At 25.1% G+C, this 57,671-nt stretch carries 54 protein-coding genes (1 of these 54 only partly in view); 31 read left to right on the plus strand and 23 right to left on the minus strand.

All coding sequences use genetic code 4. The features are described from left to right. The 5 genes from AC27EK_RS00260 to AC27EK_RS00280 all read left to right on the plus strand — a co-directional run. Positions 1-1,239: the 3' portion of an APC family permease gene (locus tag AC27EK_RS00260; protein ID WP_487231368.1), read on the plus strand. 429 nt of this gene lie to the left of the window's left edge; only the last 1,239 of its 1,668 coding nucleotides appear in the window; the start codon falls outside the window, past its left edge; its stop codon occupies positions 1,237-1,239. Positions 1,240-1,297: 58 nt separating this feature from the next. After that, a complete protein-coding gene (locus AC27EK_RS00265) occupies positions 1,298-1,894 on the plus strand; it encodes a DnaJ domain-containing protein (RefSeq protein ID WP_487231369.1) in 597 nt (198 codons plus the stop codon). Between the two features lie 85 nt (positions 1,895-1,979). After that, positions 1,980-3,086, plus strand: coding sequence for a molecular chaperone DnaJ (dnaJ, locus tag AC27EK_RS00270; protein ID WP_487231370.1), 1,107 nt, complete (start codon positions 1,980-1,982; stop codon positions 3,084-3,086). Between the two features lies 1 nt (position 3,087). Further along, the gene (gene grpE, locus AC27EK_RS00275) at positions 3,088-4,086 is read left to right on the plus strand and encodes a nucleotide exchange factor GrpE (RefSeq protein ID WP_487231371.1); all 999 of its coding nucleotides are present in this window, start codon (positions 3,088-3,090) and stop codon (positions 4,084-4,086) included. A gap of 105 nt (positions 4,087-4,191) precedes the next feature. Beyond that, positions 4,192-5,706, plus strand: a complete 1,515-nt coding sequence (locus tag AC27EK_RS00280; protein ID WP_487231372.1) for a BMP family ABC transporter substrate-binding protein — start codon at positions 4,192-4,194, stop codon at positions 5,704-5,706. 29 nt (positions 5,707-5,735) lie between these two features. Here the strand turns inward: AC27EK_RS00280 and AC27EK_RS00285 are convergent, their stop codons facing one another. Next, positions 5,736-6,206, minus strand: coding sequence for a CinA family protein (locus tag AC27EK_RS00285; protein WP_487231373.1), 471 nt, complete (start codon positions 6,204-6,206; stop codon positions 5,736-5,738). Positions 6,207-6,302: 96 nt separating this feature from the next. Here AC27EK_RS00285 and AC27EK_RS00290 point away from each other — a divergent pair, with 96 nt between their 5' ends. From AC27EK_RS00290 to AC27EK_RS00340, 11 genes are all read left to right on the plus strand, one after another. After that, entirely contained in the window at positions 6,303-7,613 is a 1,311-nt protein-coding gene (locus tag AC27EK_RS00290; RefSeq protein WP_487231374.1) for an HDIG domain-containing metalloprotein, read from the plus strand. A gap of 135 nt (positions 7,614-7,748) precedes the next feature. Further along, positions 7,749-8,345 carry a translation initiation factor IF-3 gene (gene infC, locus AC27EK_RS00295; RefSeq protein WP_487231375.1) on the plus strand — a complete coding sequence of 199 codons (597 nt, stop codon included), beginning with the start codon at positions 7,749-7,751 and terminating at the stop codon, positions 8,343-8,345. 15 nt (positions 8,346-8,360) lie between these two features. Continuing rightward, complete coding sequence (gene rpmI / locus AC27EK_RS00300) at positions 8,361-8,552, plus strand: 50S ribosomal protein L35 (protein WP_487231376.1); 192 nt, start codon at positions 8,361-8,363, stop codon at positions 8,550-8,552. A 31-nt stretch (positions 8,553-8,583) separates the two neighbouring features. After that, positions 8,584-8,928 (plus strand): 50S ribosomal protein L20, encoded by a 345-nt coding sequence (rplT, locus tag AC27EK_RS00305; protein ID WP_487231377.1) that lies wholly within the window; start codon positions 8,584-8,586, stop codon positions 8,926-8,928. Positions 8,929-9,098: 170 nt separating this feature from the next. Next, the gene (locus AC27EK_RS00310) at positions 9,099-9,563 is read left to right on the plus strand and encodes a hypothetical protein (RefSeq protein ID WP_487231378.1); all 465 of its coding nucleotides are present in this window, start codon (positions 9,099-9,101) and stop codon (positions 9,561-9,563) included. Between the two features lie 79 nt (positions 9,564-9,642). Continuing rightward, positions 9,643-10,254, plus strand: a complete 612-nt coding sequence (locus tag AC27EK_RS00315) for an adenylate/guanylate cyclase domain-containing protein (protein ID WP_487231379.1) — start codon at positions 9,643-9,645, stop codon at positions 10,252-10,254. Further along, positions 10,223-10,699 (plus strand): Pycsar system effector family protein, encoded by a 477-nt coding sequence (locus AC27EK_RS00320; protein WP_487231380.1) that lies wholly within the window; start codon positions 10,223-10,225, stop codon positions 10,697-10,699. Before AC27EK_RS00315 ends, AC27EK_RS00320 begins: the two co-directional genes overlap by 32 nt. 73 nt (positions 10,700-10,772) lie before the next feature. Further along, positions 10,773-11,384, plus strand: coding sequence for an adenylate/guanylate cyclase domain-containing protein (locus AC27EK_RS00325; RefSeq protein ID WP_487231381.1), 612 nt, complete (start codon positions 10,773-10,775; stop codon positions 11,382-11,384). Further along, positions 11,353-11,829 (plus strand): Pycsar system effector family protein, encoded by a 477-nt coding sequence (locus AC27EK_RS00330; RefSeq protein WP_487231380.1) that lies wholly within the window; start codon positions 11,353-11,355, stop codon positions 11,827-11,829. Before AC27EK_RS00325 ends, AC27EK_RS00330 begins: the two co-directional genes overlap by 32 nt. Before the next feature lie 73 nt (positions 11,830-11,902). Further along, entirely contained in the window at positions 11,903-12,559 is a 657-nt protein-coding gene (locus AC27EK_RS00335; protein WP_487231382.1) for an adenylate/guanylate cyclase domain-containing protein, read from the plus strand. A gap of 157 nt (positions 12,560-12,716) precedes the next feature. Next, positions 12,717-13,379: an adenylate/guanylate cyclase domain-containing protein gene (locus AC27EK_RS00340; protein ID WP_487231383.1), complete on the plus strand. Its 663-nt coding sequence runs from the start codon at positions 12,717-12,719 to the stop codon at positions 13,377-13,379. A 24-nt stretch (positions 13,380-13,403) separates the two neighbouring features. Here AC27EK_RS00340 and AC27EK_RS00345 read toward each other — a convergent pair whose 3' ends face one another. Genes AC27EK_RS00345 through AC27EK_RS00355 form a run of 3 tightly spaced genes read right to left on the minus strand, consistent with a single transcriptional unit; the run spans position 13,404 to position 17,313 of the window. After that, on the minus strand, positions 13,404-15,599 hold the full coding sequence (locus AC27EK_RS00345; protein WP_487231384.1) for an ATP-dependent helicase: 2,196 nt from the start codon (positions 15,597-15,599) through the stop codon (positions 13,404-13,406). A gap of 8 nt (positions 15,600-15,607) precedes the next feature. Continuing rightward, positions 15,608-16,339 carry an RDD family protein gene (locus AC27EK_RS00350; protein ID WP_487231385.1) on the minus strand — a complete coding sequence of 244 codons (732 nt, stop codon included), beginning with the start codon at positions 16,337-16,339 and terminating at the stop codon, positions 15,608-15,610. Then, the gene (locus tag AC27EK_RS00355; protein WP_487231386.1) at positions 16,339-17,313 is read right to left on the minus strand and encodes a glycosyltransferase; all 975 of its coding nucleotides are present in this window, start codon (positions 17,311-17,313) and stop codon (positions 16,339-16,341) included. The genes AC27EK_RS00350 and AC27EK_RS00355 overlap by 1 nt, the downstream gene beginning before the upstream one ends. 165 nt (positions 17,314-17,478) lie before the next feature. On the opposite strand from AC27EK_RS00355, the gene AC27EK_RS00360 reads away from it, so the two are divergent. Further along, positions 17,479-18,903, plus strand: coding sequence for a DUF2130 domain-containing protein (locus AC27EK_RS00360; protein ID WP_487231387.1), 1,425 nt, complete (start codon positions 17,479-17,481; stop codon positions 18,901-18,903). Here the strand turns inward: AC27EK_RS00360 and AC27EK_RS00365 are convergent, their stop codons facing one another. After that, entirely contained in the window at positions 18,904-19,311 is a 408-nt protein-coding gene (locus AC27EK_RS00365) for a SemiSWEET family transporter (protein WP_487231388.1), read from the minus strand. Further along, entirely contained in the window at positions 19,301-19,813 is a 513-nt protein-coding gene (locus AC27EK_RS00370) for a hypothetical protein (protein WP_487231389.1), read from the minus strand. Before AC27EK_RS00370 ends, AC27EK_RS00365 begins: the two co-directional genes overlap by 11 nt. Before the next feature lie 193 nt (positions 19,814-20,006). Here AC27EK_RS00370 and AC27EK_RS00375 point away from each other — a divergent pair, with 193 nt between their 5' ends. From AC27EK_RS00375 to AC27EK_RS00395, 5 genes are read left to right on the plus strand one after another with little or no spacing between them, the layout of a single operon-like run. After that, a complete protein-coding gene (locus AC27EK_RS00375; RefSeq protein WP_487231390.1) occupies positions 20,007-21,593 on the plus strand; it encodes an ABC transporter ATP-binding protein in 1,587 nt (528 codons plus the stop codon). A 2-nt stretch (positions 21,594-21,595) separates the two neighbouring features. Beyond that, positions 21,596-22,474 (plus strand): ABC transporter permease, encoded by an 879-nt coding sequence (locus AC27EK_RS00380; protein ID WP_487231391.1) that lies wholly within the window; start codon positions 21,596-21,598, stop codon positions 22,472-22,474. Continuing rightward, the gene (locus AC27EK_RS00385) at positions 22,464-23,330 is read left to right on the plus strand and encodes an ABC transporter permease (protein WP_487231392.1); all 867 of its coding nucleotides are present in this window, start codon (positions 22,464-22,466) and stop codon (positions 23,328-23,330) included. Before AC27EK_RS00380 ends, AC27EK_RS00385 begins: the two co-directional genes overlap by 11 nt. Further along, a complete protein-coding gene (locus AC27EK_RS00390; protein ID WP_487231393.1) occupies positions 23,303-24,739 on the plus strand; it encodes a type 2 periplasmic-binding domain-containing protein in 1,437 nt (478 codons plus the stop codon). Before AC27EK_RS00385 ends, AC27EK_RS00390 begins: the two co-directional genes overlap by 28 nt. Further along, positions 24,729-25,103, plus strand: a complete 375-nt coding sequence (locus tag AC27EK_RS00395; RefSeq protein ID WP_487231394.1) for an adenylyltransferase/cytidyltransferase family protein — start codon at positions 24,729-24,731, stop codon at positions 25,101-25,103. Before AC27EK_RS00390 ends, AC27EK_RS00395 begins: the two co-directional genes overlap by 11 nt. Positions 25,104-25,119: 16 nt before the next feature. Here the strand turns inward: AC27EK_RS00395 and AC27EK_RS00400 are convergent, their stop codons facing one another. After that, the gene (locus AC27EK_RS00400) at positions 25,120-25,905 is read right to left on the minus strand and encodes a hypothetical protein (protein ID WP_487231395.1); all 786 of its coding nucleotides are present in this window, start codon (positions 25,903-25,905) and stop codon (positions 25,120-25,122) included. Between the two features lie 43 nt (positions 25,906-25,948). After that, entirely contained in the window at positions 25,949-26,824 is an 876-nt protein-coding gene (locus AC27EK_RS00405; protein ID WP_487231396.1) for a hypothetical protein, read from the minus strand. Between the two features lie 309 nt (positions 26,825-27,133). On the opposite strand from AC27EK_RS00405, the gene AC27EK_RS00410 reads away from it, so the two are divergent. Then, positions 27,134-28,141 carry an HNH endonuclease gene (locus AC27EK_RS00410; RefSeq protein WP_487231397.1) on the plus strand — a complete coding sequence of 336 codons (1,008 nt, stop codon included), beginning with the start codon at positions 27,134-27,136 and terminating at the stop codon, positions 28,139-28,141. A gap of 10 nt (positions 28,142-28,151) precedes the next feature. Here the strand turns inward: AC27EK_RS00410 and plsY are convergent, their stop codons facing one another. Further along, positions 28,152-28,913 carry a glycerol-3-phosphate 1-O-acyltransferase PlsY gene (gene plsY, locus AC27EK_RS00415; protein ID WP_487231398.1) on the minus strand — a complete coding sequence of 254 codons (762 nt, stop codon included), beginning with the start codon at positions 28,911-28,913 and terminating at the stop codon, positions 28,152-28,154. Between the two features lie 155 nt (positions 28,914-29,068). On the opposite strand from plsY, the gene parE reads away from it, so the two are divergent. The 5 genes from parE to AC27EK_RS00440 all read left to right on the plus strand — a co-directional run bounded on the left by parE (position 29,069) and on the right by AC27EK_RS00440 (position 36,458). Further along, positions 29,069-30,970 (plus strand): DNA topoisomerase IV subunit B, encoded by a 1,902-nt coding sequence (parE, locus tag AC27EK_RS00420; protein WP_487231399.1) that lies wholly within the window; start codon positions 29,069-29,071, stop codon positions 30,968-30,970. Between the two features lie 9 nt (positions 30,971-30,979). Then, the gene (gene parC, locus AC27EK_RS00425; protein ID WP_487231400.1) at positions 30,980-33,454 is read left to right on the plus strand and encodes a DNA topoisomerase IV subunit A; all 2,475 of its coding nucleotides are present in this window, start codon (positions 30,980-30,982) and stop codon (positions 33,452-33,454) included. Between the two features lie 13 nt (positions 33,455-33,467). Then, complete coding sequence (locus AC27EK_RS00430) at positions 33,468-34,553, plus strand: GTPase (RefSeq protein ID WP_487231401.1); 1,086 nt, start codon at positions 33,468-33,470, stop codon at positions 34,551-34,553. An 80-nt stretch (positions 34,554-34,633) separates the two neighbouring features. Beyond that, entirely contained in the window at positions 34,634-35,578 is a 945-nt protein-coding gene (locus tag AC27EK_RS00435; RefSeq protein ID WP_487231402.1) for a hypothetical protein, read from the plus strand. Positions 35,579-35,585: 7 nt separating this feature from the next. Continuing rightward, positions 35,586-36,458 carry an ABC transporter ATP-binding protein gene (locus AC27EK_RS00440; RefSeq protein WP_487231403.1) on the plus strand — a complete coding sequence of 291 codons (873 nt, stop codon included), beginning with the start codon at positions 35,586-35,588 and terminating at the stop codon, positions 36,456-36,458. A gap of 54 nt (positions 36,459-36,512) precedes the next feature. Here AC27EK_RS00440 and AC27EK_RS00445 read toward each other — a convergent pair whose 3' ends face one another. Next, a complete protein-coding gene (locus AC27EK_RS00445; protein ID WP_487231404.1) occupies positions 36,513-37,805 on the minus strand; it encodes a hypothetical protein in 1,293 nt (430 codons plus the stop codon). Positions 37,806-37,935: 130 nt separating this feature from the next. Here AC27EK_RS00445 and AC27EK_RS00450 point away from each other — a divergent pair, with 130 nt between their 5' ends. Beyond that, positions 37,936-38,529 (plus strand): ATP-binding cassette domain-containing protein, encoded by a 594-nt coding sequence (locus AC27EK_RS00450; RefSeq protein ID WP_487231667.1) that lies wholly within the window; start codon positions 37,936-37,938, stop codon positions 38,527-38,529. A gap of 68 nt (positions 38,530-38,597) precedes the next feature. On the opposite strand, the gene AC27EK_RS00455 is transcribed toward AC27EK_RS00450, so the two are convergent. The 8 genes from AC27EK_RS00455 to AC27EK_RS00490 form a co-directional block, all read right to left on the minus strand. Then, positions 38,598-39,755: a hypothetical protein gene (locus AC27EK_RS00455; protein WP_487231405.1), complete on the minus strand. Its 1,158-nt coding sequence runs from the start codon at positions 39,753-39,755 to the stop codon at positions 38,598-38,600. A gap of 38 nt (positions 39,756-39,793) precedes the next feature. Further along, complete coding sequence (locus AC27EK_RS00460) at positions 39,794-40,879, minus strand: hypothetical protein (RefSeq protein ID WP_487231406.1); 1,086 nt, start codon at positions 40,877-40,879, stop codon at positions 39,794-39,796. Between the two features lie 102 nt (positions 40,880-40,981). Further along, on the minus strand, positions 40,982-42,334 hold the full coding sequence (locus tag AC27EK_RS00465; RefSeq protein ID WP_487231407.1) for a DUF31 family putative serine protease: 1,353 nt from the start codon (positions 42,332-42,334) through the stop codon (positions 40,982-40,984). Between the two features lie 70 nt (positions 42,335-42,404). After that, on the minus strand, positions 42,405-43,838 hold the full coding sequence (locus AC27EK_RS00470) for a DUF31 family putative serine protease (RefSeq protein ID WP_487231408.1): 1,434 nt from the start codon (positions 43,836-43,838) through the stop codon (positions 42,405-42,407). 92 nt (positions 43,839-43,930) lie between these two features. After that, positions 43,931-46,495, minus strand: a complete 2,565-nt coding sequence (locus AC27EK_RS00475; RefSeq protein ID WP_487231409.1) for a valine--tRNA ligase — start codon at positions 46,493-46,495, stop codon at positions 43,931-43,933. Between the two features lie 61 nt (positions 46,496-46,556). Continuing rightward, entirely contained in the window at positions 46,557-47,132 is a 576-nt protein-coding gene (gene yihA / locus AC27EK_RS00480; RefSeq protein ID WP_487231410.1) for a ribosome biogenesis GTP-binding protein YihA/YsxC, read from the minus strand. Then, on the minus strand, positions 47,132-47,359 hold the full coding sequence (locus tag AC27EK_RS00485; protein WP_487231411.1) for a YneF family protein: 228 nt from the start codon (positions 47,357-47,359) through the stop codon (positions 47,132-47,134). The genes yihA and AC27EK_RS00485 overlap by 1 nt, the downstream gene beginning before the upstream one ends. Positions 47,360-47,405: 46 nt before the next feature. Next, complete coding sequence (locus AC27EK_RS00490) at positions 47,406-48,200, minus strand: TIGR00282 family metallophosphoesterase (protein WP_487231412.1); 795 nt, start codon at positions 48,198-48,200, stop codon at positions 47,406-47,408. A gap of 110 nt (positions 48,201-48,310) precedes the next feature. Between AC27EK_RS00490 and AC27EK_RS00495 the strand changes: the two genes are divergently transcribed. Further along, entirely contained in the window at positions 48,311-48,949 is a 639-nt protein-coding gene (locus AC27EK_RS00495; protein WP_487231413.1) for a LemA family protein, read from the plus strand. 33 nt (positions 48,950-48,982) lie between these two features. Continuing rightward, positions 48,983-50,662 carry a hypothetical protein gene (locus AC27EK_RS00500; protein ID WP_487231414.1) on the plus strand — a complete coding sequence of 560 codons (1,680 nt, stop codon included), beginning with the start codon at positions 48,983-48,985 and terminating at the stop codon, positions 50,660-50,662. 34 nt (positions 50,663-50,696) lie between these two features. Here the strand turns inward: AC27EK_RS00500 and AC27EK_RS00505 are convergent, their stop codons facing one another. The 5 genes from AC27EK_RS00505 to AC27EK_RS00525 form a co-directional block, all read right to left on the minus strand. Then, the gene (locus tag AC27EK_RS00505) at positions 50,697-52,640 is read right to left on the minus strand and encodes a hypothetical protein (protein ID WP_487231415.1); all 1,944 of its coding nucleotides are present in this window, start codon (positions 52,638-52,640) and stop codon (positions 50,697-50,699) included. Positions 52,641-52,728: 88 nt separating this feature from the next. Next, entirely contained in the window at positions 52,729-55,059 is a 2,331-nt protein-coding gene (locus AC27EK_RS00510) for a class I tRNA ligase family protein (RefSeq protein WP_487231416.1), read from the minus strand. 102 nt (positions 55,060-55,161) lie between these two features. Next, positions 55,162-56,097 carry a 16S rRNA (cytosine(1402)-N(4))-methyltransferase RsmH gene (gene rsmH, locus AC27EK_RS00515; protein ID WP_487231417.1) on the minus strand — a complete coding sequence of 312 codons (936 nt, stop codon included), beginning with the start codon at positions 56,095-56,097 and terminating at the stop codon, positions 55,162-55,164. Then, positions 56,087-56,515 carry a division/cell wall cluster transcriptional repressor MraZ gene (mraZ, locus tag AC27EK_RS00520; RefSeq protein WP_487231418.1) on the minus strand — a complete coding sequence of 143 codons (429 nt, stop codon included), beginning with the start codon at positions 56,513-56,515 and terminating at the stop codon, positions 56,087-56,089. The genes rsmH and mraZ overlap by 11 nt, the downstream gene beginning before the upstream one ends. A gap of 33 nt (positions 56,516-56,548) precedes the next feature. Continuing rightward, entirely contained in the window at positions 56,549-57,664 is a 1,116-nt protein-coding gene (locus AC27EK_RS00525) for a ComEC/Rec2 family competence protein (protein ID WP_487231419.1), read from the minus strand. Positions 57,665-57,671 lie beyond the last annotated feature (7 nt).

Below are 57,671 nucleotides of genomic sequence, written 5' to 3' on the forward strand. Positions count from 1 at the left end.
GGTGTTAAACAACCCTTCTTTGGCGGAGAGTATCAATGGGTGTTCTTTATGTTAATAGCATTAGCTATATCTTGCTGATTTATGATTTTTTCAGGCCTTAGTCCTAGGTTTTTTGGAACATATCAAAATTGAATCATATCAGCTGTTAAATTTTTGCCACTTGTTATTGTTGTGGTTGTTGGGTTTGCGATGATTGCTCAAACTGAACAAGGTTCGGGTAATTTTAATCCACCTCTTCCAAATCATAATGATATGTGAGATCCAAATGCCAAATCATTCTTTAAAATAACTCCTATATTTGGAATGTTTGGTTCATTATCAGCAATCTTCTTTGCTTTCGATGGGTTTTACACTGCGGTTGGTTTAAAATCAGAAATGAAATCGCCCAAAAAAGCTCCTTGAGCATTATTAATTGGTCTGTGTTCTATTACTATTATTTATTTAGCAATTGCTATATCAATGACTATAGTTGGAGATGGTAGTGTTATTGGACTTCAAAATTTCTTTATAAAACACAATATTGGTTGAATGGGAGGAGTTGTTAATTTATTCATTTCGGTTGGTATTCTTGGAATATTAAATGGTTTCTCAATGTGAGCACCTAAATATACTGAAGATCTTATTAAAGAAAAAGAATTACCTTTCTCAAATAAATTTATTGACAAAATAGACAAACAAAAAGTTCCTATGATAGGAATGTTATATTCATTAATTCCAGGAATTATCTGTTTAATATTGTTTTCTGTAATAGGAGCACTTGCATATATTCCTGGTGGCTATTTAAACTCAGGTTATGCTCCTATTGGTTACACAGGAATTGAAAAGTTGTATAATTTCTGTGACGTAATGACGAATTGAACTTCATTGTTTATATTCTCATTTATTGTTTTTGCTTTAATTGGCGGATTAGTAAACAGAAAAACGAATAAAATAAAAACAGAAAAAAGCAAGCTATTTTATCCATTTGCTATTATAGCTTCAGTTGTTGTTTTATCTGGTTTATTAATTCAAACCGTTCAACCTTTTGTTGATGTTTTCTTATTGATAAAATTCAAAATGACAAATGAAGAAATAATTAGTAGATCAATGTCAGTTGTTTTATTCATATTATTTATATTAGTTTCTTTCTTGCCAGAATTCTTAAAGAAAGAAAACATTAAAAAAATTAATGAACAAACTAAACTAACTTACAATAAACTGAAAACAAAACTTGTAAAAGAAAAACCAATAAATACATAATAAAAAATAAAAACCGTAATTCAAATTACGGTTTTTATTTGATAATATATAAAACATAATGAATAAAAAAGATTATTACAAAATACTTGATGTTTCAAGAACAGCAAGTCCTGATGAAATTAAAAAAGCTTATAGAAGATTAGCAAAGAAATATCACCCAGATGTTTCAAAAGAAGCAAATGCAGAAGAAAAATTTAAACGAATTAATGAAGCTTATGAAACATTATCAGATGAAAACAAAAAAAGAGATTATGATCTCGGTTTTAATACGTATTCGAATGTTCAAAACAATTATGATTATTCAAATACAACAACTAATATTAATTTAGATATTGTGTTAAATGTTTTTTTAACTACAGAAGAACTTCTAAACGGCACTGAAAAATCTATTACAGTAACAAAAAGAAACTATATGAATTATTTTGAATTTAATGTAGTTCAAACAACACTTAGAGTAAAAATACCTCCAAATTCAAAAGAACAAGATCACTTGAAATTATCTAATCAAGGAAATAGCCTTTTAAATAATTTTGGAGATTTGATTATCGTGTTAAAGAGCTCTAAAACTGCAAAGATTAATAAATTGCTAATAGTTATTCCGTTTATTTTATTAATTGGAATTACGGTTGTTCTGCTTGTTTTCAAAAAATTTTAAGTAATATAAAAATTATTTTGGCAAATCTTTAAAAGAGTGCCAAAATATGTTAAAATTTAATTATTATTCAAGATTTAGGAATATTATGTCAAAAAGAGATTATTATGAAGTCTTGGGTGTTGATAGAAATTCAACACAAGACGAAATTAAAAAAGCTTATAGATCATTAGCAAAGAAATATCACCCAGATGTTTCAAAAGAAGCAAACGCAGAAGAAAAATTTAAAGAAATTAATCAAGCTTATGAAACATTATCAGATGAATCTAAGAGATCAAATTATGATCGTTTCGGACATGACGCTGATCAATTTGGTCAACAAGGTGGATTTTCAGGAGCCAGTGGTTTTGGAGGGTTTGAAGATTTATTTGCAGATTTCTTTGGTGGTGGTTTTCAACAACAACAAAGACAATCTACTGAAGAAGTAAGTTATGATATTAAAAAACAAATAAGTATTTCTTTTTTAGATTCTCTTAAAGGAGTTTCTCAAAAGATTAAATTTGATCGTAAAAAAACATGTGGAAATTGTTCAGGAACCGGAGCACAAACTAGAAATGATATTAAAACATGTACAACCTGTTCAGGTAACGGTAGAGTTATAGGAATTAAAGAAACCATGTTTGGAAGAATGCAAACTGAACAAGTTTGTAGTCATTGTAGAGGTACTGGAGAACTTATTCTAAACAAATGTGTTGATTGTAATGGTAAAAAAATCAAATTAGAAGAAGTAATATTAACTGTTAATATTCCTGAAGGAATAGATAATGGTGAATATTTAACTATTTCAAATAAAGGTAATGAATTCCAAAATAAAATTGGTAATCTTTATTTAATTATTAATGTAAAGCCTTCAAAATATTTTGCGAGAAATAAAAATGATGTTCTTATGATAGCTTATGTTGATCCTTTAAAGGCGATAATTGGATCAACTGTGGAGATAATAACTCCATACGGACCAGAAAAAATTGATATTAAGCCAGGAACCGAACACGATTCAACTATTAAAATAAGTAATAAGGGTTTTAAATCAGAATCAAAATGATTTAAACAAACCGGTGATTTAGTTATTACTTTAAAATATGCAAAACCATCTAACTTAACAACAGCAGAAATTGAAAAAATTAAAAAAATAATAAAACCTATTAATAATGATGTTGAGAGTTGAAACAAAAAAATGTTAAAAGAGGTTAAATAAAATGAAAAAAGAATTTTTAGAAAAAATAGCAAGACAAGTTATTTCTGATATTGACATTGGTTTTAAATACAAATCTGAAATAAACTTATCTAATATGTACATAAACTTTTTAGAAGAGGCTGGAGCAAAAGTAAAAGATTTTTCAGATTTTGGTTCAAGAAAAGAAGTCTCAGAACAATTTATTTCTTATATATACGATGAAGATCTGATTAATTCTTTTTTAATTTGAATGATTAATACTGAATTATACAATCAATGTAATAATGAAGAAGAATATCAAAAAAAAGCAAAAAAAGTAATAGAAAATTGAAATTATCTTTATAAAAAATCAAATAAAAAAATTGTGAATAATGAAAAAGAATTTTACATTGAAGATATAAATTTTGCAAGCACTGAAGAAAGAAATAAAAAAACAAAAAATAATGATTCAAATAAATTTAAAAAAGATCATGTTAATAAGCAAGAATTTCAAAAATTAACTAAAGAATTAGAAAAGAAAAATAAAGATTTAATTGAACTTCAAAAATCATTTGATTCAAAAGTTAAAATCGCAGAAGAAAATTTTCTTAATAAAATAAAAGAAAAAACAAAACAAGCTCAAATTCTTGTTGATAAAAAGAAAGAAGAACTTGAAGAAAAATTTGCAGAAGAATTAGAATTAAAAAAAGAAAAAATTTATACTTCTGAGATTATTGATTTAATAGAAACTATAGAACAATTTGAAGCAATAATAAATAATCCAGTTGACAATGATATTTTAAAAAATTACTTAATGGGTTTTAAAATGATTAGCGATATGTTTAATAAAAATTTAGAACAAATGAAAATTACTAAAAAAATTATCAAAGTTGGTGATAAATTCGATCCTAGTTTCATGCAAGCTTTTGAAACAAATGAAGTTGAAGGATTTGAAAAAGACCAAGTTACATTCGTAATAAAAAACGCATATTTTTATAAAGACAAAAACATTAAACCCGGTGTTGTCAAAGTAAATAAATAATTTAAAAACACAATTTCATTTTTGAATTGTGTTTTTTTTTACACAAAAAAATAAAAATATATATAATAGTTGTATAGACAAGTTAATAATAATGAGGAAAATTGAATGATGAGGAAAAGTCTTTTAACAAAACTTACAACTGTTGGTGTTGGTTTGGTGGTAACTGCTGCTGTTGCTGGAGGAATTGCAGGTTCCTATTTTGCATTAAAATCTGCTAATCCATACAAAGATTATTACAAGCAACCATCAGGAGATTCTGTTTCTGATTTGGTTTCTTCTTTTTATGCTGCTGTTCATAATGGGGCAAGATTATTAAGTTTGCCAGGATTTACTCATAAATCTCCTTTAGAAGCTGCTGTTTATGATAAAGATCAAAGATTTATTAATACTGGATTTGTTTTGATGGATGATGCTTTAAGTACTGATAAACAAGCTTTTGCTCATCAAATTGCAACTATTGAATATAGAGTTGATCAAGGTTCATATGTAACTGGTATTGCTCTTGGCGTTTTTCTAAATGAACATCAAGAGACCTTCTTGAAAAAAGGTAAATTAACTTGAGCTACTTATGGTGGATTAAACTTTTCTTCTGTTACTTCTTATATGGGAGGACTACAAAAAGGAATTGATTATTTCAATAAAACTGTAGTTCCTGCTTACAATGAAAAAAATCCAACTATTAAATGGAAAGAACTTGAACAAGTGTTTCCTAAAAATTCTCCAGAATTTGTAGGTGGTTTTGGTCCTGATCAAGGTACCGAATTCATGGAAGATCTTTTAAATCAAGATGTTAGTGCAATTATGCCAGTCGCTGGCCCTCAAACTGTAACATTGGTTAATAAAATTCAATCATGAAAAAGAAAAACAGTAGTTATTGGAGTTGATTCTGCTTTTGAAGAAACTGCTGATGGAAAACGTTTAGTTCCTGGAACGAATATTCCTATTTGTCCTATGAGTAGTTTAAAGGATTTAGCAAAATCTTCAGATATGGTTATTCAAGACATTAATACAGGTTCGTCTTTTTCAGATGAAAATAACGATGATTATGGAGGCTTTGGTTATAGATCATTAGGAACATTGAGCAATAACGGCGTAGGAGTTTCAAAAGCTGGTCACAAATATGTTGTTAAAGCTATTAATATAATTAATGGAACAAATAATCAACAACCTGGAGTTAAAACAACAACAGATGTTACTAATGAAGAATACAAAAAAGCCTTAAATATCATATTAAAAACACAAGAATATAAAGATTCTTTATTAAAAACAAATATGTTTTATAAAGCAAAAGGTTATGCAAATGATCCAACAAAAAAAGAAGATTATTCTTCTATTCCAGAAAAATCTTCTGCATATAAAAAACTTGATTATTCACAAGTAAAAGATTCTATTCCTTTTATGTCACAAGAAACTTATACTAACGTAATAACTAATATTCCAAAAACCTTTAATGGATTAATTAAAAAAGACAATAAAAATGATTCAACAAAAATCAAAATTATCTTATCAACAGCAACTTCTGTTTTATTAGATAATTCATTTAGTCAATCAGCTTATATGGGATTGTTGCATTTCTATAAAAGATATGGAATAATAATACCTATGCCTAACAACACATAAAATAAAAAACCTTGTAAACAAGGTTTTTATTATATTAATGTCAATAAAAATTTAAATACTTCATAAGCAAATAATTCTCTATTTTCATTTCTATTATTTGTATTTTTTAATATTATTTCTTTCTCATATGTATTTTCATTAACACATATACAAACATAACTTTTGCCGTTTTCTTTGTTTTCTATGACATTAGGGCCAGCATTTCCTGTTATAGAAATGGATATGTTTGTGTTCATTATTTTTTTGGTGTTTAATGACATTTCTTTTGCTGTTTCTTTTGAAACTGCTCCATATTTTTTAATGGTTTCTTTATTTACATTCAACAAATTAACTTTAGCTTCATTTGAGTATACAACAAAACCACCTTTATAATAAGAACTTATTCCACTTATATCTCCAATGTGTTTAGCTATTAAACCACATGTAACAGATTCAGATGTACTTACTGTTAGGTTTTTATTTTTTAATTTATCAAATAATTTTATTAATATTTCATTCATGTATTTATATTACTAATTCTTTTTTTAAATAATATATAATTTTATATAAGATACATATAAAAAATAATTTTATATCTATATAACAAGGCAAGAGAAATGACAATATACACAATAGTCGCCCTATGTATAATTGTAATAGCAATTATACTTATTCTTATTTTTGGAATGTTCTTTTATTTTCAAAAAAAACTAAGAACACTTAATCTTATTTTAAAAATTTCAGAAAACGTTTCTAAAACAGCAAAATGCCCTAAGTGTTCTAATAATCTTATTGTTAAAAAACAAGAAGAAACTGATAACTTTTTTATTATTTGTGAAAATCAAACAAATTGCGGATTTGTTATTAAAAATCCAAATGATAATAATATAGATGAATTCTTAAGGAAAGTAATAGTTAAAGCCGCAAAAGTTCCAAAAAAATATTTCAGTGATCATTTAAATTACAAGGATGTAGAAAAAAATGAAGCGTTATTAAGTAAAATTGAAGGCGCTGAACAATCTAATAAAAAGTTCTTTGAGGAAATTACTAAAACTCAATTAAGTGTTAATAGAACTAAAAAGAAAGTAGAGTTTTCTACTTTATCTATTAAAGATAGAATAATAGCAAGAAACGTTCTTGAGCGCTTTAGAACAGAAGCTAATTTTTTAGATAAGATAAAAATTAAAAAATTCTATGATCAAGAAGTTAAAAAATTCGATAATGAAGTAATCTTTATAGGAAAAAAAGTAATTAAAGAACACTTGAATCTTAAGAAAATAGATAAAAAACTTTATTATTATGTTGGATTACTGAATTATAGAGAAAGTTATCAACAAAACATTCTTCAACATTCTATAGAATGTGCTTTAATTGCTGAACAAATAGCAGAAAGACTTAAACTGAACACAACCACCGCTAAACTTTGTGCTTTTTTCCATGATATAGGAAAAGCAACAAACATAGAGAGTAAAGTAGATCATGTTAAAGAAGGAATAAAAATAGCTAAAGAAACAAACCTTCCATTAGTTGTTTTTAAATCCATTAAATATCATCATGAACAAACACAAACATTAGACGCTACAAATAATTATGTTCTTATAACAAAAATAGCTGATAGAGTATCAGCTGCCACTCCTGGCGCAAGAAAATCTAATTCTCTTGAAGAAATATCAAATAGAAAAGAAAAACTAGAAAATTTAGTTTTAGATTCACAAGAAATTAGAGATATGGTTGAAAAGGTTAGAGCTTCTAAATCAGGTTGATTGTTGGAAGTCTATATTAAAAAAGAATATGCTAAAAACTCAAAATTGGTAATAGACACTGTTTCTAAATCTATTGAAGAAGATAAATTTTTATGTAAATTTGCGATTGATGTTGTTGTAATTTACAATAACAAGACAAAAAAAATTACAATAAACTATAAATAAAGTGTTATTATAGATATATGTTTTTTAAACATACAAATATTAAATAAATATAAAAAGTAGTAAATTGTTACTCACCTTTATTCTTGAAACATAGAAACTGGTCCAAACATGATTAAAATATAATCATCTACTTTTTTGTATAGTAGATGATTTTTTTCTACTTGATTAGGAGTAATTATTCAACCAAATAATTCAAATAAAGCAAACAACAATAACAAAAATAAGAAAAAAGTTGTTCTTCTTAATGAAAAAATTAGATATCCAAATTTAGATGTTATTGATCCTTCTGGAAAAATACATAAGAATATGCCAAGAAAAGAAGCTTTAGCATTAGCTGAAAGATATGATCTTGATTTATTAGTTATTGCTGCTCAAGGCGATAAAATAATTGCTAAAATTCTTGATTATGGTAAATTCAAATTTGAATCTCAAAAGAAGAAAAAAGAAAATAAGAAAAACCAAACAATTGCTAAAATTAAAGAAATTAAAGTAAAACCATTAATTGGTGATCATGATTTGAATGTAAGAATTCAAAATGCAAAGAAATGATTAAGCCAAGGAAACAATGTTAAATTCGTTATTCAAGCAAGAGGTAGATTATCAACTAAAAAAGAATTAATTGATGATTTATATAAAAAATTTATTGAAGCTGTGAAAGAAGAAGGTGAAATTCAACAGGCCAATAAAACTTCTAATGGTTGAAAATACGAAACTGTAATCGTACCTAAATAAAATAAAGGAGTATTTATGAAAATTAAACATAAAACAAAACGTGCTGCTGCTAAAAGATTCAGCAAAACTAAAACTGGTGAATTAAAAAGAAAACATGCTTACAGATCACACCTTGCACACGGAAGATCAACTAAAGCTAAACGTCATTTAGAAAAAGACGCAATCTTAACTAAATCAGATAGACAAAGATATACACACTGCCTATAAGAGCATATTAAATACATAAGGAGTTTACACAATGAGAGTAAAAGGTGGAACAGTCACTAAAAAACGTCATAAGAAGATTCTTAGACGTGCAGAAGGAACTTGAGGTACAAGACATACTTCATATAGAGTTGCTAAACAAACATCTATTAGAGCAGATCAATATGCTTACAGAGATAGAAGAAACAAAAAACGTGATTTTAGAAGATTATGAATCTCAAGAATTAGCGCTGCTTTAAGAGCTCAAGGCTATACATATTCAAGCTTCATGCACAATATGAAAGAACAAAATCTAGATATCAACAGAAAAATGTTATCAGAACTTGCTATAAGCAATCCAGAAGCTTTCAATGCATTAGTTAAAAAAGTAATGAAATAATATTATTAAAACTTCTTATTAAAGAAGTTTTTTTATTCTAAATTAGAGTTTTTTAAAAAATTCACATATTTAATAATTAGATAGATTACACTTTTTACAAAAACCCATAAATATCAAATATAATTTTCTTAATAATTAAAAAATTATATCACTTGTGGTAGAAAGTCTTAATGGATTATAAAGATTTCAAAAAACGAGTAAATAAACCTGAATGATTTGAAGCTACTATTAAAGAACTTCCGAACAAGATCTTTGAATTTAGTGGAAGATATAAAGAACCTGACGAAAGAGAAGAAAAAATGACTATTAAAGAACTCCACAAAGTTATAGTTGAAATGAATGTTTCATTTAATAAATCTTTTGAAGAAATGAATGATTCTTTTACTAAACGTTTAGATAAAGTAGAAGAATCCTTAAAAGGTTTTAACAAGCGTTTAGACAAAGTAGAAGAATCTTTAAAAGAAACTAATGAATCTTTTACCAAACGTTTAGACAAAGTAGAAGAATCCTTAAAAGAAACTAATGAGTCTTTTACCAAACGTTTAGATAAAATGGAGAAATCAATTGATTCAAGATTCGATAAAATTGATTCAAGAATTGATAATTTAGTTAAAGTAAATAATTTGAAAGAATAAAAATTAAATTCTATGTTCAATGGAGCATAGAATTTTTATTTAACTTAATATAATTAGAATGTTAGTATAAGGAATAAAAATGAATAAAGAGAAAATTGATAGCATAAAAAATAATTTTAATCAAATTTGAGATGCGAAAATAAAAATAACAGAAGAATTTCCTGATAAAAAAAATTTTAAAAGGAATAATTTTATAAAGTGCTGAGTAACATGTATTTTTATTGACATTTGTGGTTACACAATATTTTGTGACAAAAACAATGATGAATTTATTGGAAAAACAATCAGAACTTTTCATGAGGGCATATTAAGTATAATGAGAGAATATGGCATAAAAGATATTCAAATTCAAGGCGATGGAATTTTCGGAGTTGTTCACGCTCCAGAAGAAAATGATGTTAATGATCAAAAAATATTTAATTGCGCAATGGACATAAAAGGTTTCTTAAAATATTTTTGAGAAATAGAAAATTTTAAAATAGGAATAGAATCTTCAGAAGAGCTTATGATTGTTGTTGGTAATAAAAATGAAAGAGAAATAGTTTTTGCCGGCGGTGCTGTTAATAATGCAAAAAAAATGTTAAATAAAAAAAGCAAAATAAATCAAATAAAACTTGGAATAAATTTCAAAGACAATAATAAAGAAATAAAAAAATGAAATGAAAAGAAAATTAAAGAAAGATGAATTTAAAATGATAAATCAAGAAAATGAATTACAAATAATAATTAATCAGCAATCGATTTTATCTCAAAAGGTTGGTATATTATTGGCTGTAAATACCTTAATTATTTCTTCAATAATAAGTGGAACTCTATATTTGGTTATAGGTGCTTCTTTATCATTTTGATATTTATTTTTACTATTTTTATTAATTCCTTCTCTTATTTCTTTATTTTTTAATTTATATATATTATTTCCTAATTTTAAAAATAACGCAAACACTAAATATTTCATTGATTATGCAGATATGTCGAAAGATGAACTGAAAACATTTTTTAATGAAAATAAAGAAAATACAATTAAACAAATTCAAGCAAATTCAAAAATTTTAAAACAAAAATATAATTTATTCAAACACGCATTGGCTGTTACTTTTTTTCTTTTACCGTATCTTTTTTTGTTGAATTTTAAGTAAAAAAAAGAATAATTTCAGATATATAATTTATTTATATATAAATGTAAATTGAAGAAACAAAATCGGAGCTTAAATGAACAGAAATTCAAGAAATGAAATAAAAAATTATATTGATCAAATAAAAAATCAAGAAATAAAAATAACAGAAAAATTTCCTGATAAAGATAAATTTAAAAAACACAATTATAGAAAATGTTGAGTAACATGTATTTTTATTGACATTTGTGGCTATACAGAATTTTGTGATAATAATGATGATAAAACAATTGGAAGAACAATCAGAACCTTTCATGAAGGAATATTAAAAATAATGAGAAATTATCACATAAAAGACATTCAAATTCAAGGCGATGGAATTTTCGGAGTTGTTCACGCTCCAGAAGAAAATGATGTTAATGATCAAAAAATATTTAATTGCGCAATGGACATAAAAGGTTTCTTAAAATATTTTTGAGAAATAGAAAATTTTAAAATAGGAATAGAATCTTCAGAAGAGCTTATGATTGTTGTTGGTAATAAAAATGAAAGAGAAATAGTTTTTGCCGGCGGTGCTGTTAATAATGCAAAAAAAATGTTAAATAAAAAAAGCAAAATAAATCAAATAAAACTTGGAATAAATTTCAAAGACAATAATAAAGAAATAAAAAAATGAAATGAAAAGAAAATTAAAGAAAGATGAATTTAAAATGATAAATCAAGAAAATGAATTACAAATAATAATTAATCAGCAATCGATTTTATCTCAAAAGGTTGGTATATTATTGGCTGTAAATACCTTAATTATTTCTTCAATAATAAGTGGAACTCTATATTTGGTTATAGGTGCTTCTTTATCATTTTGATATTTATTTTTACTATTTTTATTAATTCCTTCTCTTATTTCTTTATTTTTTAATTTATATATATTATTTCCTAATTTTAAAAATAACGCAAACACTAAATATTTCATTGATTATGCAGATATGTCGAAAGATGAACTGAAAACATTTTTTAATGAAAATAAAGAAAATACAATTAAACAAATTCAAGCAAATTCAAAAATTTTAAAACAAAAATATAATTTATTCAAACACGCATTGGCTGTTACTTTTTTTCTTTTACCGTATCTTTTTTTGTTGAATTTTAAGTAAAAAAAAGAATAATTTCAGATATATAATTTATTTATATATAAATGTAAATTGAAGAAACAAAATCGGAGCTTAAATGAACAGAAATTCAAGAAATGAAATAAAAAATTATATTGATCAAATAAAAAATCAAGAAATAAAAATAACAGAAAAATTTCCTGATAAAGATAAATTTAAAAAACACAATTATAGAAAATGTTGAGTAACATGTATTTTTATTGACATTTGTGGCTATACAGAATTTTGTGATAATAATGATGATAAAACAATTGGAAGAACAATCAGAACCTTTCATGAAGGAATATTAAAAATAATGAGAAATTATCACATAAAAGACATTCAAATTCAAGGTGATGGAATTTTCGGAGTTGTTCACGCTCCAGTTCAAAATCATGAAAACAATCAAAATATATTTGATTGTGCAATGGAAATAAATGGTTATTTAGATTTTTTTTGAAAAGTTAAAAATTTTAAAATTGGAATAGAGTCTTCAGAAGAACTTATGATTGTTGTTGGTAATGAAGACGAAAGAGAAATAGTTTTTGCTGGCGGCGCTGTTAATAAAGCAAAAAAATTATTGAAGAAACATGATGTGGAAAATGTAATATTATTAGGGGATGTATTTGTTAATAATAATGAAAATGTTTTATGAAATGAAGAAGAAAATTGCTCATATTATTCAGTACTAAATGGAATTAAATATTCTAATTGATATTACAAAGATTGAGAATAATAGACACAAAAAATTAATATTTTTTATATTAATTAATTTTTTTAAAAAAACAGAGAAAACAGCTCATTTTGCAAAAAATATTTCATTTTATTGTTAATTATAATAAATTTATCCCTTGATTAAAATATAATTAATATATTAATTACTAGGATAAAAAATGACAGACGGAAAAAGAAGAGATATAAAGAACATAATTAATGAAATTTGAAATGAAGAAATAAAAATTACAAAAGAATTTCCATATAAAGATAAATTTACAAAAGACAATTACAGAAAATGCTGAATATCATGTATTTTTGTAGATATTTCTGATTATGCAAATTTTTTGAATAACAGTCAAGATGAAACCATTGGTAGAACTATTAGATCATTTTACGAAGGTGTGTTGAAAATAATGGCTGAGTATAATATAAAAAATATACAAATACAAGGCGATAGAGTTTATGGCATAGTACACGCTGATGCCCAAAATCACATTAACAATCAAAATATATTCTTTTGCGCAATGGACATAAAAGGCTATTTAAAATATTACTGAAAAATTAAAAATTTCAAAATCGGAATAGAAACCGAAGAAGAACTTATGATTGTGGTTGGTGATAAAGATAATCGTGAAATTGTATTTACCGGTGGTGCTATAAATAAAGCTAAAAAATTATTAGAAGATTCTAATAAAGAAAATGTAACATTATTGGGAAACACATTCGTTAGCAACAATAAAGAAGTATTATGAAATGAAACTGAAAACAAATGATATTATTCAGTTTCTGATCAAAACGTTAAATTTAGTGACTATTATTTTAAAGAATGAGAAAAATAATCTAATAACATTAGATTATTTTTTTTAATTACTTTTAATAATTCTTTTAATAGATTTATGGTTATACATGATTCTTTTGCTATTATGTGGAGAAGCAAATAATATTTCTAGTATATCTCCGTCAATAGAAGAAATTATTCCCTCTCCAAAAGCGACGTGAACAATTTGCTCTCCAATTTTATAATCATTGGTTTCTGATTTAATATATTGTTCTGATTCTTTGATTCTTGGTTCTTTAGAATTAAATCACCTTAAATCATAATCTGATTTCTTTTTAAACATTGGTTTAGTTTGTTCATAATTAGATACACCGATATCTTTTAAAAATCTAGACAATAGTTTAGGTTTTTTTGTGTAAAAATTGAATCCAGTGTTTGCTGTGATAAATAAATTTCTCTTCGCTCTTGTTAAAGCAACATAAGCAACTCTTCTTTCTTCATTAAGGTCTTCTTCAGTTGTTACTGATCTTGATGATGGAAATATTTCCTCATTAAAACCAAAAACAAAAACATGTTTAAATTCTAGACCTTTTGAGGCATGAACCGTCATTAAGGAAACTCTTTCTTTATTAATTTCTTCTTCATCTCCATTAGTAAATAAGCTTATTTCTTGCAAGTAATGATTTATAGGATCTTTTAAAGTTTTATTTTTAGTTTGAAAGTTTAACATACCTTTTTTAAGTTCTGCTAGGTTTTGAGATACTATTGAAAATCTTGAAGCATCTCTATCTTTAGAATAAGCCAAGTAATCAGTTTCTTTAATAATTAAATCATAGAGTTCGGTTAATTTTAGATTATTTAATTCTTTTCTTAATTTTTCAATTAAATCAACAAATGAAGAAATTGCAACTTTTTGAGAATCATTCAATTCATCTATATCATTTGATTGTTTTAATGAGTCATAAAAAGATAATTCATTAATTAATGAGAAATCAATAATTTTTCTAACAGTTTGAGGACTTATTCTTCTTTTTGGAACATTAATAATTCTTCTAATACTAATTTCATCTTGATTTGATATTGCATTGAAATAAGCGATGATATCTTTTATTTCTAATCTTTGATAGAATCTAATACCACCAAAAATTTTATAATTGATATCTTCAAACATTAAAACTTGTTCTAATTGTCTTGATAAGTTGTTATTTCTATATAAGATAGCTATGTCGTTTTCTTTTTCTTCTCTAGATAATAAATTTTTTATTTTATTCACTACTCAATTTGCTTCTTGTTCATCATTGAATGCAGAATGAAAAACAGGCTTTGAACCATCCATATTATTAGTTATTAATTCTTTTTCAAATCTGTTTTTGTTTTTAGAGATCAAATTATTAGCAGCATCTAAAATTTGTTGAGAAGATCTATAATTTTCTTCTAAAAATAAAACTTCAATTGGCTCTTCTAATTCTCTAACAAAATTTTTAATTATGTCAGTTTTCGCTCCTCTGAAACTATAAATAGTTTGATCTTCATCACCAACAGCAAATACATTAAAATTATCTCCACCTAATATTTTCAATAAATCATATTGAACTTGATTAGTGTCCTGAAATTCATCAACTAAAACATAATCAAATTTATTGCTTCAGAATTCTCTAGCTTCTTTAAAATTATTAAGAATAACATCAGTAAAAATTAAAATATCATTGAAATCAAGATAATTTAATTCTTCCATTTTTTTAATATATCTTTTATAAATTTCATATACAACTTTAGCAAGTTCTAAGGAATTTATATTTAATTTTTTACGAAGATTTTCTTCCATTAAATCTTCAAATTCCAATTGTTGAGATTTGATTTTATCTATAGAATAAAAAACATTCTTATAACTGATATCAGCATGTTTTATGCCTAATTCTAAATATATATCTTTAAGAATTGAAATTCCATCTTCTTCATCAATTATTTTGAAGCTGGATTCTCTATTCAGGTGATGAATTTCCCTTCTTAAAATTCTTATACAAATATAATGAAAAGTACCTATTCATTTTAAAGGCTCATTTATTAAATCAGTTATTCTTTCATTCATTTCTCTAGCTGCTTTGTTAGTGAAAGTAATAGCTAGAAGATTTTCATTTGGAACTTCTAATTCTTTCAATAAATATTGAATTCTGTGTGTTAAAACAGTTGTTTTACCAGTTCCAGCACCTGCCATAACCATTACAGGTTTCAGAGGGTAATTAACAGCTTTTGCTTGTTGTTTATTAAGATTTTTGGACATTAATTCTCCTAATCCGGTTTATAAAGCCCAGGCATTTGAGTCGGGTTTTTAGTATCAAATTTAATATTTTCTTTTTCTTTTTTTGGTTCTTCTGGTTCATAAGGCAATGTAGAGATTATATACCCATCTCCAACAATGTCATGAAGACCCCTTTTCTTTTTAAAACCAATCATGTAAAAAACTATGGCTCCAGGAATTATTCCTGAAAACAAATAAAGTGATTTTATTACCATTCCATAGTAATAATAAAATTCCATTTCTTTTGTTATTTCTTTTGGAGTTGAAAAATCAAATGCTCATTGCATTAATAAATTTGGTTCTTTTACTGAAGCAGCAGTTACTCCTAATATCAAATTAACAAACAATATAGGAAACAGCATTACAAGTTCTCTTTTAAGAATACATCAAAATCTATTAACTTTTTTGTTAGGAATAACATATCTTACATTAAAAACAAATCTGAATGGAGTAAATCCTTTTCAAAAATAAGGAATAAGCACAAAATAAGAAAAGAATATGAACATAGTCAAAATAGTAATGCCCAACATTCTTCACCCATCTATCTTGATTGCTTCACCAGCAACCTGTGAGCCAGGATTCAGTATTTCTCCAACAGATTTCCCCATTCCTAAGAAGAATAATAAAGAAAATGAAAAAGTCAATAAAATAACCAAAGCAAAATCTATTAAAGTTGCTCCAAACCTTTTTGGAAGGCTTGCAATAGAATACTTATTTTTCATTATTTTAAATTTCCTAATGCTTTGTCAATCAATTTAATTTTTGACAAAATTTTTTCATCTAATTTGCGTACATATTCATTTTTTAAAAAATTAGGAATGTATATATCTTTTTGTCTTTTGATTCTAGAAAGTAAATGTAATAAAGAAATATTTTTCTTTATTTTATGATTTGTATTTCTTATGTCAAAATCAAATGAATATTCAACTTTGTTGAAGAAAGAGAAAAAGATTATTAATGACATTCAATATTCAATTTCAGAACTGAAATCTTTAAATTCAGAGTTTGATGATGTGAAATCATACATATACTCAATTTGAGTCAGATAATCATAAATATTGTAAGAATAGTTATAAACGTTGTTATAAACAATCACAGCATTAACAGAACTTAAAGTTTTTCAATTTTTGAAATGTTTAAAGACTTTTAATAAAAAAATCATTGGATATCAATTGTAATTATCAAATTTAATGTCATTTTTAATTAGAAAAGCTTTTCTAAAAATTAAACCACTAAAATGATTTCCAGAAACTGATAAAATAATATCTTTTTCTAATTTTGTGAATTCTTTTGTTTTAAGATCATAAAGTTCATTTTCTTTTTTAACTTTTACTTGAAAAACATCTATCTCTTTGTCTTCACATAGATTTTTTTCTATTGTTTGAATTATGTTCTTATTTATTTCGTTGTTTGATGAAAGTAAATGAATGTATTTTCCTCTTGCTAATTTAATAGCACTATTAAAAGAAAAACTCATTCCTAATGTGTTTTTATTTATTAAATATGAAACATTTTTTAAATTAATGTTTAAAAACAATTCCAAAGTTTTATTAACTTCAACAGAGGGATTGTCAAGTATAAGAATTATTTCAGTTTTATTTTTATCTAATTTGACTAATGAACTTAAAGTAGAATCTAAATCACTTAAAGCATTGTTTAAATATAAAACTATTGATAGTAATGGAGTATTGTTCATAAAATTCCCTATTTTTTTAAAAACATAATTAATATTAATTATAAACTTTAAAGTGTTAATTAACAAAGTAAAAAAAATATTTTAATATAGATTCATATTATGTTTTTAATGTTTTTCTTTTAGTATAATTACATTAGATTTTTAAAATAAATCAGGAGGTATTTAATGGCAAAAAAAATTAAATTTGATATAGTCGATAATAAGGTTATATTAACTGAAAACGCATCTAAAGATGATTATATTGATTTAGGTGATGATACATTAAAAAACAAGATTATTAATCAATCAAAACCTGAGCTAGAAAAAGAATTTGAAAAAGAATTCAAAAGAGAAAATCCAGATTTCTTAAAATATAAAAAATTGTATGACGATTTTGAAAATAAGAAAAAGATAATTGAATTGGAATCAATAGAGAAATTTAAAAAAGATAAAGAATACTTAGATTTCAAATCTTCAAAAGAAGAATTAGAAAAACTTGAAATCAAATATCAAAATTTAAAAAACAATATTGAAGATAAAGTCACTATATCTTTTAATAAAAAAGTAAGTGAATTTGAAAAAGAAATTCACAATTTAAATTCTCAAATTGAAAAAGAAAGAGAATTACAAAAAGAAAATGAATTAAATAATATAGAAATTCATAAAGTGAAACTAGAAAAAGCAAAACTAGAATCTATAAACGAATTCAAAAAAACAGAAGAATTTATAAGTTTAAAATCAGCTGCTGATAAATACAGTAAAAATTTATCAACTATGAATTCAAAAGTTCGTGGCGAAGACCTTGAAGAATGAATAAGTAATGAATATGACAAGACAATAGGGATGTTAAGAACTGCAGAGTTTCAAAAAGACAATAAAGTTGTAACTTCTTCTGAAGAAACAAAAGGTTCAAAAGCAGATTTTATTTTCACCATTTATAACAAACCAATAGATGATGAAACTAAAGAAGTTATTTCAAGAACTGTTATTGAAGCAAAAACTGATTCAGAAGAAACTAAAAATAGAAAAAAGAATTCTGATCACCTACCTAAGCTTGAAAAAGATAGAGAGAAAAAAAATGGTGACTATGCTATTTTAGTAACAGAGCTTGAATTGCATGAAACTAATAATTGATCCATTAAAAGAGATCCTCATTTTCCAAATATTATATTAGTTAGACCAGAATTTTTAATTTCAGTTCTTAATTTAATAATTGTGCTTTCAGAAAGCACAATGAGTCTTAAAGAAGCTCTTAATAGACAAAATCATTCTTTCAAAGAAACAGATGAGATAATGACTGAATTTGAAAAATTCAAAAATGGTTTATTAGATAATTCTTTGAAACACATAGCAACAAAACTTGAGGATATTAAAAAATCAGCAGAAGCTATTGAATCTCATTCTAAAAAAATATTAAATGCTTATGATTTAATATTGAAAACTCATCTAACTACTGTACAAAATAAATTAAATGACTTTAAAATAACAAAAATTACAAAAAGAATAGATGGAATTGATAAATTAAATGATTCTAATAATACAATTGCTTCTAAAGAGTTTAAAACTGAAAAAGATTTAATAAAGAACGAAAAAACAAAAGAAAAAGAATAACTATTTTTTAGCTATTCTTTTGCAATACTCTTCTTCACTGATTCCTAATTTTTTTGCTTCTTTCATATTTTTTTGTTTCACAAATAGAACATATAATGAAGTAACTAAAGCATATATATCAAAAATAGCAACTGCGAATCCAGACGCTACAAGATTAGGATCTATCTTTTGTCCTTCATAAACAGGAATTAATTCACTAACTCCCAATAAAGTTCCATACAATATTCAAACAGCAGCACATGCTGAAGCGCCTATTCAAGATCATCTTGAAATACCAGAGGTTTGTTTAGTTTTTCAAACTTTATATAAAGGGGGCGTATGAGCAATAATTATTAATACTGATAATGTTCAAGACAAAACATTAAGAGTTATTCCTATTCATCCAGGAACATGAAAACTAGAATTCATTTCTATCTCCTTTATTTAATTTTTTGATAACTTCTTTTTTCATAAAATATTTAGGAAGATCTTCTTCTTTAATATTTAATTTTTTAGCTAAATATAAATTTCTAGCTTTATAGTACATAATTCAAGCGCATAATAAACCTGCTATAAAATCTATTAGCGCAGTTACAAAACCATTCATATATCCAGTAGATATTTGTCAGTTTTGTAATGATTCAGTATAGTTTGGATTATGTGATTCAAAATAACCATTAACAATATAAAGAATACCTCATAAAGTGAAGCCCATTTCCATTACAAATGTTACAAAATATAATAAAAAACTAATCCCAGCAGTGTTCTTAGTTTTATATATTTGTATCGCTTGAGCTGCGAAAGCTCATATTAATAAAAAAGTTCCTATGATATTACTAATTAATATCAGGACTTCCATAACAATCGAACCAGTACTTGGTCCATCGTGTTTTATATTGTTTATCTGATTTAAGAATTCAATATTTATCATATTTTCTCCTTACATTTACATGTTAAACTATTTGATAATAACACTTTATAATGCTTTTAAAATTTTCTTATTGTTAAATAAAGAAATAAAAAATAGCTTTTTATAAGTTTTAAGTTCTAAAAAAAGCACTTTCATAATAAAATTAATATTATTATTTAATTTTATTTTTATGAAATATTATTTGGAGATTTAATTGAACAAACCAATTTTAAAACTTAGTAATATCGAAAAAACTTATGAAGACGGATTCACTGCTATTGAAAATTTTAATTTAGAAATTTTTAAGGGTGAATTTGTTACTTTGTTAGGGCCTTCAGGGTGTGGAAAAACTACCATTTTAAAAATAATTGGTGGTTTTGAATCACCAACAAAAGGTAAAATTTTATATAACGGATTGGATATTAAAGATTTGCCAATTATTGAAAGACCAACTTCAACAGTTTTTCAAGATTATGCTTTATTCCCAAATATGACAGTGGAAGAAAACATCAAATATGGACTTAGACTTATGAGAACACCCTTAGAAGACGTTCCAGAAGAAGTTTTTAAACAATCCATAAAAGTTATGAAGGATGCTAAAAAGCATGCTGACAAACAAATACAAGATGTTAACAAGAAAAGAAAAGTTCTAGCCAAAGAACTTAAAAAACTTGACAAAAAATATGAAAAAAATAAATATTTGAGTTCTATTAAAAAAATGAGAAGAACTCAATATTTAACTGAACTTGAATATTTAGATAACAAGTTATATGAAAAATATGGTGATGACTATATTACAAGCATTAAATTCCAAGATAAATTATTTGATTTCATTAATGGTTGTTTTTCAAGAATAGGAATTGAAAAACGTTTAAAGATTACTATTAAAGATATGAATGAAATCGAAAAAGAAATCAATGAACTTAAAAGATGATATAGATTTAAAACTAATCTTGATAATAAATATGACAAGATTAGTGATAAGTACAATGATTTAGATTATTGAATTTCTTATTGAGAAAATTATCCACAACTTAAAAAAGAATCTTTTGAAAAAAGAAAAATAACAAGAAAATTAAATAAAGAAGAAATAGATAAAAGATTTAATGATGTTATTAAATTAGTTGGTTTAGAAAACAAAGAAAAAAATATGCCTTCTGAATTATCTGGCGGAATGCAACAAAGAGTTGCGCTTGCTAGATCTATTGTTATAGAACCAGAAATCATTTTATTAGATGAACCATTAAGCGCTTTAGACGCCAAAGTTAGAAATCAATTGCAATCAGAATTAAAAAGATTGCATAAAGAACTTGGAATTACTTTTATACTAGTTACTCACGATCAGGAAGAGGCGTTAATGTTATCTGACAAAATAGTCGTTATGTCAGAGGGTAAAATTGAACAAATTGGTAGTGCTAATCAAATATATGACATGCCAGAAAATCTTTGAGTTGCTTCTTTTATTGGAAGAACTAATATTTTTGATGCAAAAATAACAAAAGAAGACAAAGTGGTTTTCTGTTCTAAAGAATTTGACAAAATCAAGGATTATAAAGATTTTAAAACTTCTGACAACATAAAATTAATGATAAGACCAGAAGATTTCATAATAGTTAAAAATAAAACCGGATTCTTAAACAATGTTAAAGTAAAAGAAATAACTTATAAAGGTCTTTTATACGATATTGTTTGTGAATTTGATAAAAAAGTAATTACAGTAGAGGGCATTAAATATTTTGCTCCTGGTTCTTTAATAGGATTAAATATAGATCCTGAAGACATACATTTAATAAAGGTATAAAATTGAACAAAACAAATAATAAAGACAATCGTTTTAGTATGCAGTCTAGATTTGTAAATAAATTTACATTTTCAAAAAAATTGCTATTAACTATTCCTTATTTATTATTAACAATCATATTTTTGGTTGTTCCTTTGATCATAATCTTGATTCTTTCTTTCAAATCAAATGGAACTTCTGTATCTGATAATTTTGATGTATTAACTGGATTTGTTTGACAAAAAATAGGAATGTCTATATTAATATCTTTAGCTACTACTATTTTTTGTATAGTAATAGCTTATCCATTTACTTACTTTTTGAGTTTGTCAAAAAGTAAGTCATTAAAATTTTTAGTGATGTTATTAATATCAGCACCTATATGACTGAACATGTTAGTTAAACTTATTGGCCTTAAAACAATGTTTGATTTAATGTGTGGCGGTATTAATAGTTCATATGGAAACATATTTACTATATTAGGACTTACATATTTGTATATACCATTTCTTATAATGCCTTTATACAATTCTTTAGAATTGCTTCCTAAAAATCTTATAAATGCTTCAAAAGATTTAGGAAGAGGACAAATATATACATTTTTCAAAATAGTTATTCCTTGAACCAAAAATTCTTTGATTTCTGGAATTGTGTTAATAATGCTTCCTGCATTAACAAGTGTTGCTGTTCCTAGTTTTTTAAACAATTCTAATAATGGGTCAATGATTGGTAACATAATTGATTCTCAAGGACAAAGCGGATTAAATAATCCAATAGCTCTTTCAAGAACATCAGTTCTTGCTTTAGTTATTAGTGCTGTTATGTTCTTTATGTATTCAAGTATTATATTTGCTCCTAAACTATATTCATATATAGCTAGAAAGGTGAAAAATGAAAGATAAAATAATAAATGGATTAAGAAAATCTTACATTTTTATAATCCTTAGTTTAATTTATATTCCACTTATTGTTGTTGTATTTCTATCTTTTACAGATCCTAGTATAAAAGGAAATATAACTGACAGTTTTAATTGAAATAGTGGCGAGAATTTCTTAAATTTATTTAAAAACAACGAGTTTTTAAATGCCTTATCAAATACAGCAATAATAGTAGCTATTGTTGTTCCAATATCTACAATAATTGCTACTGTAACTTGTTTTGGTATTTGAAACTCTAAAAAAGTTTATGAAAGTTCAATTATTTCAACTTCAAAAGTTAATGTTGTTATTCCGGATATAATTACAGGAATAAGTTTAGCTTTATTATTTTCTGTTACTTGAATAAGCTTATTCAAGTCCTCATTGGGCTTTAGTACTATTATCTTATCTCACATCAGTTTTTGCACTCCATATGGTATCTTAATTATTTATCCTAGAATGCTAAAATTAAATAAAAACTTAATTTTAGCTTCTCAAGATTTAGGTTATTCAAAAATAGTAACATTCTTTAAAATAGTATTACCGTTCTTAGCTCCTGCTATTCTTTCAGGCGCTTTGATAATATTTGGAATTAGTTTTGATGATTTTATAATTACAAGATTGGTTGGTGGAAATATTACAACTATAAGTTCAGAAATGTATACAATGGCTAAAGGAATCAAAGCATGAGCTGTAACCTTTGGTGCATTAATAATAATGATTAGCTTTGTAGTTATAGGAGCTCTTGCTATAAGAAAATCATTAAAACAAAGAAAATTAAATAAAGAAATTAGTATGAAAGGATATGTAAGTTGAAAAAAACAAATAAAAAAAACATAGTTAAGATTTCAATCTTTTCTTTTCTTTCTATATCACTAGTTACACTAACTCCTTTATTAACATCTTGTGCAAATAGTTATGGAGTTACTTTTGGAAACTTCCAAGCTTATATTTCACCAACTCTTTGAAATAGATTAAATAAGAAAGTTGTAAAAACAAATTCTTATTTTTATGATTCAAATGATCCTATTCCTACTCTATTACAAAACAAAACTATTAATTTAAGTGTTTCTACTGATAATATGGTTGCTAAATTAATTAAAAACAATTTAGTATCTAAAATAAATTGATCAGATTTTGGTTTATCTTCAAACAACAAATTAGTAACTAATGCTAATGAAGCTTTAGCTTTGTTTTCAAAGACCACTAAAATGATTTCAGAAGCTTATAAATCTATAGGAATTAATAATTTATTAGAATATGCAATTCCTTATTTCACTCAAAATTATGTATTTGTCTATAGAGGTAATTTAATTAGTGAATTAAGTTCTTCTAATGTCACATTCAATGACATTTTTAGATATATTACACAATTCAATACTAAAACAAATACTTATGAAATAAACAATCCATATAATAGATTTGTTAATAAATTTAAAGAATCAAAAAATCCTAGTGTTGGAATGGTTTCTGGACCTAGAACACTATTTGATGTTTCTAATATTGTTAAACAAGAAAAAGAAGGTTCTAACAATGTTAATGTCAATCCAACAACAGGATTGTTAAATCAACAAAGTGTTTTATCAATTTCTGAACTTAATACTATATTTGGTTCTTTAAGTTCTTATTTCAAACCTTTTCCTGATTTAGTATCTCTTAATTCTAATTCAAATGTAATTCTTAATAAAATAGCACTACAAGATTTTGAAGGTGCATTTATGTATAATGGTGATGCTTTATATGCTTCACAAGGGGGAGATTATGGTGTAAACACTATTTCTCCTGATAATTTTCATGTAGTAATACCAAAAAACAACTTATTAGCTATGGATGGAATTGTTTTTAATAACAAGAATAATTCTGAACAAAATTTATTAAGTTATAAATTAGCTTTTAATATTGCTTTATCTGGAAGTGATTTACACTTACAAAATGATGTTAATAAAAACATATTTCCAAATCAAACTAATAATCCAAACATAGCTGATACTGTTAGTTCAACTGATGATTCATATTTATATGGTTCTATGAGTAATTTTGATTATGTTAATTACACTCCTGAACTTAATAAATTATTAAATTATATAAATAATCAAAATTATTTTAGTTCTAATATGAAAGAATTACAACTAAAGTTATTAAATATAATTCCACCAACTATCCCTTCTCATTCAGTTGAGTTTCCTCTTAATGATCTATCTTCTTCTAATTTAAATATTTCTTATTTAAAGTTTAAAAATGAAATGTAAAAAAGCAGCAATAGTTGGTTCGTTTGATCCTTTTCACGAAGGACATTTATTCTTATTAAAAAAGGCATTAAGAAACTTCAAAGAAGTTGTGATTGTAATGTCTATTAATCCACATAAGGATTCTAATGATTTAGAACATAGATATGGTCAAATTAAAAGTTATTTAAATGATTTAAACATAGATGTCCAAATCATTAAGAATTATGGTCTTACTGTTGATTGTTTAGAGATGTTAGAATGTTCTTATTTAATAAGAGGAATAAGAAATTTAGAAGATTTTAAATATGAATTAAGAATGAAAAAGATTAATAGAGTTCTTAATAGCAATATAAAAACAAAAGTTTATTTCAATTTAATGAAATAAACTTTTGTTTTTGGGATTAATTATTTATTTTAATATTTTTAAAATTTAACTCTCTATCAAATTCATAATATGAAACATATTCTTCTTTTCTTCAAATAAATATTTTATACTTAGTTTCTCTATAATTTTCTTTTTCAGAAAATCAATTCCCTATTCAAAAAGTAAGTTGTGGAGATCCAGCAATATATATGTTTATTTCTTTAATTTTTTTATTAAGTGTTTGATTTAATAAGTCTGTTAATTGATTTAATTCTTTTTTGGTTTCTATTCCGCCTTGAATTAAATGCTCCCTTTCAAAAACAAAGGTTTTTAATTTTTTGTTTCTTATTTTTTGAAAATTTATTTTATTTATTTCTTCAAATAAAACATTAATTTCATTTTCTGGTTTTTCTTTATTTATTACATGAGAAGTTCAAAATGTTTTTTGTTTTTTCTTATTTTTAAGTTTTTTAATTTTTTCATCTTGTTTGTTTGTTAATAAAACAACTTTTTTAATATCTAATTCTCAACCTTGATAAAAAATAAAAGGAACTTCAAAAGTTATATTGTAATAAATTTTAGATTTATTTTGTTTTTCTTTTAAAAGTTCAGTTTCTTTTTTTAAAATTTTAATTTTAGTAGCTTTTTTATTTTTTATTTCAGATTGAAAAATTTTTTTAAAAAAAGTATTTTTATAAGTATTTGAAGAAAAACCCCCAAAGTATAAAATATTTTTTTCTAAAATTCATTCTTTAAATACAGAAAGTTCTTCTTTGGCAAAGTGCCCTATTGCTTTATTTATATTAAATTCATTATTGCTCAATTTTCGCCTCTTAGTTTATTGTATTTATAATATAAATTTGTCACTATTTATTTTTTAAAATTTTATTTAAAAATAAATATTTTTCATTTTTATTAAAAATATATTTCGCATTTTCTAATTGATAAATGAAAGCGTTTATGTTTACAATTATCTTATAAGTATTTTTATTATTTAAAATATTATTTTTTGGTTCGACGTCAAGATTATAAAGATTTTTTTCTGTTTCCCTTTTTATCAAATTCATTAATAAAATCAAGTTCTCTATGCTATCGTTAGTTGTAAAATTATTTAATTTAAAATGTTTTTTGTAATGCAAACAAATTTGTGTAATCATAATGCTTGGTATTTTTTCTTTTTTGTCAAATTTATTAAATCAAATTTTTGCTAATTTTATATTTTTTCTCAATTCTTCTCTTACGTTTTTTTCAAGACCTTTTCATTCATCTATTTGTCTTAAAACTCCAGTTTCAAATGAAGAATATTCTCTTAAATTATTAACATTGTTTTTTTTAATTAAAAAAATTTTTTGATTTTCTTTGTAACAAACAGAAAAATCTATATGATAATTTATTTTTTCGTCTTCGAAAATAAAATTAGTTTCTATTACTTTTTCTTTATCAACTATTTTACAATTTTTTGTTTTTTCTCCATAACTTTTCAAAACACCGAAAATAATTTTTCTAGCGTCTAAAATATTGTTATATTTATTTTCAATTATTAGCATGCAATCAATATCTAATTCTTTTGAATTATATTTTGTTTGAGTTTTATAAGCAAAACTTCCAATAAATCTTCTGTCAAAAGTAAAATTAATTTCGCTTTTAATAAAATTTTCTATTCTTTCTATTCTATTTCTTATTCTTTCTCTTTCCGTCTTTGAAAGAGAAATTTCATCTAATATTTTATTAATTTGATTCATCTTATTTCCTATTTTTTATAGTTTATTTAATAGAATTATATCTTATTATTTTTACCAATAGAAATCAAAGGCAAAATCCTAAAATAATATTTATTTTTAAAAAAAATAAATAAAAAAATATCCTTAAATCAAATATGTTTAAAAATCAATTTAATAAAAAGAACTTAGAACAATCTCTTCTTTTGTAATAACCTATTGTAAATTATTTTTTTAATGTTCTTATGTAAGATAACCTAAAAAATAAAAATGAAACTAAAACCAAAATTTTTATTTTTTTTCCTAATTAATATTGCTTGATAAAATCAAATCATGAAAAATTATAAAGAATTAAAACAAGAATTAATTAATCCTAAATTAGAAAAAGCAAAAAGTTATTTTGTCAATGGTCAATGAAAGTTAGAAATATTTTTGATGAGGGGTGATTTAATTGTCGATATGCTTTGTGAATATTATTTGACTGAAAAATCACCTTCAGAAATTAGTGATTGTTATTTTTGAAAATCTAAAAGTGTTGCAAAGAAAAAACCAATAACAAAAAGCGGCACAACAAAAAACGGTCAGGAACTTTATGCAATTATAAATTGATGTGATTTGCCGTTGCGTAAAAAATGAAATAAAGAATTCAAAAAATATGAACATCTTTTAAGAAGTTTTCTTGTAAGACATATAAATGAATGTTTTCAAGAAAAAAAAGAATTTCTTTTAAGCAAAGAAAGAGGAATAAAACTTTATACAGAATGAGAAAATTTTTATAATAACCAAGAAAAATGATTTGATTTTGTAAATGATTTTGATGAAAATTTAAAAATAATGAATTCAGATAATGAAAGCGTCTTTTCAAAAGATTTAAAAAATGAGTATAATGATCTGAACACAAAACCAATTAGAAAAGAAGAAATAATATCAATTCTTTTAAGATATAACTTCTCTAAAAATGTAAATAAATTTCTTAAGAATAGAAAAATTGAAAAAGATTATTTAAGGAACATATTTAATGTCAATAGAAGCGCCATTAATAAATGTCACATACTTGAAATAAAAACAATTAAAGATATGTATTTAAATGATTTGATTGACAACGATGAAGCAATTAAATATGCTCAAGACCCTGAAAATTGTTTATTGTTAGAATCTGATATACACAGTTTTTGAGATAATGGCGATATAGAACTGCTTCCTTCTGGTTTTTTTGAAAATATTAATTTAACTGATGAAGAATGAAGGTCTTTAGACATAGAAAACAAATCTGTTTTTTCTAATAATAATATTGATTTTTCTAAACAAAAAGAATATCTAGAAAAAAGAAACCAAAAATAAAAACAAAAGCTTATGCTTTTGTTTTTTCTTTCTTATCAAATACTTTTATCCTATTGTTAGGATCAAATTTTCTTTCTGTTTTGTTGATTAGTCTTTCAATGTTTTCTTTATGTTTATATATGACCAAACTAGAACAAAGACCAAACATACAAAATAAAGGAAGTACATTAATTGTGCTAGTTTTTAAATCACTTACTACTCGATTTAAATCATTAATTAAATAAAGTCAATTAATACCGGGTATTAATATTAAAAATGGTATTGACAACACTGCCAAGATAGCACCAAGCGATACATATCTAGTTAATAATACAGATGCAATAATTATTATAGAACCTACTATAGTTAAAAATGGATTAACAATAATTAAGAACCCACCAAAACTAGCAATTCCCTTTCCGCCTTTAAATTTATGAAACATGGGGAATAAATGTCCTATAACAACAAATGTTGTTGATAAATAAATAAAAACACCATAATCGAAAGAAGTATTAGGTAAAATATATTCTTTTAATCAAAAATGATACATAAATCAAATTATTAAAGTAGCTATAATAGATTTAAAGGTATCACCGACTAAAACTAAAAAGCCTAATTTTTTACCCAAAACTCTCGTTGAGTTTGTAGCGCCTGGATTTTTAGATTCAAATTCTCTAACATCCTTCTTAGCTACAAACTTGCCAATGACTATAGCAAACATGACACTTCCAAAAGTATAACCAATAATTATTGACAATACTATTAAAATGGCCAACGCTGAACCAAAATTCATTTTTTGCCTTATATAAAGTTAAATTTAATTTAATTATACTTTTTTTTACTAAGAAAAGTATATGATTTTTTAGCAAAAAAAATTATAAAAAAAAATATTCATTGTTTAGAAATATAATAATAAGGTTATAAATGATTAAAAGCAAAAGGTATAAAATGCAAAATAAATATACTTCAGATAATATTAAAGTTTTAGAAGGACTTGAACCAGTACGTAAGCGTCCTGGTATGTATATTGGTTCTACTGATTCTAGAGGATTGCATCATTTAATTTGAGAAATACTAGATAATTCCATTGATGAAGTAATGGCTGGGTTTGCTTCTGCCATTAAAATAACTCTTAGAAAAGATGATTCAATATGTGTTGAAGACGATGGTAGAGGAATACCAGTTGATATAAATTCAAAAACAGGTAAATCTGGAGTAGAAACTGTATTTACTGTTTTACATGCTGGTGGTAAGTTTGATGATTCTGTATATAAATCATCGGGTGGATTACATGGTGTAGGTTCTGCTGTTGTTAATGCTTTAAGTGAATCATTAATTTGTAGAGTTCATAGAAATGGAAAAATCTATGAAGCCGAATTTGGAAATGGCGGAAATATATTATCATCACTTAAAGAAGTCGGAGATACAACTAAAAAAGGAACAACAGTAATATTTAAACCAGATCCTTTGATTTTTGAAAATACTACTTTTAATGCTCTTACAATTAAAGATAGATTACAAGAATCTTCTTTCTTGTTTAAGAATCTTAAAATTATTTTCAAAAATGAAAAGACAAACGAAAAAACAGAATTTGAATCAGCTAATGGTATTAAAGATTATGTTTCTTTCATAAATAAATCAAAAACTGTTTCAAGTTCAATAATAGATTTCAAAGGTAGTTTACATGCAATAGAAGTTGATGTTGCTTTACAATACACAACTTCTATTAATGAAACTATAGTTTCTTTTGCAAACTCAGTTAAAACCAATGAAGGTGGTTCTCACGTAAATGGTTTTAAAACCTCATTAATGCAAACTGTTAATGAATATGCTAGAAAATGAAAACTTTTAAAAGAAAAAGAAAAGAATCTAGATGGTGATGATGTTAGAGAAGGAATAGTTGCTATAGTTTCTGTTAAGGTGCCTGAAAGTTTAATAACTTATGAAGGACAAACCAAAAACAAACTATTCACTCCAAAAGCACTTGAAGCAGTTAAGAAAATAACTGATGAAGAGTTAAGTTTATGATTTGATAAAAACAAAAAAGAAGGAACTTTAATAATTAAGCAAGCTATTTCTTCAAGAGAAGCAAGATTAGCGGCCAAAAAAGCTAGAGAAGTTACTAAAAAAACAAAAAACAAAAAAATTGAAAAAATTTTATCAGCAAAACTAACTCCTGCACAATCTAAAAAACCAGAATTTAATGAATTATTTTTGGTTGAGGGTGATTCAGCTGGTGGTAGTGCCAAACTTGGTAGAAATAAAAAATATCAAGCTATTTTACCTCTTAAAGGAAAAGTTATTAATGTTGAAAAAGCAAATCTAGCAGAGGCCTTAAAAAATGAAGAAATAGGTACAATAGTTACTTGCTTAGGTTGTGGTGTTTATAAGGATGTTGATCTTAAAAAATTAAAATACCACAAAGTAATAATAATGACTGATGCTGATGTCGATGGTTCTCATATTCAAGCATTATTATTAACTATGTTTTATAGATTCTTAAGACCATTAATTGAAAACGGAAACATTTATATCGCATTGCCCCCTTTATATAAAATTACTCCAACACACAATAAAAAAGGTTTTAAGTATGCTTGAACTGAAGAAGAATTAGAAACTTATAAACAAGAATTCAAAAAGTATGACATACAAAGATATAAAGGTCTTGGTGAAATGAATGCTGATCAATTGTGAGAAACTACAATGGATCCTGTTAATAGAAAGCTTATCAGAATCAATATAGATGATGAACTTGAATCTGAAAGACAAGTAAGTAATCTAATGGGTGATGATGTTTCTGTTAGAAAAGAATGAATCACAAATAATGTTGATTTTGATTATGATGAATAGGATTTGATAATGGATACTAAAAATAACATTAAAAAAGAAAGTCTGGCCTCAATAATTGGTGATACTTTCGGTAGATATGCAAAATACATAATTCAAGATAGAGCATTACCAGATATTAGAGATGGTTTGAAGCCAGTTCAAAGAAGAATCTTATATGCTATGAATGGATTAGGGCTAGTTCATACTAAGCCTTATAAGAAATCAGCTAGAGCTGTTGGTGAAGTAATTGGTAAATATCACCCACATGGTGATTCATCAATTTATGAAGCTATGGTTAGAATGTCTCAAGATTGAAAAAACAACATGCCACTATTAGATATGCATGGTAATAATGGTTCAATAGATGGCGATTCTGCTGCTGCTATGAGATATACTGAATCAAGACTTTCAAAAGCTGCTGCTTTAATGCTTAATAATATTGAAAAAAATACTGTAGAGTTTGTTAATAACTTTGATGATACTGAAAAAGAACCAACTGTTTTGCCCTCTTTATTGCCAAACTTATTATTAAATGGTTCTGTTGGTATTGCTGCTGGTTATGCAACAAACATACCAACTCATAACCCAACAGAAGTATTTAACTCTATTATTCATAGAATTGATTATCCTAATTGTTCTGTAAATACTTTGATGAAAATAATTCCAGGGCCTGATTTTCCAACCGGTGGAATTATTGAAGGAATATCTGGTGTAGAAAGTTATTTCAAAACTGGTAAAGGTAAATTTGTAATTAGTTCTAAATATAAATTTATTACTGATAACAAGAAAATAAATCAATTAGTTTTTTATGAAATTCCTTATGATACAAACAAATCAAACATCATTAAACAAATGATGGAATTATTCGCTGATGAAAAAATTTCAGGAATTCTAGAAATAAGAGATGAAACTGATAAGCATGGAATAAATATAGTTGTTGATTTAACAAAAGAAGCAAATATTGAACAAACAAAAAACTTTTTCTTAAAACATACTCATCTTCAAATTTCATATTCAACCAACTTTATTTCAATAGTAAATAGAAAACCTGTCTTAGTTAATCTTGAAACCGCTTTAGATAGTTATATTGCTCATGCAATTGAAATAATTGTTAAAACTGCTGAATTTGATCTTAACAAAGCTTTAGATAAATTTGAAATAGTTGAAGGTTTAATTAAAGCCATTAACATTATTGATATTATTATTGCTTTAATAAGAAAAAGTGATTCAAAATCAAATGCCATTGAAAATCTTGTTAATCTTCATCAATTTACAAAAAGACAAGCTGAAGCTATTGTTAATATGCAACTTTATAAATTAACAAGAACAAATATAGAAGATCTTAAAGCTGAACTTGAAGAATTAAGAAAAATCATTAATGATCTAAAAACAATTCTTAATTCTGAAGATATTCAAAGAAAACACTTAAAAGAAGTTTTAAGAGGATTTAGAAAAGAATTAGGTTATGATAGAAAAACTTCTATAGTTTCTGAAATAAGAAGTTTAGAAATTGATGAATCATCATTAATAGAGAAAAAAGAATTAATATTATCTGTTTCTAAAAACGGTTATATTAAAACATTCTCACAAAACGTTTATGATTCTAATAAATTAGAATTCTTTGGCCTTAAAAATAATGATTCTATTTTTTATTTAAATAAAGTTTTAAGTACTGATCATTTGGTCATTATCACCAAATTAGCAAAAACTTTTGTAATTTATCCACACAAGATAAAGCCATCTAATTGAAAAGCAGATGGTGTTCATCTTAACGAATTTATTACACTAGAACCAAATGACGAGGTTGTTTATGTAAAAACTTTTAAAGATATTAATGAAACTGATGAAATAATTTCTTTAACTAAAGATGGTTTAGTTAAAAAAACACTTTTAAAAGAATCTTTAAACGTAAAACAACAAAAACTTTCTTCAATAATGAAATTAAAGAAAAATGATGAAATCGTTTCTTGTTTATTAAACGACCTTAATGAAAATCAATTCATTACTTGTTTAAATAACATTGGAAGTTCATTTACATTTTCAACTGCTGAAATACCTCTAAGCGCTAAAACTGCGACTGGAGTTAACTCTATGAAACTTAAACCAAATGAATTTGTTGTTTCTGGTGTTTTAAGTTTAAGTCTTAAAACCAAATTATTCGTTGTTGCTAATAATGGTTATAAATTAATTAAACTTACAGAACTTCCTGTATCTAAACGTTATAGTTCTGGTAAATTTATAGCTATAAATGTGAAATCTAATCCTTCTAACTATCTAAATATATTTAAAGTAACAGACGAAGATATGATTAGCTTATATAATATTCATAATGAGTTAATAAGTTTAGATTTAAATAATATTAAACATACTTCAATAGATACTAAGTTAAATAAATTATTTAATTCAACTCCACTTAAAGAATCATTAAGATTAGATATATTAAATAAACCAATAATTCAATCTAATAAAGATGACATTATAAAGCCATACGTACCTATAAAGTAAGAAAAGAAAATAAATGAACAAAGAACTAAATATAAAGTGTTTAGGTTGTGGTGTATGACTACAAACAGATCCGAATTTATTAGGTTACATTCCTGAACTTAATAAAGATAAAAAACATTGCCAAAGATGTTTTAAATTAATAAATTATAACCAAATTGATAATTCAAAAGTAACTGGCGATCTTATAAACAAAGAACTATTATCTCTTGATTTAGATAAAAAAGTTGTTATTTATCATATTGTAGACATTCTTAATCTTCCACAAACTATTTCAAAAGATTTAGTCAAACATGAAGAAAAAGTAGTATTTTTAATAAATAAAGTAGACTGTTTGCCAAAAAAATACAATTCTGAAATAACAAATGAATATATAGTGAAAACTATATCTTCATTTGGTTTTAAAAATCCTAATATCATGTATGTTTCTATTTACAATAAATCATCAATCAAAAGACTTTATAATGACGTTTTTAATCATAATAAAGAAAACAAAAAAGCAATTTTTGTTGGTAAATCAAATGTTGGTAAATCGTCTTTAATTAATGCTTTATTTAAAGTTAATAATCTTAAACCACAATTAACTGTAAGTCCTTTTATTAATACAACTATTAATCTTAAAAAAACTAAGATTAACAAAATTGAAATTATAGATACACCTGGAACATATAGTGAAAACAATATATTAAATCATATTGATCTATTGCAAACAAAAAAAATAATATCTTTTGACAACACTAAACAAAAGAATTATTTTTTAGCTAAAAAGAATTCTTTAAAAATAGAAAACTTGGCTCTTTTAAATGTATTAGAGACAACTAAAGAAAAAATAAGCATTACTTTTTATTTAAACAATATGACTAAAATCAAGAGAATCAAGACTCCTGATGACTTTACAATTAAAATGAATGAAATTAATAACATTTCTTACAATATAAACCCTGAATGAGAAACTAAAACATTTAAATTAAATCCAAACAAAAAACATAACATTTCAATATATGGCTTGGGATTAGTTTCAATTAGTCAAGGAGTTTCAGAAATAAGTTTCAATATTCATAAAGAAGTAGATGTTGCTTTGAGTGAATTCGCCATTATTTAAAAAAATATAACAAATAATATTACAATATATAAAAACACTTTAATTACATTGAGTTAAATTAAAATATGGATAGGATATAAATGAAAATCAAAGCATTGATTAAAATGATCAATTTGCATTTTTGAAAATCAATTTTTGGACCTTTTTTCGCTTTTGTATTTCCGATAATATTTGTTGGAATATTAGGTTCTTTATTAGGTTATTATGCAATGTTTGGTGGAATGTTGTTAATAGCTTCCACTGCTGTTTCATTAACTGCTATGCCACAAGCAGTTTTTGAATTCAAAAAATCAACACTATTAAAAAGAATAGGTGTAACTCCTATTAAACCATGAATGTTTATATTGATGACTGGTTTATTTTATGTAGTCGTAATGATTCTTGGAACAATATTCACTTTGATAATGGGAATAGCTATTTTTTCTGGTAATTTATATGAAGGTAAAGAAATTTCTAAAGGGATCATTTCTTACACATTAAGTGACATGTTGGCCAATGTTCAATGAGGCGGTTTAATATATGGTTTATTATTAAACATATTAGTTGGAACTTCACTGGGATTATTAATAGTCTCTTTAACTAAATCAACGCTTGCTATTCAAGGAGTTGGAATACCAATATTAATATTATCTCAATTCCTTGCAGGACAAGTTTTGCCATTAAATATGATTCATGGTTCTAGCGCAACTGCTAGCCCTATGTGATGACTTGGATACATTTCTCCATTTAAATCAACAACAGCTCTTGTTTTACAATCTTTCAATCCTTCAATGAATAATCTGCAAGAAACTTTTGAAACTACAAAAGTAATTGGAAGTTTACCAAACAAAAATATATTGCTTTCTATCAATAAAGGTTTCAACATATTTGATATAAGTGCTGATTATACTTATGGAAAATCAACAATAAATGCTGTAAGTATTTTTACAAAACCTGAAAGAATATTAAATTTAATACTCCCCTTTGCTTGAATAGGATTATTTAGTTTTATTACAGTTAAGAAATTCAAATGAAGCGCTAGATAGGATCGATATGATAAATATTTTTAAAAAGAAACAACATAAAGAATTTATTATTAATGAATCTGAAATCGAATCTAAAACAATAAAAAACAGTTTAAAAAATATTGAACTTGAAAAAAATCAAAAATTTAATAATAAATTAAGTTGAATAAAAGAAAAAACAGACAAAAAACCTTTAATGAAAATAAAAGGTCTTAATAAAAGCTTTAATACTGGAACTAATAAAAAAGATGTTTTAAAAGAAATTTCTTTCTCTATTAATGAAAAAGAAAATATTGCAATACTTGGTGGTAATGGTGCAGGTAAAACTACTTTAGTAGAAATTTTAGCAGGTCTTAATAAACCAACTTCTGGAACAATTGATATTAAATATGATTATGAGGATTCTTATTTAGAAAAAATAGGAATACAATTCCAAGATTCTTCTTATCCTCCAGGAATATCAGTAAAGAACGTTATAGATTTTATGATCGATGTTTATAATATAGAAATTTCAGATGAAGAAATGAAATCTCTATTGAAAATCTTTGCAATTGAAGAATTTTACAATAAAAGAGCCTCTTCTTTATCAGGAGGACAGCAACAAAGACTTAACGCCTTTGTAGCTATTATTCATAAACCTAAAATAATATTCTTAGATGAATTATCAACTGGTTTGGATATATCTATTAGAACTAGAATAAAAGAATTTATTAAATCATATGCTAAAGAAAACAATATGTCTATAGTTTTGGTTTCTCATGACATGGGAGAAATAGAATTCTTATGTGATAGAGTTATTTTCTTAAAAGACGGCAAAAAAGTAGTTGACGTTTATATGGAAGATATATTAAAAAAATACACATCACTAGAAAAATTCGTAACTTATTATTTAAATAATTAATATAAAAAAAATCAGACAACGCCGTCTGATTTTTTTATATTTCGAAAATATTAATTATTCTTTTGATTTAGTTTTTTTGTCGAATTTAACAGAACACACAGCAATTAACAATAATAACATTATAAACATAATACAAGCAGAAATTAAAGTCATTACTAATCCTGTTGTCATTTTATTATTAACAGATAAATTACTGTTTTCATTTGGTTCAGGAGTTGGTGGAGGTTCTGGATTAAGGTCTGGTGCTGGTGGAGGTTCGGGTTGTGGTTCTGGTGGAGGGATTGGATCGGGCTCTGGTTGTGGATCTGGATTAACCGGAGGAGTTGGTTCTGGTGGAGGTTCGGGTTGTGGATCTGGATTAACCGGAGGAGTTGGTTCTGGTGGAGGTTCGGGTTGTGGATCTGGATTAACCGGAGGAGTTGGTTCTGGTGGAGGTTCGGGTTGTGGATCTGGTTGTGGATCTGGTGGACCATCTGGATTTTGATTAGAATTGTCACCATCTATAGGCGGTTCTGGTGGAGGCGGAGGCGGCTCAACGGGTTTTTTATAATATAAATTAAAATTAGGAAATATAAAATCCTCATGCGCAAAAGCTAATTTTATTCCTGCAAAATAAGGATCAGATTTAAGTCCTTTTAGAGTGATTATTCTGCATTTAATTTCTAAACGAGCCTCATCTATATATTTATTTAAATTTCAAGCGGCAGCACCTCTTGAAATAGTTAAATTATTATTATTGACAAGTTGAGGAAATATGTCATCTATAAAATCATAAGCCCCATTATATGTAGCCCCTTCTATACCAACTGAATTGTTTATATTTGAATTACTGTAATCAACATCAACAATATAATCAGTTTTTGTGAATTTAATTCCCATTAATTCAAATCAACTCTTGTTATTTGTTTTTTTAACATTTGAAAATTTTAAAAGAAAATGATCATGTTCTATGTAACCTTCTTTCAAATAAATTTCAAAAATAGGTTCACCAAAAGTTTTAAAATCATCAGTTGTAATATATTCTATATCAAAGATGAAATTTTTATTTTGTACGAAAGTTGGTTTTGTTTTAAAACTAAATAAATTCAACAATGGAGTGTTTATGTCGGTTTTTCTATTTTTGTTTAGATAATCGAACTCTTTCTTAAGTTGTCTAGATATAATCGGAGTAGATACTTTGTTGTTGACTGAGAAATTCATATTAGTATATTCAAAATAAGAATTTGAAAATAATGGACTATTATAATTTATTTTTTTTGAAATTGTCGATTCAGAAGAAACCAAAAATAATGCAAACGAAGTTAGCATTGTTATCGCCAATAATAATTTAATTTTCTTATTTTTCATATTTAATGTATTATATACTAAATAAATTGTCTTTTTGTCTTTAGAGAACATTGAGTTGAATTTTTCTTTTCTAAATAAAAAAAAGAATTAGAGAAATCAATAAAATTCATAAAATAACGCCTGTTAAAGTTTAAATCATGCTGGTAAAACTACTTTGGTAGAAATACTAGCAGGACTTAATAAACCAACTTCTGGTACTATTGATATTAAATATGATTATGATAATTCTTATTTAGAGAAAATAAGAATACAACTCCAAGATTCTTCTTATCCTCCAGGAATATCAGTAAAGAACGTTATAGATTTTATGATCGAAGTTTATAATATAGAAATTTCAGATGAAGAAATGAAATCTTTGTTAAAAATCCTTGCAATTGAAGAATTTTACAATAAAAGAGCCTCTTCTTTATCAGGAGGACAGCTACAAAGACTTAATGCCTTTGTAGCTATTATTCATAAACCTAAAATAATATTCTTAGATGAATTATCAACTGGTTTGGATATATCTATTAGAACTAGAATAAAAGAATTTATTAAATCATATGCTAAAGAAAATGATATGTCTATAGTTTTGGTTTCTCATGACATGGGAGAAATAGAATTCTTATGTGATAGGGTTATTTTCTTAAAAGACGGTAAAAAAATTTTTGACGTATATATGGAAGATATAATAAAAAAATATACATCGTTAGAAAAATTTGTAACTTATTATTTAAATAATTAATATATAAAAAAATCAGATTCAGTTATCTGATTTTTTTATATTAATTAAAATATAGATTATTCGTTTTATTAAGACTTTGTACTGAATTTAACACTACTTACAGTCACAAACAATAATAACATTATAGACATGACACAAGCAGAAACTATTGTTAAAACAAATCCACTAGACATTCTATTATTAATATCTAAATTATTATTATCATTTGGTTCGGGTTGTGGATCTGGTTGTGGAAGGGGTTTAGGCGGTTTTGGAGGAACTGGATCTGGTTTTTGATTATCACCACCACCAGTGTCTGGATTGGGAGGTGTTGGTTCATTACCACCGCCTTGATCAGGCGCTGGAGGCACTGGGTTTGGTTCTGGCGGACCATTTGGATCTTGACTAGAATTATCGTTATCAATTGGTGGTTTTGGTTCTTCTTGTTTTTTATAATGCAAATTTAAAGCAGGTAATTCGAAATTTGCATTGAAATCTAATTCTATTCCTGGAAAATAAGGATCATTTTCAATTCCAGATAAAGTTAAAATACTATAATTTATTTTCAAAATATTTTTTTTTCAATCCTTTAATAAACCCGTAAAATAACCTTGTATTTTAACAGTTAAATCATTATAAAAAAATTCTGGGAATTGATCATCTATGAACTTTCAAGCTCCATTATAATCGGCCCCTTTTAAACCGACTGAATTATTTATATTTTTATTACTGTAATCAACATCAACAATGTAATCAGTTTTTACGATTTTAGTCCCTACTAAATCAAATCAACTCTTATTATTTGTTTTTATAACGTTTGTAAAATTAAAAAGAAAATTATCATGATATTCCATACCATTTTTAATTCACAATTTAAAATTAGGATTGTTAAAAGTTTCGAAATCATCAGTTTTAATCATAGATATTTCGAAGCATAATTTTTTATTTTGAACAAAAGCTTGTTTTGTTTTAAAACCAAACAAATTTAATATTGGAGTGTTGTTGTCGGTTTTTCTGTTTTTGTTAACATAATTTAACTCTTTAATAAGATGTTGAGAGATAATCGGAGTAGATGCTTTATTATTAACCGAAATGAAAGTTTTAGTATATTCAAAATAAGAATTTGAAAATTTTTGTTTCTTGTAGATTATTTTTTTCGAAATCGTTAATTCAATGGAAATTAAAAAGAATCCAAACGAGAAGAGCATTATTGATGCTAATATTAATTTATTTTTCTTAAGTTTCATATATACATTATACTTTAAAAATTTTGAACTTGAATTGATTAAGACTTTGTACTGAATTTAACACTACTTACAGTCACAAACAATAATAACATTATAGACATGACACAAGCAGAAACTATTGTTAAAACAAATCCGCTAGACATTTTATTATTAACATTTAAATAATTATTATCATTTGGTTCTGGTTGTATAGGAGTATTATTATCACCTCCTACATCTGGCTTTGGCGGACCATTTGGATCTTGACTAGAATTATCGTTATCAATTGGTGGTTTTGGCGGTGGTGGCTGAACAGGTGGTTCAGAAGGCGGAAGTAATGGTTTTTCGTAATAAAGATTTATAGTTGGAAATGGAACTCCATCATCAAATTTCAAAGACTCGATACCATAAAAATATTTTGATTTTTTAGTTGCAGATAATTCTTTAATATTGTATAAAATTTCTAACTTATAATTAATTTTATCTTTTTTCAGTTTTAAAGAAGAAACACGAACACGAAATTCTAAATTATTAATATATAAATCAATAAATACTTCTTGCATAAAATAGAAGGCTCCAGTATCTGTTGCTCCATCTAAACCTACAGCATTATTTATATTTGAATTTGAATAATCAACGTCAACAATATAGTCATACTTAAAAGTATCAAAACCAGATGATTCAACTCAACTTTTGTTATTGGTTTTTATAACGTTCACGAAATTAAAAGAAAATTTCTCAAGGGTTGTTAAATTTTTTACTAAATTAATTTCAAATCTTGGATTGTCAAAAGTTTCAAAATTTTTGGTTTTAAGTGAAACAACTCGAAATTCATATACTTTATTTTCCACAAAAGTTTTTTTAAGTTTAAAACCAAATAAATTTAACAATGGAGTGTTGTTATCAGTTTTTCTATTTAAATTAACATAATTAATTTCTTTGACCATTTGATTAGCTAACATAGGAGTGTAGGTTTTATTTTGAACTGAAAAACTGGTTCTGTTGTACTCAAAAAAATTGTTACCTAATTTCTGTTTGCTATTATTTATTTTTCTTGAAAATGTATATTCAGTAGAAAATGCAAATAAACCAGATGATAAAAATGTTGTTGTTATTAATATTAATTTAATTTTTTTAAGTTTCATATATACATTATACTTTAATAATTTTTGAACTTTAATTGATTAAAATAGACAAAAAAACAACCCAATGGTTGTTTTTTATTATTAAAATATTAAATTAAAATTTTATATTGTTGTTAATCAAGATTTTGCATTGGGAGAATCAAAAGATAAAAATTCTTTTCAATATTTAATTGTTTTGTTTTTTGAAAAATTAACAACAGCTCCTAAAAAAGGAGTATAAGCTGTGGGTTTAAAACCACCTCAATAAATACCAACTATTTGTCCTTCTGAATTCATGACCATCGAACCAGAAGAACCATAACCTATATTCAAGTTAGGAAATAAATAATTTCAATATTTACTTGTTTGAGATAGACCCGGATAAAAACCTGGAGTAAGTATTTGTTCATTTTTTGGTGGTGTATTGTTATTCATTGAAGATATGTTAAACGGAGTCACAAATAATGAACTTTCTTTATTTTTTAAATTAGGGAATTTATCTGGTCAATTACTTATACTTGGAAATCCACCGATATACGTTTCATCAAGATAAGCTAATTCTTTAGTTGCGAAGGGAGAAATTTTTTTATTTATTCAATTTGTTATATAACTATCAAATACATTCATTTTTAGAGGATTATTTATTGAAGTTTCTAATTCGATTAAACCAAAATCAGGGTCAGGAATATTAGCTAATTGTGGATTTTGTTGAACCAAAAACACTTTCATTATTGATGATGATATTGGTTTAAATTTAAATGTTGAATAAACATCAGTATTGTTAGGTATTTGACCTGTTTCTATATTAATTGTACTTTCTCCATTTCCATTAGGAACGGGAACAACAGAAACTTTAATAAAATTGCTAGCATAAACGATATTCTGATCATTTCTATTTAAATATGTTAGATTTTTAGAATTTTTTTCTTCTCACTTATCTTTGTTGTCTGGTCCGTTGAATTGATAAGTTGGAATACCCATTCTTAAATAATATGAAAAATCATTATAACTTGTTCCAAATCAAGGAATCATTGAATTGTCTTGATGCAAAGCGTTCATAATTGGTGTTGTTGTATCGATCACATGATGATTTGTTGCTAAATAATATTTAAGAGTATTGTTTTTAATATCTTTTGCTATATCGAAAGATCATGCAGTTCCAGACATTTTGAAAAGTCTTCTTTGTCCTAAAATCTCTTTTGAAGAAAATGCCTCAAAGAAAACAGGAGTTGATAAACTATATATTTTTTGAACTATTTCTACTGGAGTTTGCTTTTGAACATTTCCATCGCCGCCTTGATTAGGTGTTGGAGGAGTTGTGTTATTCTCTCCTTGATCTGGTTTTGAAGGCGCAGGTTCTAAAGTGGTTGGTTTTTTATTTGCAAAATGAATACCAACTGGAATCGATACTGCCAAAGCAACAATTGTTATAGTCGTTGCTATTATTAAATTTCTTACAATTTTACTAATTTTCATTATTAAATTCCTTGCTTATTTTGTAGTTTTTTTGATATTGATTATCATGATATATAAAATTAATATTGTTTTATTTAAGAGTTAAATAACTTATTGTATTTTGTTCCAAATTAATAAATGATTTTCATTTTGATAATAGATTTAATTTATGGAAATCAACAACAGCTCCTAAAAATGATGATTCGTTAGGAAATCCTCAACCACCTCAATAAATACCAACTATCTGGCCTTCTGAATTCATTACCATCGAACCAGAAGAACCATGACCTAAATATAATCCAGAGAAAGTATAATTAAAATAATCGCCTTGCTTTCCTTTATATCCACCAGTTGAACTTATGGAATTTTCTTTACCTGTTACATTCATTGAATTAGTGTTTTCAGGAGCTACGAATATTGAACCAAGTTTTTTTGGATTAAAAAAATCTTTGCTTTTTTGTCAATTACTAATAGCAGGAAATCCTGCGATATATGCAGTTTCTTGTCCTTTTAATTCTTTATCGGCTATTGGTGTTTTATTAAAATCCAATCATTCCTTTTTATAGTTATTAAATACAGTCATGTCCAATCATTCTTTTTTATTGGGTGCTTCTAATGTTATAAAAGCCATGTCTGGATTTTGTTCTTTGTTTGCTTTTTCAGTTGTCTTTGAAGTAGTTTTATTTATTTCTTCAAAAGTAGTGTAATTAAATTTAGGAGATTTCGCAGTTGCATTGAAATTATAAACATCTGTTTGGTTAATCAATTGATCATTTCTATATTCAAATTTAATTAAATTTGAAGAAAATAAGTTTTTTGGTGATTTCATATCATAAAAATATTTTGTTTTTTTATCTGTTTGGTTTCAAGAAACAAGAGGATCAGTTTTATCAATTTGATTATTTGGAAATGAAAGACTAACGTAAAAATCAAAATTTTTAATATTTGGTTTTAATTCTTTTTTGATAGAACTTAAGAAATCAACAACATGATGATTTGTTGCTAAATAATATTTTAAATCACCAGTTTTTTCATTTTTAGAAATATCATATGCTCAAGCTGTTCCTGACAATCTTATTTTAAAATTTCTCATAGAAAATTGATCGTATTTGAATATTTCAAAGAAAACAGGAGTTGACAAACCATATATTTTACTAATTAACTCTTCTCTCGTTGGAATTGATTCAGGTTGTATTGGAAGTTTTGATTGTTCGCCTTGTTCTGGAGAAGTTTGTTCTGGTTCAACTTTAGGAATTTCGGGCATAACTGGAATGTCTTCTGGAAGAATTGGTTTTTCAACTTCAGGGGACGATTGTTCAGGTAGCGTTGGAATTTTTGATTCACTTGGGGGATTTGGTTTAAAAGACTGTTCAGGTTTTATTTCTAAAGGAAAATCTGTTCCTTTCACAATATTGCTTTCATATCTATTCAAAAGAAAATAAGTGGTAGGAATTATTATTGCTAATAAAATTATCACAACACTAGAAATAACTATTGATGTTTTAATGCTTTTTTTGATTTTCATACAATTCCTTAACTTTATTATTTGTCTTAATTATAAAGTTTTTATAAAAAATTTGTTTCAAATGTAAATAAAAAAAGACCGTTATGGTCTTTCTATTTTTCCAATTCTGTTATTATTTTTATAGTTTTTTCTAAAGTCTTTTTTCAAGAATTTAATTTTTCTTTTTCTGTATCTATTTTTTCTTTAGGAGCTTTTGAAACAAAATTTTGATTAGATAACATAGATTCTGCTCTTTTAATTTCAAACTTTATTTTTTCTAATTCTTTTTTATGTTTATAAAGTTCTTCTTCAGAATTAAATAAATTTTCTTTATTTACCAATAATTCAAAATCATTAAAAACAGTTTTTATTGCATTAGAGTTATCAAAATCAGATAATGAAGAATTAACAGAAGTAATATATTTTTTAATCAAATTCAAATTCGCTTTGTAATTGGTCTTCAAATTTAGAAATATTTCTTTTTTGTTCAAAATGTTTTTTTCTAATCTTAATTTTCTTATTTCATCAATGATAGATAATGAAATTTCTATTTCTTTAACATCATTTTTTTTAAGTTTTATTTCTTTTGGTCAAGATTCATTAAGAATAGATAATTTTTTATTTTCGAAATTTTGATATATTTCTTCGGTAATAAAAGGGGCTTGCGGATGGAGAACGATAAGAATATTTTTCAATAAATATTTTAAAGTTGGAACAGAAGAATAATCATTTTGTTTGAAATCGATTTTTAATAAATCTAAATAAATATTAAAAAAATCATTTCAAACAAAATTTATTATTTTTTGAGTTGAAACTGAAAAATTATAATCATCCATATTGATCTGAATTTCTTTTAATAAACGATTAAATTTATTAATGATTCAAGAATCAACTTTATTTAAATTATTGATGTCAAATTCTTTATCAGATTCTAAAGAAAATACATAAGAAGAACCGTTTCAAAGTTTATTTAAAAAGTTTCAGTTAGATCTTAATTTTTGAGTAGAGTAATTAAGATCCTCTCCTCTTGAAGAAGAAGAAGTCAAAAATAACCTTAAACTATCTGCTCCGTATTCGTCTATAACATCCATAGGATCTATTCCATTTCCTAAAGATTTTGACATTTTGTGGCCATTTTCATCTCTTATTAAACCATGTAATAATACTTGATTAAATGAAATCGATTTTTTTAAACGTTTAGTTTGCATAATCATTCTACTAACTCAGAAGAATATTATGTCATAACCTGTAACTAACACATTCGAAGGAAAGAATTTTTCAAATAACAAATGTTCTTCGTTTGGTCATTTAAAACAAATCATTGGTCATAATGCTGAAGAGAATCAAGTATCTAATACATCTTCATCTCTAACATAATTTTCTATGTCATTTGGTTCTTTTTCAGAACAATAAATTTCATTAGTTTCTTTATGATATCAAATTGGTATTTGATGACCCCATCAAAGTTGTCTTGAAATACATCAATCTTCTATATTCTCAAGTCAAGTTATAAGAGTTTTATTAAATCTTGATGGAATAAACTCTATTGTATTGTTGTTTTGTTGTTCTTTTATTATTTCATTTGCAACGTCTTTTGTTTTTAAAAATCATTGTCAAGACATATAAGGTTGTACAACTGAATTTGTTCTTTCAGAATAACCAACATTATTTGAAATGTTTTCTATTTTTATTAAAGAACCTTCTTTTTTTAATTTTTTAACTATTAATTCTCTAGCTTTATCAACATCAATTCCTTCAAATTCTTCACATTTTTCATTTAAAGTAGCATCATCATTTAATATATTAATTAATTCAAGTTTATGTTTTTTATAAAGTTCAAAATCATTAAAATCATGAGCTGGTGTGCATTTCATTATGCCAGTACCAAATTCATAATCCACATATTCATCAAATAATAAAGGAATTTCTTTATTATTTATTGGATTAATAAATTTAATATTTCTTAATTTTTCATATCTTTTGTCTTTTGGATTAGCAAACAAGCAAACATCACCATACATAGTTTCTGGTCTAGTTGTTGCTATTTCTAACTTTTTTTTCTTATCAACTGAATAATAAGTGAAATAATACATTTTCGAATTTGTTTGCTTATGAACAACTTCAATATTGCTAATAGCTGTTTTAAGTTCCGGATCTCAATTAACTAAAGTTTTTTTTCTATAAATTAAATTTTCTTTATAAAGTTTTACAAAAACATCCCTAACAGTATTTTGTATATCTTTATCCATTGTAAAAATTTGATTTTCATAAGATAGACTTAATCCTAATGAACTTCACTGTTTTTTAATAAAATCTTCTTGTTCTTTTGCTCATCTAGTTAATTGATCTAAAAATTCTTCTCTGCCTAAATCAAATTTAGAAATTCCTTTTTCTTTTAATATTTTTTCAAATTTGGTTTGTGTTGCAATTCCTGCATGATCAGTCCCTGGAATGAATAAAGTATCAAAACCTTGTAATTTTTTATATCTAATTATTACGTCTTGTAACGATGAATCTCAAGCATGACCTAAATGTAAATGTCCTGTTACATTTGGAGGTGGCAATAATATTGAAAAAGGTTTTTTAACATTATTATTTTCTAATTCAAATAAACGATTTTTTACTCAAAAATCGTATTTATTTAATTCTATTTCTTTTGGATTAAATTTTTTATTCATAATAACTCTTTAAAAATAAAAGTAATGTGAATTAATTCTCATTACTTGATAAATATTAGGATTAATTTTCTCTCGATGTCATTGCTTTAATTATAGACAACAATTTGTCTATATTGGTCTTGTTTTTCACACTAACTGCCAATATATCTTCTTCATTGTGATTTAAATATTTAACTATTTTTTTCTTATTGTTATCAAAATGGCTTTTGCTAACTCTATCGGATTTAGTTAAAACGATTAAATGTTTAACATTTTGTTTTTTTAAAAAAGAACACATTTTTTTGTCTTCTTCAGTTATTACATCAATGTTAATCAATTGAACTACTAAGTTTAAGTTATGTCCATAATTTAAATATTCAACTATAAGGTTGTTTATAAGATCTTGTTCTGCCTTATTAGTTTTAGCAAAACCATAACCAGGAAGATCAACCAACACAAATGATTTAAAATCAAAAAAATTAACCAATCTTGTGTGTCCTGGTTTAGAAGAAGTTTTTGCTAATTTAGAATTATTAGATAAAGCATTTATCAACGATGATTTACCAACATTAGATCTTCCTACAAAACAGACCTGTGATCTTTTATCTTTATGATATTGATTTACAAAATTAGCCGATTTTATGAAAGTAGCATTCATTATTTTGTTTTAGACACTTTTCTAAAAATATCATTAACCTGTTGTTCTGTTGGTTTTCTACCTACTTGACTATAAATCATTCTTATAGTTTGTTTTGAAATTGGTGGGTTCTTTTTAAGTTGTTTTTCAAATACTTTTTTAGCACCATAAAAACCTATTATTAAACCGATAATTAATGCTCCTATGAAACATCCTATTGCTATACCCGCTATTGCGCCTGCTGACATAATTCATCCTTTATTTTCTATAATAATATACTAATTTTATAATATTTTATATTTGCTCGAATATAAAAATTGGTTTGATTGAAATTGGTTTATTAGTTTTATCATCAATTTCAATTAATGCAGCATTAAATTGGTATTGACCTTCTGCATCTTCTAATACAAAAAAACTTTGATTACCTTTAAATTTTTCTATTAAAGTGTCCGGTTTTGCTCCAATAATACCATTAGCAGGACCCGTCATACCAAGATCAGTTAAATAAGCGGTATTGTTTGTTATTCTTGCATCATTTGTTTGAACATGAGTATGAGTTCCTACAATAACTGTAGCTTTACCTTGAAAATATTTAAAAAATGCATTCTTTTCACTTGTTGTTTCTGCATGTAGATCTACAATATTTATATCAGAATCATCATTTTCTAAAATTTCATCATAAGACAAGAACGGATTTTCTTGCAAATTTCTAAAAGGAATGCTTGAACCTAATAGATTAGTAATTCTTATTTTTTTGTTTTTAAAGTTAATAACTTGTGTACCGATTCCGGTTTTTCCATATTGTGAAGTCGAAATCATATTGTGAGGTCTAACAATATTATTTTTAGTAGTTAATATGTCATAAATCTCTTCTTTGTTTCATGTGTGATTTCCCATAGTAAAAAAATCTATTCCATAATTAGATAATTCATTGTAATGTTTAAGATTAAGACCTCTACAATGTGTAGTGTTTTCAGCATTTGCTATTACTAAATCTACATTATATTTTTGTTTTACTTTTGATAATTCTTTTGAAACTGATCTTCTTCCAGTTTTTCCAAAAATATCACCGATCATTAAAATTTTCATTTTATTAAATCTTTCTTCTTTATTATTGTACCATTGAATGAATATTTAATTCATTCATTAAATATTGTTTATAATATTAAAATATAAAAAATTAAAAATAAGGATAAATAATGTTATATTCTGGAAAAGAAAAACAAGAAGAGAAAGGGCATTCAACCACTGTTAATAATAATATGGGAATTGTTGAAGCCTCAAAGGGTCAAAAGATCGCTTTTATTTTATTTATAGTATTTACTTTAGGTTTTTTCTACATTTGAAAAATCGTAAAACACAATCAATTAGTTGATTTACAAATTAAAATAAACGAAAGTGCTTCTAATATAGATGTACAATTAGAAAAAAGATTTGCCACCTTAACAAAATTAGTTAGTGCAGTTAAATCACAAGTTAAATTTAATAAAGAAACTTTAGAAAATATAGCAAAGTATCGTTCAGGAATTTCAGAAAACACTTCAATAACTGAAAAATCTGCAGCGATTGACAAAATTTCAAGTGGCATTAATATGTCATTTGAAGCTTATCCACAATTAGGTGCTGATATTTCTGTTGGAAAATTAATGAATGAAACAACTTTAATAGAAAAAGAAATAGCTGCTACTAGAAGACTATATAATGCAGATGTTACTATGTTTAATGGTCAAATTTATAATTTTCCTTTAAACGTTGTTACGGCTAAATTAAAATATTCTGCTATTCCTTTATTTGCTGCAAGCGCTGAGCATAAGAAAGACGTAAGTTTAAATTTTTAATTTAAACTTATTTTTTCTTAAACAAGGATAAAAATGAAAATATGAGATAAGGAATTAAAGCCCTCCGTCGAAACGTTTCTAAATGATTATGAAAATCTGTTTCTTTCAAAAGAACTAAAAGAAGAATTTCTGATTGCTTATGATGAATATATTGAATCATTAAACAATTACAAGACAAAACATAAAAAATTTAAGCATTGACTTTACAAATGAGTATTAATACCGCTTAGTGTTTTTCCTGGTTTTTTTATTTTTTTTAAAAAAGCAAGAACAAAATACAAAGAGTTAGATAATATAAAAAAAGAACTTTTGTTGATTATAAAAGAAAAAAAAGAAAACAAATTAAATGCAAACAAAAAAATCTTTGATAATTTTGACGAAATGAAAATTTTAAAAGGAGTTAACAAAGTTCTTAAATATGAGAAAAAAGGCCCTTTAACTTCTGCTTTTATTAGAAACATCAGGCAATCTACTTTGTTTGATATACCTAATAACAAAAATATAAACTCTTCAAGTAGTCATTGGGGTGTAATTAATAACTCTATTGTTATTCATTCAGCTCAACAGTCGCACAAAGAATATATGAAAACATACACCGGAAGCGAATGTGTTTCTTATACTGTAAAAGATTTTAATGGAAATGTAAAAAACAAAACCGACACTGTATATGCTTCATATCAACATATTGCTTATGACATTTGAGATGATTATCTTTCATATACGTTTGTTGAATCTTGTCAAGATCTTGAATTTGATTTCAAAGGCGATAAAAGACTTATCAGTAATTTTGATAAAAAAAATGATTTTTCACCTTTGGAAAATGCCAAATTTAATAAAGAATTTAAATGATGAAGAACAAATGAAGTTCAATTCAGAATGTTCTTTACACCATTTACACAAGAAACTTATTTAATAGAAACAGATAATTCAAAAAATGTTCTTCCTGAACACGAGTGAACTAAAACCAAAACTTTTATTAAAAATAAATTCGAAGAATCTAATGTATTTTTTAAAGAATTATTTTTAATGTTAGAAGAACTTATATTAGAACCCGAACTTACTTTAGATGAATTATTAGAATCTATCAAAGCTAAGTATTTGCTATATGCAAATGGAATGTACAATGCCAATAACTTCAATTGAATGACCACTCTTCTTCAATCAGAAGATCATAGACATTTAATTCATCAAATAGAAAACGATGAAAAAGAAGAAGAAAACCTAGTTTCTATTTCTCATTATATATTAAGAGAAATAATAAATAAAAAAGTCATAATTGGTGACATTGACACTTTCAATGAAGTTACTTCTGTTAACAGAGAGAACATAAATAATAAAGATATATATCATTCAACTTTTTATGGTAAAAGTTATACTTTAGAAAAAAGATATACTAGCAAAATGGTTTATTCTGTAAGAGCAAAAAAATTAGTAAGAGTTGAAATAGAATATGATGAATACATTCCAATAAATGATTATTTAAACATATCATTTATTAAAATCAATAGCGACAAACATTTCTTTAGTATGTTTTCTAAACATATAAGAAACAATACAACAGAAAATGTTTTAGAAGCTATTGAAAATTTAAATAAAAAAATTAACGTAAGTTTAGTTTATGGTTATATAGCTATATCTTATAAAGATGAGTTAGAACCAGAATTAAAAAATGAATTTATAAGAATTGCAAAATTATTAGAAAATAAAAAATAAACGCCTTGATATTAGTCGTTTATTTTTTTGTTTTTTATAATGTTTTTAAGTATGTTGTTATTTCTTGTTTTGTCGATAGATAACTTTTTCAATTTCTTAAAATATCCATTTTTGAGAAATTAAGAACATGTCCGATTAATTTATTATTTGTACCGTTATGTGATTCAGAAGAACCAATATAAATACCAATTATTTGTTCTTTTTCATTAAGTAACATTGAACCTATGGCGCCTGAACCTATTTTCAAATTATTAAAATCATACGTAACGCTTGATGTATTGTTGCCTTCTGGGATAATAGAGAATTTTTCGTCACCAACTCTTGAACTAACAAAAACAGAACCAAATTTATTTTTGAATTCATTTTCTAATATTGGTCAATCTTTAATTGAAGGTAAACCAGCAAGTATCGCTTCATCGTTTTCTTTCATTTGACTTTCAGATATTGGAGAAATTCTATTTTTTATTCAATATTCATTATAAGCTTTAAACATTTTTGATTTTGAAAGTTTGTCATCAGAAGTTATAGAAATTATTGATAAATTAGGATCTATATTGCTTGAAGTTGGTTTGTTATTTGTATTACCAAAATTAATAATTTCAACAAATCCTGGAATTTTTTCTGGAACTTCTATTGGTTTTCTTGTTGTCGCTGTTTGTAATACACCATTTACATATTTATATGTAATTAAATCTCCAACGGCAAAAGTATCTTTATTAGCATCATAAAAATATTTAAGAACTGGCAAATTAATATCTCAAGGTGAATTTAAGAAAGAGTTTAAACTCTTATTGAAAAGTGATCTTGATAAAGAAGTTTTCACTGTAAATTCAAAATTATTTATATCAGTACCAAATAACGAAGTTGGGTTTGTTGAAATGTCGTTTTTAATTACAGAAACAAAATCTGTTGCTTCTTTGCCGGTAGCTAAATAATAATTTAAATCATTTGTAGTCTTGTTTTTACCAACGTCAAATGCTCATGCAGTTGACAAAGTACTAATTGCAGGACTAGATATTTCAAGTGGGTTTGGATAAAAATCAAATTTTAAAGGTGTTGATAATTTATTAATTTTTTCCGAAAGTTTTCTTTGATCTATTTTTTTAACTGGAAATGAGAAATAAATACTATATTGTTGTGGTTCACTTTCTAAAAAGTATTGACCATGTTGAATCGCTGGATTATTTGCATCAACAATAGAAGTAAAAAATGGAACTGTAAAATCAACAGAAATAGCAAAATCTGATATTTTTGTTTTTTTAACTATGTTTAAATAGAATTGCTCTTTAGGGAAATATTCTATCTGATTCTTATCAACTACTGATTTACGTATTCATTCTTTGATCAAAAGATCATCTGAAATCATCATATCAGCAGTTATTGGTTTTTTAGAATCATAAACTTTGTGAGCAGCTCCCGGACCAAAGAAATTTGAATCAGCAGGATTTAATAATCTAGAATTTAATTCACTACTTAATGGTCTTAAATTAGTAACATGAATTATTTCTGTAGAAAGTTTTTCAACATAAGAATTAGAAGTTACAAAAAACTTACCTGTAGTTACTATCTTAAAAGAGATTTCTGTTAAATTAGAAGTAGAAATTCTTGCACCTAGATTTCCGGCACCAGCATAAGTTTCTTGAGGTAAATCATCAATATAATTACTAATAGATAATTTTCCATCTGTTTTTGGTCAATTCTTAACTTGAATACCAAGAACACTTAAAATAGGCATTTTTTTCTCATCTATTATTCCAGATTTAGAAAAATTACTTAATTCAAGATTTATTTCTTTAACAAAAGTATTGTAGTCATAATTTTTATTTGCATTTATTATATTTTTTTTAATCGTTAACGTCGTCGCTTTGTTTTTAAAAGGTACTATATTTGCATTTGTAACAACAATTGGAGTAACTATTACAACACCGGCTAGTATTACCGATCCAAAAGATATCAATAATTTATTCTTTAAATTCATCGAACACACCATTCTTTTAACAATAATTGTTATATATTACTTTATTATAATGAAAAGATTGAAACTTTTTTACATAAGATAATAATATTTAAAAAATAATATTAACTATTTTATTGATTACAATAATGATTTTTTTAATTTCTTTATTTTTTATTTCTTCTTTTACAACATTTAAATCAAGAACGATTTCTTGAATTTTTTCTTTTTTTAAATCTTTTTTAATTTCTATTGTTGTTTTTAATTTGTTATTTAACATAATAGGAATTTGAATTGTAGATTGTTCTAATTTAGAACTGTCATAAATTGGTCATTCTTGTTCAAAAACCAAACCATCAAAGTTGAAGGCCGTTCCTAATTCTTCAGCAATATGAGGACAAAATATAGATAATATTATTAAAAAATCTTTTTGATTTTTAATACTTGTAGTTTTTGTTTTATATAGATGATTTATATAAATCATCATATTAGATATAGCTAAATTAAATTCAAAGTTTTCAATATTATTTGAAACGTTTTTAATTAATAAATTTGCCTGTCTACTATCTTCTTCTTTTAATTGATTCTCAGGTAATATTGTTAAATCAATTTCTTTATATATTCTATAAACTCTATCTAATCATTTTCTAGTTCCATCCAAGGCATCTTCTTTTCAAGGCAAGGAAGATGTTAAAGGTCCCATAAACATTTCATATAATCTTAAACTATCTGCACCATGTGAATTTATTATTTCATCTGGATTTATTACATTTCCTTTTGATTTAGACATTTTTTCATTGTTTTCACCAAGAATCATTCCTTGATTAATAATTCTTTGAAATGGTTCTTTTGTTGGAACAATATTTATATCGTATAAAAATCTATGTCAAAATCTTGCATATAACAAATGAAGAACAGCGTGTTCTTGTCCGCCTATGTATAAATCAACAGGCAATCATCTTTCAAATAATTTTTTTGCTTTATTTGAATTCAAATCAATATAACTACCATCAGGTTGTTTTAAAATGTATGCTAAGTAATATCAACATGAACCTGCTCATTGTGGCATTGTGTTTTTGTCTCTTTTATATTTCTTATTGTTAAGTTCAAATTCTATTCACTCTGTTTTAGTTTCTAATGGAGTTTTGTTTGATCTTGGTTTGAAATCTTCAAGTTCTGGTAATAATAATGGTAAATTTTTTTCTATAAAAATATTATTATTTTCGTCATAATAAACCGGGAAAGGTTCTCCTCAATATCTTTGTCTACTAAACAATCAATCTTTAAGTTTATATTTAGTACTTAATTCTAAATTAAGTTGTTTTGAGTATTTAGAAATATTAGATTCTTTTTCTTTGTTAGATAATTCTTTAGTTTCTGTAATATTTAATTTGAATAGTTTTGCAAATTCTGTATCTTGTTTATCAAATGGAATAATAGCTAAATGAGAAGTAGAGTTTTTAACTCCCACAACATAATCACTAACATAAATAGGTAATTCCTTTTTAGTTGTGGGATGAATAACATTAATATTCAATTTAAAACATTGTTTATTAATTTGTTTTAATAAATCTCTATCTGTTTTATTTTTGAATTCTTTAATATATTCTCTAAGATCTGAATTCAATTCATAATCATTAAGCAACTCATGAGTAGGAGAAATAATAACAAATGAAGCTTCGTTTAAATGTTCTAAGTTCATATTGAATATGGTTAATTCTTTATTGTTAGATGTTTTAAAACTAAGATTATATCCTTCTGTCCTACCTATTCATTTTCTTTGAAGATTTTTAAGACTTTCAGATCAATCTAAATTTTCAAGTCCATCTAACAATTTATCAGCATATTCAGTAATCTTTAAAACTCATTGCTTCATTGGTTTTTTAGTTACTAAAAATTCTCCTCTTTCAGACACTCTTTGACCTTTGCTGTTTATAAGAATTTCTTCGTTGGCTAAAACCGTGTTTAAACCTTCACATCAATTAACTTCAATATCTTTAAGTTCTGCTAAATTGTTTTCAAGTAATTTAGTAAATATTCATTGAGTTCATTTAAAGTATTGAGGATCTGTTGTGTTTACTTCCTTGTCATAATCAAAATAAAAACCAATATCTTTTAATTGATTTCTAAAATTATTAATATTTTGTAAAGTAAAATCCTTTGGGTGATTGTTAGTCTTAATTGCAAATTGTTCAGCAGGCAATCCAAATGCATCTCATCCTATTGGATGAAGCACATCAAAGCCTTTTAATAATTTATATCTACTTATAATATCAGTTGCAGTATATCCCTTAGGATGACCAACATGCAAACCCGTTCCAGAAGGGTATGGAAACATATCTAAAGCATAATATTTTGGATTATTAGAATCCTTAAATTGAAAAGATTTTTTTTCTTCTCAAATTTGTTGTCATTTTTTTTCTATTTTGTGATGATTATACATTTTGTATCTACTTATTTTTATATAAATATTTAATTTAATTATATTAGATATTTATATAAAAATCAATCGAGAACATAAAAAAAACCGTTGTTCTTCAACAGTTTATTTTTTTTCTATAATACGTAATTTTGCTGAAATAGCTCTTTTATTATTAGAAATTTCATCAGCTGAAGCTTGAATAGGTTTAAAATTAATCAAACTGAATTCAGATCATACTTCATTGAGTGGTATTTCTTTGGGTAACTTGTTCTCTGACAAATTCATAAAAGTTTTTTTGATTATTCTGTCTTCGATAGAATGAAAGGAAATTATAGCAAGTCTACCTTTCTTCTTAAGAAGGTAACGTGAATCTTCTAAAAATTTCTTAATAGAATCCAATTCGGAATTAGTAGCTATCCTAACCGCTTGGAAATATACCTTTTCAGGATGCTTATTTTTAGCATTCAATTCTTTAAATGACAAAGAATCTCTAATAATTGCTTTCAGTTCAAAAGTCGTATCGATAGTTTTTAACTTTCTGTTTTCAACTATGCTGTTTACAACACGTAATGGATTTTTTATTTCTCCATAGAATTTAAATATTTTTGATAATTCATTAAATGGAAACTCATTTACCACTTTTCAAGCAGTTAATGATTGTTTCTGATCCATTCTCATATCTAATGGCCCATTCTTCATATAACTAAATCCACGTTGGTGATTGTCTAACTGTGGACTTGAAACACCTAAGTCTATCACTATACCGTCAACTTGATTAATTTTTAAATCGTTCAAAATTTGTTTGATATTAGAGAAGTTATCATTTTTTAGAATTACTCTCTTATCATTTTTGAATTTATTTTTGCAGTATGTGATAGCTTCATCGTCCAAATCTATACAGATCAACAAGCCATCTGAATTAAGTCGAGATAATATCTCTGCCGAATGTCCGCCTCTTCCTAGAGTGGCATCGACATATATTCCTGAGGGATTGATATTTAAAGAATCAATAGTCTCCTTTAATAAAACACTTATATGTAAATTGCTATTAAAAGTCATCAAATTCTTCCATTATGTTTCATAATTCAGGCACAACTTCATCTCTATTTTTGAAATGAGTTTTTGAATCTCAAACTTCAAGTTTGTTTTTAACACCAAGTACAACCACCGATTTTGTAATCTTGGCATTTTGTGTTAAGAATTCTGGTAAAAGTACTCGATTAGAAGAGTCAATTTTGACTTCATACGTATAAGCTGAAATCATTCTTTGCAATTCTCTAACTTTCTTTTTTAAAGCGCCCAGCGCACTTAATTGTCCATAATAAGCTTCATAGTCTTCAGGAGTTCTAATTTCGATGCAATTATCAACGCTTATAGAAATCATAACAACTTCGTTGAAATCGTTTCTAACTTTGGATGGTAATGTTAAACGATTCTTTGAATCTATTGTATGTTCATACGTTCCTAATAGCACCACTTTCTCCCACTATTGCCCACTGGACAATATTTATTATACATAAAATGAATATAATTTCACATTTTTTTTAATTTTTTTGAGTTGTGATAAAAATATAAGAATAAAATAATATGAATAAATAAGAAATGAATTAACAAAATTTATAGTTAATATAAAGCTAAATTTAATGCTTGAATCGACCATATATAGTAATAATGTATAAATATTGCTTTGAAATTGCATGATGTCAGGTATTCAAAAAGTTATTAATAATCAGAAATAATAAATTGCAACAAATGAAGAAAAAAACAATGAAAAAAATAATGAAAATACATTATATTTTCCTGTCATATCCAAAATAATGGGCAAAGTAATTAGATTACAACATATGTTTATTAGCAAAATTTGCATTAAAAAATTGATTTTTTGTTTCGAAATATATCTAATAATACAAACACACAAATACATCATCAAAAAACCATAATTAGTAGAAATCCTATAAAAAATAAAAAGCAAAGTCAAAGCCGATAATAAATCAGAAGATTTTTTTGTTACTTTGAACCTCTTAAATAAAAACATAAAAAATATTCTTAAAACAGATAACGAATAACCAATGAAATAACCATAAAAAAGAATTATAAATAATTGAATATTAATTTGAATTTTTTTGATTTTTTTAAAACATAAATAATCAATAACTTTGAAAATTAAATTAATGTGAAAACCAGAAACAACAAACATAAAACTTATTCCAAGATTTGAAAGTTTTTTATACAACACATATGAATTTTTATCTTTAAAGTTAAATAAAAAAAATTTATAAAAACTAGATAAATTATTTTCACTAAAATTATCGTCTAGATAATCAAATAATTTATTTCTAATAATAAAAAAATGATCATCGAATTTAATTAAATGAGAATACTTTTTATATGTATATCAATTAGGCAACAAACAATAAATTAAACAAAAAATAAAAAATAAACTAAAAAATATGGTTTTTTCTTTTATAGTTTTTTTCATACAAAGAAATATAAAAAAATATAATAATATAAAGAAAATACCAATATAAAATTGGTTTTTAACTACAAATGAAAAAGTAACAATAGAACTTATCAATAAAAGAATAATATCTCTATCTATTATGTATTTATTTTTTTTAATTTCCATACATAAT

This window comes from Ureaplasma rhincodontis (genome assembly GCF_057537535.1).